This is a genomic window from Vibrio sp. Isolate23 (assembly GCF_022398095.1).
Lineage (GTDB): Bacteria > Pseudomonadota > Gammaproteobacteria > Enterobacterales > Vibrionaceae > Vibrio > Vibrio coralliilyticus_A.
The window spans coordinates 346,029-403,699 of sequence record NZ_JAKEUV010000003.1; the positions used below are offsets into that span (position 1 = coordinate 346,029).

At 44.5% G+C, this 57,671-nt stretch carries 46 protein-coding genes (2 of these 46 cut by a window edge); 21 read left to right on the forward strand and 25 right to left on the reverse strand.

What is annotated here, in order from left to right:
• Together L1D31_RS11410 and L1D31_RS11415 are read right to left on the reverse strand one after the other, a co-directional pair.
• Nucleotides 1-596, reverse strand: the 5' portion of a protein-coding gene (locus L1D31_RS11410) for an ABC transporter substrate-binding protein (RefSeq protein WP_239837247.1). The gene continues 175 nt to the left of window position 1, outside the view; only the first 596 of its 771 coding nucleotides appear in the window; its start codon is at nucleotides 594-596; its stop codon lies beyond the left edge, outside the window.
• Between the two features lie 69 nt (nucleotides 597-665).
• Complete coding sequence (locus L1D31_RS11415) at nucleotides 666-1,436, reverse strand: ABC transporter ATP-binding protein (protein ID WP_006959044.1); 771 nt, start codon at nucleotides 1,434-1,436, stop codon at nucleotides 666-668.
• A 676-nt stretch (nucleotides 1,437-2,112) separates the two neighbouring features.
• Here L1D31_RS11415 and L1D31_RS11420 point away from each other — a divergent pair.
• From L1D31_RS11420 to L1D31_RS11430, 3 genes are all read left to right on the forward strand, one after another.
• Nucleotides 2,113-3,660 (forward strand): DUF3360 family protein, encoded by a 1,548-nt coding sequence (locus L1D31_RS11420; RefSeq protein ID WP_239837248.1) that lies wholly within the window; start codon nucleotides 2,113-2,115, stop codon nucleotides 3,658-3,660.
• A 298-nt stretch (nucleotides 3,661-3,958) separates the two neighbouring features.
• A complete protein-coding gene (gene pflB, locus L1D31_RS11425; RefSeq protein WP_239837249.1) occupies nucleotides 3,959-6,235 on the forward strand; it encodes a formate C-acetyltransferase in 2,277 nt (758 codons plus the stop codon).
• Between the two features lie 173 nt (nucleotides 6,236-6,408).
• Nucleotides 6,409-7,410 (forward strand): lipid A deacylase LpxR family protein, encoded by a 1,002-nt coding sequence (locus L1D31_RS11430; protein WP_239837250.1) that lies wholly within the window; start codon nucleotides 6,409-6,411, stop codon nucleotides 7,408-7,410.
• On the opposite strand, the gene L1D31_RS11435 is transcribed toward L1D31_RS11430, so the two are convergent.
• The gene (locus tag L1D31_RS11435; RefSeq protein ID WP_239837251.1) at nucleotides 7,407-9,287 is read right to left on the reverse strand and encodes a methyl-accepting chemotaxis protein; all 1,881 of its coding nucleotides are present in this window, start codon (nucleotides 9,285-9,287) and stop codon (nucleotides 7,407-7,409) included. The two genes, L1D31_RS11430 and L1D31_RS11435, sit on opposite strands and share 4 nt — an antisense overlap.
• 227 nt (nucleotides 9,288-9,514) lie before the next feature.
• Here L1D31_RS11435 and pflA point away from each other — a divergent pair, with 227 nt between their 5' ends.
• From pflA to L1D31_RS11465, 6 genes are all read left to right on the forward strand, one after another.
• Nucleotides 9,515-10,255 (forward strand): pyruvate formate lyase 1-activating protein, encoded by a 741-nt coding sequence (pflA, locus tag L1D31_RS11440; protein WP_239837252.1) that lies wholly within the window; start codon nucleotides 9,515-9,517, stop codon nucleotides 10,253-10,255.
• 66 nt (nucleotides 10,256-10,321) lie between these two features.
• Nucleotides 10,322-10,987 (forward strand): energy-coupling factor ABC transporter permease, encoded by a 666-nt coding sequence (locus L1D31_RS11445; protein ID WP_239837253.1) that lies wholly within the window; start codon nucleotides 10,322-10,324, stop codon nucleotides 10,985-10,987.
• Nucleotides 10,988-11,111: 124 nt separating this feature from the next.
• Nucleotides 11,112-11,612, forward strand: coding sequence for a YfbU family protein (locus L1D31_RS11450; protein ID WP_239837254.1), 501 nt, complete (start codon nucleotides 11,112-11,114; stop codon nucleotides 11,610-11,612).
• 508 nt (nucleotides 11,613-12,120) lie between these two features.
• Nucleotides 12,121-14,055, forward strand: coding sequence for a PrkA family serine protein kinase (locus tag L1D31_RS11455; RefSeq protein WP_239837255.1), 1,935 nt, complete (start codon nucleotides 12,121-12,123; stop codon nucleotides 14,053-14,055).
• A gap of 137 nt (nucleotides 14,056-14,192) precedes the next feature.
• Nucleotides 14,193-15,464: a YeaH/YhbH family protein gene (locus L1D31_RS11460; protein WP_239837256.1), complete on the forward strand. Its 1,272-nt coding sequence runs from the start codon at nucleotides 14,193-14,195 to the stop codon at nucleotides 15,462-15,464.
• Between the two features lie 10 nt (nucleotides 15,465-15,474).
• A complete protein-coding gene (locus tag L1D31_RS11465) occupies nucleotides 15,475-17,013 on the forward strand; it encodes a SpoVR family protein (RefSeq protein ID WP_239837257.1) in 1,539 nt (512 codons plus the stop codon).
• Between the two features lie 31 nt (nucleotides 17,014-17,044).
• On the opposite strand, the gene kdsB is transcribed toward L1D31_RS11465, so the two are convergent.
• The 5 genes from kdsB to L1D31_RS11490 are packed head-to-tail and all read right to left on the reverse strand — an operon-like array spanning nucleotide 17,045 to nucleotide 22,979.
• Nucleotides 17,045-17,797 (reverse strand): 3-deoxy-manno-octulosonate cytidylyltransferase, encoded by a 753-nt coding sequence (gene kdsB / locus L1D31_RS11470; RefSeq protein WP_239837258.1) that lies wholly within the window; start codon nucleotides 17,795-17,797, stop codon nucleotides 17,045-17,047.
• On the reverse strand, nucleotides 17,797-17,976 hold the full coding sequence (locus tag L1D31_RS11475) for a Trm112 family protein (RefSeq protein ID WP_239837259.1): 180 nt from the start codon (nucleotides 17,974-17,976) through the stop codon (nucleotides 17,797-17,799). Before L1D31_RS11475 ends, kdsB begins: the two co-directional genes overlap by 1 nt.
• Nucleotides 17,957-18,964 carry a tetraacyldisaccharide 4'-kinase gene (gene lpxK / locus L1D31_RS11480; protein WP_239837260.1) on the reverse strand — a complete coding sequence of 336 codons (1,008 nt, stop codon included), beginning with the start codon at nucleotides 18,962-18,964 and terminating at the stop codon, nucleotides 17,957-17,959. Before lpxK ends, L1D31_RS11475 begins: the two co-directional genes overlap by 20 nt.
• Nucleotides 18,965-18,967: 3 nt before the next feature.
• Nucleotides 18,968-20,716, reverse strand: coding sequence for a lipid A ABC transporter ATP-binding protein/permease MsbA (gene msbA / locus L1D31_RS11485; RefSeq protein WP_239837261.1), 1,749 nt, complete (start codon nucleotides 20,714-20,716; stop codon nucleotides 18,968-18,970).
• Nucleotides 20,717-20,747: 31 nt separating this feature from the next.
• A complete protein-coding gene (locus L1D31_RS11490) occupies nucleotides 20,748-22,979 on the reverse strand; it encodes a DNA internalization-related competence protein ComEC/Rec2 (RefSeq protein WP_239837262.1) in 2,232 nt (743 codons plus the stop codon).
• Between the two features lie 8 nt (nucleotides 22,980-22,987).
• Between L1D31_RS11490 and L1D31_RS11495 the strand changes: the two genes are divergently transcribed.
• Entirely contained in the window at nucleotides 22,988-23,518 is a 531-nt protein-coding gene (locus L1D31_RS11495; protein ID WP_239837263.1) for a DUF2062 domain-containing protein, read from the forward strand.
• A gap of 105 nt (nucleotides 23,519-23,623) precedes the next feature.
• On the opposite strand, the gene lolE is transcribed toward L1D31_RS11495, so the two are convergent.
• Genes lolE through lolC form a run of 3 tightly spaced genes read right to left on the reverse strand, consistent with a single transcriptional unit; the run spans nucleotide 23,624 to nucleotide 26,757 of the window.
• Nucleotides 23,624-24,868 (reverse strand): lipoprotein-releasing ABC transporter permease subunit LolE, encoded by a 1,245-nt coding sequence (gene lolE / locus L1D31_RS11500; RefSeq protein ID WP_239837264.1) that lies wholly within the window; start codon nucleotides 24,866-24,868, stop codon nucleotides 23,624-23,626.
• A gap of 1 nt (nucleotide 24,869) precedes the next feature.
• On the reverse strand, nucleotides 24,870-25,556 hold the full coding sequence (gene lolD / locus L1D31_RS11505) for a lipoprotein-releasing ABC transporter ATP-binding protein LolD (RefSeq protein WP_239837265.1): 687 nt from the start codon (nucleotides 25,554-25,556) through the stop codon (nucleotides 24,870-24,872).
• On the reverse strand, nucleotides 25,549-26,757 hold the full coding sequence (lolC, locus tag L1D31_RS11510) for a lipoprotein-releasing ABC transporter permease subunit LolC (RefSeq protein WP_239837266.1): 1,209 nt from the start codon (nucleotides 26,755-26,757) through the stop codon (nucleotides 25,549-25,551). The genes lolD and lolC overlap by 8 nt, the downstream gene beginning before the upstream one ends.
• Before the next feature lie 165 nt (nucleotides 26,758-26,922).
• Here lolC and L1D31_RS11515 point away from each other — a divergent pair, with 165 nt between their 5' ends.
• The 4 genes from L1D31_RS11515 to L1D31_RS11530 all read left to right on the forward strand — a co-directional run bounded on the left by L1D31_RS11515 (nucleotide 26,923) and on the right by L1D31_RS11530 (nucleotide 32,393).
• Complete coding sequence (locus tag L1D31_RS11515; RefSeq protein ID WP_239837267.1) at nucleotides 26,923-27,492, forward strand: PilZ domain-containing protein; 570 nt, start codon at nucleotides 26,923-26,925, stop codon at nucleotides 27,490-27,492.
• Nucleotides 27,493-27,499: 7 nt separating this feature from the next.
• Entirely contained in the window at nucleotides 27,500-30,961 is a 3,462-nt protein-coding gene (mfd, locus tag L1D31_RS11520; protein WP_239837268.1) for a transcription-repair coupling factor, read from the forward strand.
• 54 nt (nucleotides 30,962-31,015) lie between these two features.
• A complete protein-coding gene (locus L1D31_RS11525) occupies nucleotides 31,016-31,786 on the forward strand; it encodes a peptidoglycan binding protein CsiV (protein WP_239837269.1) in 771 nt (256 codons plus the stop codon).
• 61 nt (nucleotides 31,787-31,847) lie between these two features.
• Entirely contained in the window at nucleotides 31,848-32,393 is a 546-nt protein-coding gene (locus tag L1D31_RS11530; protein ID WP_239837270.1) for a GNAT family protein, read from the forward strand.
• Nucleotides 32,394-32,491: 98 nt separating this feature from the next.
• Here L1D31_RS11530 and L1D31_RS11535 read toward each other — a convergent pair whose 3' ends face one another.
• From L1D31_RS11535 to hinT, 7 genes are all read right to left on the reverse strand, one after another.
• Nucleotides 32,492-33,781 carry an NAD(P)/FAD-dependent oxidoreductase gene (locus L1D31_RS11535; RefSeq protein ID WP_239837271.1) on the reverse strand — a complete coding sequence of 430 codons (1,290 nt, stop codon included), beginning with the start codon at nucleotides 33,779-33,781 and terminating at the stop codon, nucleotides 32,492-32,494.
• Nucleotides 33,782-34,194: 413 nt separating this feature from the next.
• Nucleotides 34,195-34,737: an alpha/beta hydrolase YcfP gene (gene ycfP, locus L1D31_RS11540; protein WP_239837272.1), complete on the reverse strand. Its 543-nt coding sequence runs from the start codon at nucleotides 34,735-34,737 to the stop codon at nucleotides 34,195-34,197.
• Between the two features lie 99 nt (nucleotides 34,738-34,836).
• Nucleotides 34,837-35,691 (reverse strand): phosphotransferase, encoded by an 855-nt coding sequence (locus L1D31_RS11545; protein WP_239837273.1) that lies wholly within the window; start codon nucleotides 35,689-35,691, stop codon nucleotides 34,837-34,839.
• 18 nt (nucleotides 35,692-35,709) lie between these two features.
• The gene (gene lpoB / locus L1D31_RS11550; RefSeq protein ID WP_239837274.1) at nucleotides 35,710-36,300 is read right to left on the reverse strand and encodes a penicillin-binding protein activator LpoB; all 591 of its coding nucleotides are present in this window, start codon (nucleotides 36,298-36,300) and stop codon (nucleotides 35,710-35,712) included.
• A gap of 73 nt (nucleotides 36,301-36,373) precedes the next feature.
• On the reverse strand, nucleotides 36,374-36,763 hold the full coding sequence (locus L1D31_RS11555; protein ID WP_239837275.1) for a YcfL family protein: 390 nt from the start codon (nucleotides 36,761-36,763) through the stop codon (nucleotides 36,374-36,376).
• Nucleotides 36,760-38,154 carry a hypothetical protein gene (locus L1D31_RS11560; protein ID WP_239837276.1) on the reverse strand — a complete coding sequence of 465 codons (1,395 nt, stop codon included), beginning with the start codon at nucleotides 38,152-38,154 and terminating at the stop codon, nucleotides 36,760-36,762. The genes L1D31_RS11555 and L1D31_RS11560 overlap by 4 nt, the downstream gene beginning before the upstream one ends.
• A 106-nt stretch (nucleotides 38,155-38,260) precedes the next feature.
• The gene (hinT, locus tag L1D31_RS11565) at nucleotides 38,261-38,611 is read right to left on the reverse strand and encodes a purine nucleoside phosphoramidase (protein WP_239837277.1); all 351 of its coding nucleotides are present in this window, start codon (nucleotides 38,609-38,611) and stop codon (nucleotides 38,261-38,263) included.
• Between the two features lie 224 nt (nucleotides 38,612-38,835).
• Between hinT and L1D31_RS11570 the strand changes: the two genes are divergently transcribed.
• Together L1D31_RS11570 and L1D31_RS11575 are read left to right on the forward strand one after the other, a co-directional pair.
• A complete protein-coding gene (locus L1D31_RS11570) occupies nucleotides 38,836-40,827 on the forward strand; it encodes a methyl-accepting chemotaxis protein (protein WP_239837278.1) in 1,992 nt (663 codons plus the stop codon).
• Between the two features lie 147 nt (nucleotides 40,828-40,974).
• Entirely contained in the window at nucleotides 40,975-42,144 is a 1,170-nt protein-coding gene (locus L1D31_RS11575; RefSeq protein WP_239837279.1) for a DUF1887 family protein, read from the forward strand.
• Nucleotides 42,145-42,219: 75 nt separating this feature from the next.
• Here the strand turns inward: L1D31_RS11575 and fadR are convergent, their stop codons facing one another.
• Complete coding sequence (fadR, locus tag L1D31_RS11580; RefSeq protein WP_239837280.1) at nucleotides 42,220-43,059, reverse strand: fatty acid metabolism transcriptional regulator FadR; 840 nt, start codon at nucleotides 43,057-43,059, stop codon at nucleotides 42,220-42,222.
• A 692-nt stretch (nucleotides 43,060-43,751) separates the two neighbouring features.
• On the opposite strand from fadR, the gene nhaB reads away from it, so the two are divergent.
• Nucleotides 43,752-45,341, forward strand: a complete 1,590-nt coding sequence (gene nhaB, locus L1D31_RS11585; RefSeq protein WP_239837281.1) for a Na(+)/H(+) antiporter NhaB — start codon at nucleotides 43,752-43,754, stop codon at nucleotides 45,339-45,341.
• Between the two features lie 93 nt (nucleotides 45,342-45,434).
• Complete coding sequence (gene dsbB, locus L1D31_RS11590) at nucleotides 45,435-45,956, forward strand: disulfide bond formation protein DsbB (protein ID WP_239837282.1); 522 nt, start codon at nucleotides 45,435-45,437, stop codon at nucleotides 45,954-45,956.
• 175 nt (nucleotides 45,957-46,131) lie between these two features.
• On the opposite strand, the gene L1D31_RS11595 is transcribed toward dsbB, so the two are convergent.
• Together L1D31_RS11595 and lrp are read right to left on the reverse strand one after the other, a co-directional pair.
• Complete coding sequence (locus L1D31_RS11595; protein WP_239837379.1) at nucleotides 46,132-49,041, reverse strand: DNA translocase FtsK 4TM domain-containing protein; 2,910 nt, start codon at nucleotides 49,039-49,041, stop codon at nucleotides 46,132-46,134.
• 193 nt (nucleotides 49,042-49,234) lie between these two features.
• Complete coding sequence (gene lrp, locus L1D31_RS11600) at nucleotides 49,235-49,729, reverse strand: leucine-responsive transcriptional regulator Lrp (protein WP_006959094.1); 495 nt, start codon at nucleotides 49,727-49,729, stop codon at nucleotides 49,235-49,237.
• Nucleotides 49,730-49,903: 174 nt separating this feature from the next.
• On the opposite strand from lrp, the gene ald reads away from it, so the two are divergent.
• A complete protein-coding gene (ald, locus tag L1D31_RS11605) occupies nucleotides 49,904-51,028 on the forward strand; it encodes an alanine dehydrogenase (protein WP_239837283.1) in 1,125 nt (374 codons plus the stop codon).
• Nucleotides 51,029-51,139: 111 nt separating this feature from the next.
• On the opposite strand, the gene yfbV is transcribed toward ald, so the two are convergent.
• A complete protein-coding gene (gene yfbV, locus L1D31_RS11610) occupies nucleotides 51,140-51,592 on the reverse strand; it encodes a terminus macrodomain insulation protein YfbV (protein ID WP_239837284.1) in 453 nt (150 codons plus the stop codon).
• A 345-nt stretch (nucleotides 51,593-51,937) separates the two neighbouring features.
• Here yfbV and L1D31_RS11615 point away from each other — a divergent pair, with 345 nt between their 5' ends.
• Both L1D31_RS11615 and pta read left to right on the forward strand, forming a co-directional pair.
• Nucleotides 51,938-53,134, forward strand: a complete 1,197-nt coding sequence (locus L1D31_RS11615) for an acetate kinase (protein WP_239837285.1) — start codon at nucleotides 51,938-51,940, stop codon at nucleotides 53,132-53,134.
• Between the two features lie 118 nt (nucleotides 53,135-53,252).
• The gene (pta, locus tag L1D31_RS11620; RefSeq protein WP_239837286.1) at nucleotides 53,253-55,418 is read left to right on the forward strand and encodes a phosphate acetyltransferase; all 2,166 of its coding nucleotides are present in this window, start codon (nucleotides 53,253-53,255) and stop codon (nucleotides 55,416-55,418) included.
• 100 nt (nucleotides 55,419-55,518) lie between these two features.
• Here pta and L1D31_RS11625 read toward each other — a convergent pair whose 3' ends face one another.
• From L1D31_RS11625 to L1D31_RS11635, 3 genes are all read right to left on the reverse strand, one after another.
• A complete protein-coding gene (locus L1D31_RS11625; protein ID WP_239837287.1) occupies nucleotides 55,519-56,463 on the reverse strand; it encodes a glutathione S-transferase family protein in 945 nt (314 codons plus the stop codon).
• Between the two features lie 158 nt (nucleotides 56,464-56,621).
• A complete protein-coding gene (oppF, locus tag L1D31_RS11630) occupies nucleotides 56,622-57,614 on the reverse strand; it encodes a murein tripeptide/oligopeptide ABC transporter ATP binding protein OppF (RefSeq protein ID WP_275666116.1) in 993 nt (330 codons plus the stop codon).
• Nucleotides 57,611-57,671, reverse strand: the end of a protein-coding gene (locus tag L1D31_RS11635; protein ID WP_239837381.1) for an ABC transporter ATP-binding protein. It continues 911 nt past the right edge of the window; 61 of the gene's 972 nt are visible here — the last part of the coding sequence; its start codon lies off the right edge, out of view; its stop codon occupies nucleotides 57,611-57,613. The genes oppF and L1D31_RS11635 overlap by 4 nt, the downstream gene beginning before the upstream one ends.

The window sequence follows — 57,671 nt, forward strand, 5'->3', positions numbered from 1 at the left end:
ACAAATTCGTAAGCTTCACCGCCGGCTTTATTTAGTACGCCTTCTTCAAGAGCAGATGCATCACCAAGAACCGCAGCCACACGACCGTTTGCTAGGTCAAGGTATGCTTCGTCAAAAGAGCCGTAACGTACGATCTCAACTTTGTCACCGTAGTTATCAGTTAGGTACTTATCGTGAGTTGTTGCACGTTGAACCGCGATTTTTTGACCATCTAGGTTGTCAAAATCTAGACCTGCGCCTTTTTTCGCGATGAATTTGTTAGGGATCAAAGCGTATTTGCCCGTGAAATCAACTTTCTTCTTACGCTCTTCAGTGATGGACATCGCAGCAATGATTGCATCGTATTTACGCGCTAGTAGAGAAGGAATGATGCCATCCCAGTCTTGCGCAACGATTTTACATTGAACCTGCATTTCCTTACATAGAGCATTTGCCATGTCTACGTCGAAACCTTTAAGAGAGCCATCCGCTTCTGTCCAGCTAAATGGAGGATACGCACCTTCAATACCAAAGCGAACTGTCTTCCAATCTTTCGCTTGAGCCACACCTGTTGCTGCCGTAGCAGCCAAAGCTGCAACTACTAACCACTTTTTCATTTCCATACTCCTGTGATTGTGATTTTTATCTTATATTGTGTCTGTCATTAGCCTGCTGTAAATGCAAGCTTAGTAAATCGATGAGATGAACTGCTGTAGACGTTCTGAGTCTGGGTTAGTGAAGAGCTTAGCAGGGTCTCCCTGCTCTTCCACTAAACCTTGGTGTAAGAACATGACATGGTTAGAAACATCGCGTGCAAATGCCATTTCATGCGTTACAACCAACATGGTTCGGCCTTCTTCAGCCAAATCTCGCATTACACCCAACACTTCACCTACCAACTCTGGGTCAAGTGCAGAGGTAGGCTCGTCAAATAACATCACTTCAGGATCAACAGCCAATGCTCGTGCAATAGCAGCACGTTGCTGTTGTCCACCAGAGAGGTGACCAGGGTAATAATCTTTACGCTCGTACAGACCAACTTTTTTGAGTAGCAGCTCGGCATTCTCCAACGCCTGAGCTTTAGGTACGCCTAACACGTGTACTGGCGCTTCAATAACATTTTCAAGAACGGTCATGTGCGACCAAAGATTGAACCCTTGAAATACCATGGCAAGCCTAGAACGGATGCGCTGTACTTGCTTTTCGTTGGCTGGAACAGCCTCACCTTGGCGATTGTTTTTCATTTGGATCAACTCACCGTTAACCCAAATTTCACCTTCAGTAGGCGTTTCAAGAAGGTTGATACATCTTAGGAAGGTACTTTTACCTGAACCTGATGAACCGATAATGGAGATAACGTCCCCTTTGTGTGCCTCAAGTGAGATACCTTTAAGGACTTCATTTTGCCCGAATGTTTTGTGCAGTTCCTTTATGTCCAGCGCTGGTACATCATTCATGCGCTAATACTCCCTGTCTTTTATTATTTTTCCAACCCTTTATACGGCTCTTGTGATTGGTTAACTGCTGGGTTCCACCCATATTTCGCTACAAACTAGCACTCCCCAGAGCAACATGCAACAAATTATTAACCTTCATTTTTGAGATATACAACCACTTTATACGATTAAATATTCAATTTTTAGTGCAATTATCTCCATAATGCGCATAAATCATTTTTATAAACACATTATCTACCGAACCGATGAATTAACATTTTTATAAAAACCAGATCTATCTCAACAATTCTCTCAATAGTGATAAAGAGTGTAATATTGATGTTGTTTCAAAAGTCGTAAAAATCACATTGTGAAAATTATTTTCACTTTGAATTTCAATAACTCATTATCATCTCAATCACTCTGTAGTTTTCTTTCACATTCTTTCATAAAGTGATCTAAATCAATCACTCTTTAGGGTTAGCACGTTACACTCGCCACAAAGATAAAAGCCTCAATAAGCAAATTTTTGTCTTTTCTATCGTCTATGCTTAAGCACGCTAAACACACCGCACAGACAATAGTTCAAGGACCCAAATGCAGGAAGCTGAGTCAGGTTTTTAATAAGATCGTCTACCTACAATAATTACGGGCGACTCTTTGAAGAATTATTAACTTTTTAGAATATGAGGAATCTATGTCAGACGCAGTCAATAAACCGCACTCTGATTCGGATATCGAAGAGAAGAGCTATCGTGAGCTGCACCGCCCAGCTTCCGAATTTGAAAGCCGTTCAGATTATCTAGATCATGAACTACAAATCATGGAGCCTCGTCGCTTCGGTTTAAACTTACCTGGTCGTGACTTCCGCTTTGAGCTCGAAGATTTAGTCCCCGCATTAGCAGGGACCATCGGCATTATTGCGATGTATTCAGCCGTAATGATGTCATGGGCTGAAGGTCTGACCGCAGCGTGGGAGCATATCAACCTTGGTAAAGACTTTGCTATCGAAGTTGCTCGTGTAGAAATGTTAATTCCTGCATTGCTCTTCTGTGTACTGGCTTCCGGCTTTATTAACCCGAAAGCAAACCTAGCTGGTAACCACGGTCCAATGATCCCTCTAATTGGTACCATCGCTTTAGCTGGCGCGCACCCTCTTGCATTGGCGATTCTTATCGGTATCTTCGGCCTGCTACTGAGTTTCCTCAAAGGCGGGTCTAAGCTCGTTAATTTGACCTCACAAGGTACTGCTGGCGGCTTGCTGATTTTCCTCGGTCTAACTGGAACCATGAGCCAAATTAACTCAATCCAAGCTTGGGCTGTAGGTCTTCAATCGGACACAGTAGCCGCTGGCAGCATGGGCTACGTTGGCCTGATTGTCCTAGCCGTAACTATTGCTCTATATGCGTTCTTGGCAAAAGTAAACAAACGTTGGCTTGCGATTCCCGTCTGTGCATTTACAGGCTTAGCGATTGCACTCGTACTTGGCGCAGGTTTCGACATTAAATTCGTCACGGAAACAGGTCTTCCTAACCTAAACCCAGTATACTGGTGGGGCAGCACCGAAGAAGGTTGGATGCTAGGTCTTCCTAATATGGAACACTTCATTGCATCACTACCGTTTGCAATCCTAGCAGTCGCTATGTGGTCTCCTGACTTCCTAGGTCACCGTATCTTCCAAGAACTGAACTACCCTAAAAAGACTGAAAAAGTACTAATGGACGTTGATGACACTATGACAATGTGTTCTGTTCGTCAGATGGTAGGTACAGCAGTGGGTGGTGGTAACATCACTTCATCTTGGGGGACTTACATGATCCCAGCAGCGATCGCAAAACGCCCTATCCCTGGCGGAGCTATCCTTCTAGGTCTTCTAGTAATGATTATTGCAATCCTTGGTTTCCCAATGGATATCGCAGTATGGCCTCCAGTCATGCGTGTAGCTCTTCTTGTTGGTGTCTCACTTCCTCTACTCGAAGCGGGTATGCAGATGGTGAAAGACTCGAAAGATTCGCAAGCAGCAGGTATCTGTATCTTTGGTTCTGCTGTCGTCAACCCTGTACTTGCTTGGGCTCTGACTATGCTACTCGATAATAATGGCCTGATTGGTGATAAAGAACGTGCTGCTCGTCTGTCATTTGTCGACAAGATAGTTATCCCAGTTGGCGTACTCGTTATCTGTCTCGTCGCTATGCTGGCAGTTGGCATGCTTGAAGGCCAGTACGGCATCCAAGCTTGGTTATAACAATTCAATTATTTTGTGGGTGGCAAGCTTTGCCACCCTATTTTTATCGAGTTTTTTGAGGATTTATTGATTTAGTTTAAGGTTTGCAATTTTTTTTTAGTTTAACCTTGAAACCAAGTTAATAAGAAACCGTATCAGAAAGTAACAATATTTATAGTTTGTAGTGCTTTCAGTAATCACAATTAGAAACTATACATATTGTTATTCATAAAGAGTGTACCGCCCCAGCGATGGGAACCTGACTCGCTCAACGGATCAGACAGGTACGTGTTTTTTCTACTAAAAAGGTAGGTATGTCATGGCAGAGCAATTTGCTAAAGCTTGGGAAGGTTTTGCTGAAGGTGATTGGCAAAACGAAGTAAACGTTCGTGATTTCATTCAGAAGAACTACGCACCGTATGAAGGCGACGAATCTTTCCTAGTTTCTGAAGGTACTGAAGCAACTAACAAGCTTTGGGCTAAGGTAATGGAAGGTATCAAAATTGAGAACTCAACTCACGCACCTGTTGACTTCGATACTGACGTTATCTCTACCATCACTGCTCACGATGCAGGCTACATCGAAAATAATCTAGAGACTATCGTTGGTCTTCAAACTGATGCTCCTCTTAAGCGCGCTATCATCCCTAACGGTGGTATCCGCATGGTTGAAGGTTCTTGTAAAGTTTACGGCCGTGAACTGGATCCTAAAATCAAAGAAATCTACACAGATTACCGTAAAACACACAACGCGGGTGTTTTCGATATCTACACTCCTGATATTCTAAAATGTCGTAAATCTGGTGTTCTAACTGGTCTTCCAGACGCATACGGCCGTGGTCGTATCATCGGTGACTACCGTCGCGTTGCGCTCTACGGTATCGACTTCCTAATTAAAGACAAGCTAGCTCAATTCGCTTCTCTACAAGAGAAATTTGAGAATGGTGAAGATCTTCAAATGACTATGCAGCTGCGCGAAGAAATCGCTGAGCAGCACCGTGCACTTGGCCAAATGAAAGTTATGGCTGAGAAATACGGTTGTGACATCTCTCGTCCTGCTGAAACTGCACAAGAAGCAATCCAGTGGACTTACTTCGGTTACCTAGCAGCGGTTAAATCTCAAAACGGCGCGGCTATGTCTCTAGGCCGTACTTCGACGTTCCTAGATATCTACATCGAGCGCGATATCGCTGCTGGTAAGATCACTGAAGTGCAAGCTCAGGAAATGATTGACCACTTCGTGATGAAACTACGTATGGTTCGTTTCCTACGTACTCCTGAGTACGATGATCTATTCTCTGGCGACCCAATCTGGGCAACAGAATCTATGGGTGGTATGGGTCTTGACGGCCGTACGCTAGTTACGCGTACTAACTTCCGCTTCCTAAACTCTCTATACACTATGGGTCCTTCTCCAGAGCCGAACATCACTGTACTTTGGTCTGAGCAGCTACCTGACGGCTTCAAGAAGTTCTGTGCGAAGGTATCTATCGATACGTCTTCTATCCAGTACGAAAATGATGACCTAATGCGCCCAGACATGGAGTCAGACGACTACGCAATCGCTTGTTGTGTATCTCCAATGGTTGTTGGTAAGCAAATGCAGTTCTTCGGTGCTCGTGCTAACCTTGCGAAAACTATGCTTTACGCAATCAACGGTGGCGTTGATGAGAAGCTGAAAATGCAAGTTGGTCCAGAAATGCCTAAGATCACTGCCGAAGTACTAGACTTCGACGAAGTGTGGAATAACCTAGACCACTTCATGGATTGGTTAGCTAAGCAGTACGTTGCTGCACTAAACAGCATCCACTTCATGCACGACAAGTACTCTTACGAGTCTGCACTGATGGCGCTACATGATCGTGACGTTTACCGTACTATGGCTTGTGGTATTGCAGGTCTATCTATCGCAGCTGACTCACTATCTGCAATTAAACATGCGAAAGTGAAACCAATCCGTGACGAAGATGGTATTGCAATCGACTTCGAAATCGAGGGCGATTACCCTAAATTTGGTAACAACGATGCACGCGTAGATGACATTGCTTGTGAACTAGTAGAAGTGTTCATGAACAAGATCCGTAAGCTTAAGACTTACCGCGATGCTGTTCCTACTCAGTCTATCCTTACTATTACATCTAACGTTGTATACGGTAAGAAAACAGGTAACACGCCAGACGGTCGTCGCGCAGGTGCTCCGTTTGCTCCAGGTGCAAACCCAATGCACGGCCGTGATGAAAAAGGCGCGGTAGCCTCTCTAACGTCTGTTGGTAAACTGCCGTTTGCTCACGCGAAAGATGGTATCTCTTACACCTTCTCTATCGTGCCAAACGCACTGGGTAAAGAAGAGACTTCACAGCGTGCTAACCTTGCTGGTCTGATGGATGGTTACTTCCACCACGAAGCAGGTATCGAAGGTGGTCAGCACCTAAACGTGAACGTACTTAACCGCGATACTCTAGAAGACGCTGTTAAGCACCCTGAAAAATACCCACAGCTAACTATTCGTGTTTCTGGTTACGCAGTACGTTTTAACTCTCTGACTGCAGAACAGCAGCAAGATGTTATCGCACGTACTTTCACCGAATCACTATAAGTTTGGTTGATTGACTTTAAAGCCCCGCTTAATTGTGAAGCGGGGCTTTTTTATTGCGAAGCAAATCAAAAGTTAGACTCAAGCCACATTTATATTTCAATTTTCTTTCTTTCCTCTCTGATGAATACGATATGGAGTAATATCTAGTCTCCATTCAGAAATGATGTATTGAAATGAACCTATTACGCACTCTTCCCTTGATATTGTTGGCTTCAAGCTCCGTCGCTTCAGAACGTTCAACTGTATCGTTTTCTATCGATAATGATGGCGTATTCGGTGTCGATCAGGATTATACCAACGGACTGTTTCTCACCTATACCTCTGACGCTGTCACTCCCAATTGGTTAACCAACCCAATGAGCTTATCATTTTGGGGTGGTACGTCTTTAGATAAATATGAATTCACACTTGGCCATAAAATGTATACCCCTTCAGATATTGAAGCGACAACTCCTATACCCAATGAACGCCCTTACGCAGGCTACCTTCATGCTGAGTTTAATTACATCAGTCTTCATCCTCAGCAAGCCCAGCGTTTCAATTTAACTTTGGGTACAACAGGTGAAAGCTCATTGGCTGACCAGGCACAAGATATCGTCCACGGTATTACCGGCTCTGATGAACCTCGTGGCTGGGCCTATCAAGTCGATGATGAATTTGTGGGTAGCCTTGGGTACCTCAGTCATTTTAACCTTTGGCGTGATCGTGCAATGGCAAATACAGACTGGGAAATTTCGAACGTTTCAGAAGTGAACGCTGGTAATTTCCGCAGTGATGTTTCAACCGGCTTTATGTTCCGCTGGGGAACAGATTTAGCCGGTAGCATGGGCGCTGCCAACATTGATAACGAAAACCCATTCCGTGCAGGCATGCTAGGTGCTTCTAAAGGCGGTTGGTTTGTATTCGGTGGCATTGAAGCTCGCTACCGCTTTAACGATATTACCATCGAAGGTGACCGCTCAGGTGTGGTCGACTACGCTAATCGCAACGGTGAAAACCCAAGTATCTATGATGTAACACTAGAAGAAAAACAAGCCAGCGCAGTGACTGGCTTTGCTTGGTATAATGAACACTTTGGCGCTGCGGTTACAGCGACAGCCAAAACGCCTGACTACAAAGAAGCGAAAGACTCAATGTACGGAACAGGTGGCCTCGCGTTGTACGCCTTCTTTTAAATCGTGAACCTCTGGCAGTCACTATTGAGGCTGCCAGCTCTTTGCTCAACAACTTGGCTGACGGAACGCAACTGTTCATTATTCTCTTCTAGCTCTTTCATTGCGCTGGAAATCTGAGTCATATTATCGGCCATTGACTGACTGGTTGTTGCTAGCTCTTTAATTGATGCAAAAATTACATCCGTTTGATGAGAGGCTTCATCCGCTTTTTCCGTAATGGTTCGCAGTGCCTGCATTGCCTCATGACCTTTTTCCTGACCTGTACGCATCGATGTTTCAGATTGACCAATGTATTGAATCACTTCAGCGCTCTCTTTCTTCATGGTATCGATCGTTTCCGAAATTTCCGCCACTGCATCAACCGTTCTTACAGCAAGGCTACGAACTTCATCAGCAACGACAGCGAAGCCTCGACCTTGCTCGCCAGCTCTCGCAGCTTCAATGGCCGCATTTAGAGCAAGAAGGTTAGTTTGTTCGGCAATACCGTTAATGATTTCCATCACTGAGTCAACTTTGGAAGACGCTTCTTCCAACTGCTGAATGTGTCCTGCGGCAGATGTCAAAATCGAGCCCACTTCTTCCAGAGAGCCAATTGCAGCTCCAATAATTTGCGCACCTTTTTCCGCTGACTCAGTTGAAGAACGACTGATTTCAGAGACAAATTCCAATGAATTCGACACTTCTTGTGTTGTCACACTGACTTCTTCGGTAGCTGAGGCTAGCAATTGGGTCTGTCCAAGTACTTCTGATTGGTGATGCGCCAGCTTATCCAACCCCTGATTAAGCTCAGCCGCGTTGCCCGATAGCGCTTGACCACTCTCTTGTACCCCAGAAACCAACTCGCCAAGGTTCTCACAACTTTCATTAATGCTAATTGCCAGCTGATTAAACTCATCATTAGGGTTCTTTGTTAACGCCATACGCTTAGAAAGATCGCCTGCTGAAACGTTATGAAGTATTTCTCTGGTCTTAGTCAAAGAGCGCGACAATGAAGTGCTTTGCATGATGAAAATAGCAATAGTGAAAACAGCCAAAATAATACAGGCAACGAGAATAGACCAAAGAGTCTGCTCTGATGACTTCTCAGCTGACATTTGATACTCAGAACTGATGCCACTTAATTCACTGGTAATAGAAGCAATCAATTGAGTCAGTTGAATTTTATTTGAAATAAGTTGCTGCTCAACACTGCCAAGTTGCTGAGAAAGCTCACTGACACGAACAAATGTCGCTTTGTATTGCTCTATCTCTTTCTCATACAATTCCAACATAGCGTAGACGTTAGACATACTTTCAAACGCCCCCATCGCCCTGTTGAATAGCTTGAGGTTTTGTTCATTCGGCTGGAGTAAGTAGTTTTGTTGGGACTTAACCATAGCTTGGAAGTCAGAGTTAAGCGTCACCATGCCCGTTTCAGCAATTTTCTGTTCAATAATACTGGCTAGCTTCTTCAGCTCGCCCAACTTTCCTTCATCAATATTAAAACCGAGTTCCTGTTTTAGCTCTAGCCATGGTATTGCTGTGGTTTGAAAATTGTTAATACTCTGCTCTAGTTCGCCTCCATAACGCTTAAGATTAAGCGTATTTAAAAAGGAAACATCGTTATTAACAGCCTCAACTATATCAGCTATATCCTGCTTCGCTTGTGCGACTTGTGAGCCTGCCAAATTATCTAATTCGCTACTCAGCGTTAGTATCTTACTTTGAGTTTGATAGATTGAAATCGAACCAGATGAAATATCACCGCTGTGGTGATACTGCTCACTCATATGAGTCAGCCTTGAAGAAGTAAAAACAGCGAGAGTGACAAACCCTATTGTCAGTACAACTAAAAACAGAGTCACTTTTTGTTTCTGTGAAAGCGCAAGCATATTCATAGAAAATCCTTTAACATCAGACGGATGCAGCCAATAACTTGCCTAGCCTATATGTATACCAATTATTATAAAAATCATTAATGGCAACATTTTTATAACATACATTTTAGTCTATGTGCGCTTTTTTTATTAGTCAGCAAAAACTTAGCGATAAAATCCTGAAGTGCTATTTAAACCCTACTTTTTGTAATAAAATAACGAACAAATCACTAATTAGAGATGTACACATGTCAACAACCGGCCGTATCCATTCTTTCGAGTCCTGTGGAACAGTTGATGGACCAGGTATTCGCTTTATTGTCTTTATGCAGGGGTGTTTAATGCGATGTATGTACTGCCATAATCGAGACACGTGGGACACACATGGAGGCAAGGAAGTCACGGTTGATGAGATCATCAGTGAAGCGAAAAGTTATCGTCACTTCATGAATGCTTCAGGTGGTGGCGTAACTTGTTCAGGTGGCGAAGCTATGCTTCAGCCTGAGTTCGTACGAGATTTCTTCCAAGCAGCAAAAGCAGAGGGTATTCATACTTGCTTGGACACGAATGGGTATATTCGCAAACATACTGAAGTGATTGATCAAGTATTGGAAGCGACTGACCTTGTCATGCTCGATCTTAAACATATGAAAGACGAAATTCATCATGACTTAATCGGGGTATCTAATAAGCGAACCCTAGACTTTGCACGTTACCTGCATAACATTGGCCAAAAAACGTGGATCCGTTATGTCGTGGTCCCTGGCTATACTGATGATGAGGAATCCGCACACATGCTGGGGGACTTCATTAAAGACATGGATAACATTGAAAAAGTGGAGTTGCTTCCATATCACAAATTGGGCGCACATAAATGGGAAGCGCTAGGCATTGAATACCCATTAGAAGGGACCAATCCACCTTCAAAAGAAACCATGGATAATATTGTTTCAATCCTTGAGCAGTATCACTCAAATGTAAAATATTGATACCATCTAGTGACTATTTCGTAAAAAATACCAGCCCTATCAGGCTGGTATTTTTTTGAGGTCACTTTGTTGCTATCCGAACTATTCGCGCTCGTTATCGTCCTGCTTTCGATTAATTTTATCTGGAAAGATGTCTACTACACTTTCTGGCCTAAGCTCAGCGCAGAGCGAGGGTTTCAACACCTAACTTTCGCTGTCATCTTGGCCTTGTTTGCTCTTTGGTCTGCACAAGCAGGTGTCAAAGAAGGACTGTCGATTCATTTTCTAGCGCTGACCTCTTTGACTCTAATGTATGGTTGGCGCAGTGCCTATGGCTTATCCATCATCATTTCTTTGTTGTTAGCCTTATTTGGCCAACGCAGTTTCACTGAACTGCCAGAGTATCTTCTTCTTTCCTGTCTACTCCCAATCGCCATTAGCTATTTTATCTTTCTCACAAGCTACCGGTACTTACCTAGAAACATATTTGTCTTTATATTCGTAGCTGGTTTTTTCAATGGCGCGTTAACAGGAAGCGCACATCTGCTCATCAACTCTACTTATCATGTGATACAGGGATCATACGACTGGGAAACCGTAGTCGACAACTACATGGTATTTGTCCCATTACTTGCTTTTCCTGAAGGGCTGTTGAACGGCATGACGATGGCGATGTTTGCAGTGTTCAAGCCTGAATGGCTACGGGTTTTCTCCGACCGCGATTACATCTATAACCACTACCATAAAAAGTAACCATCAAAACTGAAATTTCTTTACATTTTTCATAATAAACATGGTTTGAGATCATGTTTCATGGTGGAATGAAACGATAACCTAAGCACATTAAAGATGTATTAGATTATTTAGTGAGGCCACCATGGAAATGACTAACGCTCAACGATTGATCCTATCTAACCAGTATTACCTCATGTCTCAGTTGAATCCAGAGAACGCCGCGAAATACAGCCGTTTACAAACGATCGTTGAACGCGGTTACGAACTTCAGATGCAAGAACTGGACAAAGAATTCGGTTGCTTGAAAGAAGCGGAATGCCGAGAAATCATTGATATCATGGAAATGTTTCATGCTATGCAAGAGTCAGCCAAAATGCTGTCTGAAACAGAGCAGCGTGATATCGATCAACGCCGTTTGGCTTTCCTCGGTTTCGACATTGCGACTGAGGCACAGCAAGTTCACTACGTGAGATTTCTTGTCGATTCTGAAGGCTTATATTCTCAGTTTGATAAAGGCGATCATCATTTCAATGCACAAATGCCAATGCTGGAAAAATACCGACGAATGCTGATAACTTGGCGCAACTGCCCTCGCCAATATCATCTGTGCAGCAATGAACTTAAACAAATTTTTAATGCTTGACCTATCGTTTCAATGAAGAGGGCTGTCATTTGGCAGCCCTTTTTGTTTTCAGAAACAATCTCTAAAAAAACGGACGCCAAACCAAAAACTGGTCGACAACCAGCTGTCTTGAATTTGGGGTGTTATGAAAAGCAAGTCAAACAGCCAATTTAATGCTGCTATTTTCCACAATAAGGTGCCGACTTCCTAATAGAAATGGGCACCTAAGCACCCAATACAGAACAAAACTCCATAAAAGCACTCATTATCAATAAGCAATCCTCTGTTTTAGTTGGCAAAAATGATATCCATTGGTCATATTTATTCACACAGTAAATATCAACCACTTTGCATTCGATACCTCTACTTTTTTGTTGATATTTAACAAGTGGTCAAATGTCACAATTTGCAAATAAACACATATTTTTTAAGCAAAATTCTAAAAACCGACTAGTCTTTAATAGGAAAGGATTTGTTTTTTCTATGCGGGTTGATTGTCTACAAAGACAGGTTCAGAGGGGAATTCATTATGAGTATTTTCGACCATTACCAAGCGCGCTACGAAGCTGCCAAGGATGAAGAATTATCTTTACAGGAATTCTTGACGCTATGTAAAGATGACAAAAGTGCTTACGCCAATGCCGCAGAGCGTCTACTAATGGCAATCGGCGAACCAGAGCTAATCGATACAGCGCAAGATCCATGCTTAAGCCGAATTTTTTCGAATCGGGTCATTTCCCGTTACGAAACCTTCAAAGATTTTTATGGGATGGAGGAAGCGATTGAACAAATCGTTTCTTACTTGAAACATGCAGCTCAAGGCTTGGAAGAACGTAAGCAGATTCTTTACTTGCTCGGCCCTGTTGGCGGCGGTAAATCCTCCTTGGCAGAGAAACTGAAAGCGCTCATGCAGCAAGTACCAATTTACGTATTATCCGCTGATGGAGAGCGCAGCCCAGTCAACGACCATCCATTCTGTTTATTCGATGTAGGCGAAGATGGGGAGCTACTCAAACGCGAATATGGCATCGAAAAACGTTATCTGCGATCGATCATGTCCCCATGGGCAGCAAAACGACTACACGAATTTGGTGGTGATATTACTAAGTTCAAAGTGGTAAAAGTACGGCCTTCCATCTTGGATCAAGTTGCAATTGCCAAAACTGAGCCTGGTGATGAAAACAACCAAGACATTTCTTCACTTGTCGGTAAGGTGGATATTCGCCAGTTAGAACATTACTCTCAGGACGACCCAGATGCTTACAGTTACTCAGGCGCTTTGTGCCGAGCTAACCAAGGCTTGATGGAGTTCGTCGAGATGTTCAAAGCACCAATCAAAGTGCTTCACCCTTTACTAACAGCCACCCAGGAAGGCAACTACAACGGTACCGAAGGTCTGTCTGCCCTTCCATTTGATGGCATGATACTTGCTCACTCAAACGAATCCGAGTGGCAGACTTTCCGTAACAACAAAAACAACGAAGCGTTCCTCGATCGTGTATACATCGTCAAGGTTCCGTACTGTTTACGTGTTTCCGAAGAAGTCAAAATCTATCAGAAACTGCTTGATCACTCAGAGCTTGCCAAAGCACCCTGTTCACCAAGTACACTGGAATTACTGTCTCAATTTAGCATCCTCTCTCGACTAAAAGATCCCGAGAACTCATCAATTTTCTCTAAGATGCGCGTCTACGACGGTGAAACATTAAAAGATACCGATCCAAAAGCGAAGAGCTATCAGGAGTACCGTGATTTTGCGGGCGTTGACGAAGGCATGTCAGGTTTATCAACGCGTTTCGCATTCAAGATCTTGTCAAGAGTGTTTAATTTCGACCAGACTGAAGTCGCTGCAAACCCAGTACACCTTTTCTACGTAATTGAGCAACAAATTGAACGTGAACAGTTCCCTCAGGAAACCGCAGAGAAATATCTTGAGTTTCTCAAAGGGTATCTTGTGCCTCGCTACGTTGAGTTTATTGGTAAAGAAATTCAGACCGCCTATCTAGAATCTTATTCTGAATACGGTCAAAACATTTTTGACCGCTATGTCACCTACGCGGACTTCTGGATTCAGGACCAAGAGTATCGTGACCCAGAAACAGGCCAGCTCTTCGACCGTTCTGCACTGAACAATGAGCTAGAAAAAATAGAGAAAACGGCAGGTATTAGTAACCCTAAAGATTTCCGTAACGAAATAGTGAATTTTGTTCTTCGTGCACGTGCAAATAACAACGGACAGAACCCTGTTTGGACAAGCTACGAGAAACTCCGCACTGTTATTGAGAAGAAAATGTTCTCAAATACGGAAGAACTATTACCCGTTATCTCCTTCAATGCGAAAACCTCTTCTGAAGATCAGAAGAAACATGACGACTTCGTCGCTCGTATGATGGAGAAAGGCTATACAGAGAAGCAAGTTCGCTTGCTATCGGAATGGTATTTACGCGTGCGTAAATCATCTTAATAGCTGAGATAACCTTCCTCGGAGCTAGAAGAGGAAAGCCAATGAAGTACCTGCCAGATTAAGACTCTGGCAGGTTATTGGACGCGAACAAGATGCATGCCCTGTCACAAAGGCATGTACCAAAAGAGGGGTGACTCATGGCGCAATTTATTGACCGACGACTGAACGGAAAAAATAAGAGCGCGGTAAACCGCCAACGCTTTTTACGTCGTCATAAAGAACAAATCAAAGAATCTGTCGCAGACGCAGTCAATCGCCGTTCAATCACGAATACCGAAACAGGCGAAGATGTCGCGATACCTCATAAAGATATAAAAGAGCCTATTTTTCACCAAGGCAAAGGCGGTGTAAAAGAACGGGTCCACCCGGGTAATGACCAGTTTATTACTGGTGATAAAATTGAGCGCCCTAAAGGGGGCGGTCAAGGTGGAGGTTCTGGTGAGGGTGATGCCAGCCCCGACGGTGAAGGGCAAGACGAATTCGTATTCCAAATTTCAAAAGATGAATACCTAGACATTCTGTTTGAAGATCTAGAGCTTCCCAATCTGGAAAAAAATCAGATCCATAAAATCACCGAATGGAAAACACACCGAGCGGGTTACCAAACTGCCGGTGTTCCTGCCAACATTGCTATTGTTAAATCTCTTCAGCAGTCTCTTGCACGTCGAACAGCAATGACAGCAGGTAAAAAGCGGATGTTAAGAGAACTTGAGCAGGAGCTTGATCAGGTAAAAATGAGTGAACCTGCTCAGCTACTTGAAGAAAAAAGACTTAAAAAAGAAATTAAAGACCTAAGAAGGAAAATCGACACAGTTCCTTTCATCGATACCTTTGACCTTAGATTCAAAAACTATGAAAGACGCCCTATCCCATCAAGCCAAGCGGTAATGTTCTGCTTAATGGATGTTTCAGGATCCATGGATCAAGCAACCAAAGATATTGCCAAGCGTTTTTACGTTTTATTGTACTTGTTCTTAACCCGGACTTACGAAAACGTGGATGTCGTTTTTATCCGCCATCACACGCAAGCAAAAGAAGTGGACGAACATGAATTCTTTTATTCTCAGGAAACAGGCGGCACCATCGTATCAAGTGCTCTGAAGTTAATGAAAGAAATTGTCGCAGAACGATACCCAGTGGGAGATTGGAACATTTACGCTGCACAAGCTTCTGATGGCGATAACTGGGCAGATGATTCACCACGTTGCCGTGAGCTATTAACAAAGAATCTACTACCTACCTGTCAATATTACTCTTACATCGAAATCACGCGCCGCTCTCATCAGACCCTATGGCATGAGTACGAGAAACTGGAAGGTGCCTTTGATAATTTTGCAATGAAAAACATTCGCAGTGTCGAAGACATATTCCCAGTATTCCGAGAGCTATTCAAAAAAGAAACCGCTTAGAGAGGCCGCTATGACAACGAAAACGAAAAAGGCAACGAAGAAAAAGACGCTGCCAGATGGCCCAGATTGGACATTTGACCTTCTTGAACGCTACCACGTAGAAATAAAACGTGTCGCCGATCACTATCGTCTGGATACCTACCCTAACCAGATCGAAGTCATCACGTCAGAGCAGATGATGGACGCTTACTCAAGTATCGGTATGCCCATCAACTACAATCACTGGTCATTTGGCAAAAAATTCATCCAGACGGAGCAAGGCTATAAACATGGTCAAATGGGACTTGCGTATGAAATTGTTATCAATTCAGATCCTTGTATCGCCTACTTAATGGAAGAAAACACAGTGACTATGCAAGCACTAGTTATGGCGCACGCATGTTATGGTCACAACTCCTTCTTTAAAGGTAATTACCTGTTTCAAACGTGGACAGATGCGAGCTCCATTATCGATTACTTACTGTTTGCCAAAAACTACATTGCGGAATGTGAACAAAAATATGGTGTACAAGAGGTAGAAGACTTATTGGATTCATGCCACGCTCTGATGAATTTTGGTGTTGACCGTTATAAACGCCCCGAAAAAATCTCTATTGCAGAAGAAAAAATGCGTCAGGAAGAGCGAGAAGCTTATCTACAATCTCAGGTCAATGACTTATGGCGTACCGTGCCCAAAGGGAAAGTAGAACAAGAAGAATCGAAAGTCCGATTCCCATCCGAGCCACAAGAAAATATTCTCTACTTTATTGAAAAACACGCACCACTACTTGAACCTTGGCAACGAGAAATCGTTCGTATAGTGCGAAAAATCAGCCAATACTTCTACCCTCAGAAACAAACTCAAGTGATGAACGAAGGGTGGGCAACCTTCTGGCATTACACCATACTCAATCACATGTATGACGAAGGGCTAGTGACCGAACGTTTCATTTTAGAGTTCCTTCACAGTCATACCAGTGTGGTGGCTCAACCTGCCTATAACAGCCCTTACTTCAGCGGCATTAACCCTTACGCTTTAGGCTTCGCTATGTTCCGTGATATTCGCAGAATCTGTGAAGAGCCTACTGACGAAGATAAAGAATGGTTCCCAGAGCTCGCGGGAACGGATTGGCTCGAGGCCGTCCACTTTGCAATGAAAAACTTCAAAGACGAAAGCTTCATCAGTCAATATCTCTCTCCTAAACTAATGCGTGATTTTAAGCTTTTTGCCATTACCGATGATGATAGGAAGAACTACGTCGAAGTCACGGCTATCCACAATGACCTTGGTTATCGGGACATTCGTGAAAAATTGGCAGGCCAATACAACTTAAGCAGCCTTGAGCCGAATATTCAGGTCTTCAATGTCGATGTTAGAGGCGATCGTTCACTCACACTACAGTATGTGCCACATGACCGTATTCCACTTGACGATAGCTATGATGAAGTCTTGAAGCATTTATATCGCCTTTGGGGGTTTGATGTCATTCTTGAAGAGGTCAAAGAGTCAGGTAGAAGAGAGATTCTCGGTACTTGCCCTAAACGCAACGACTACGATGGTAAAATCTAACCATAAAAAAAGGCCCCGCTGGGGCCTTTCATTATTTGTTAGCAATGAGTTTTCTCACTACCTCTAAGTCTTCTGGTGTGTCCACTCCTGCTGGAGGCGCTTCTTTCGCCACTTCAACATGAATTTTCTCACCATACCAAAGTACACGAAGTTGCTCTAAGCTTTCGATTTTCTCTAGAGTGGTTGGTTCCCAGTTGATATAGGTATTAATAAAACCAGCACGATAGGCATATATTCCTATGTGACGCATCAGAGGTTGAGCAACCGTTTTTCCACCATTGGCAAAATTATCTCGATCCCAAGGTATAGTTGCACGACTAAAATACATCGCATAACCATCTTTATCCGTTAGAACTTTCACAGCATTCGGGTTAAAAACTTCGTCTTCATGTGAGATTTCTACCGCTAGGGTCGCCATTGGAGCTTGGCTTGCAGCAAGGTTATTAGCCACCTGCGTAATAATGGTAGGCGGGATCAGCGGCTCATCTCCCTGTACATTCACGATCACATGATCATCTGGAATCTTCATGACCTTAACGACTTCAGCTAAACGCTCAGTTCCTGATTCATGTTCTGCAGACGTCATACAAACTTCACCACCAAATGCTTTAACAGCATTCTCAACCCGCACATCATCTGTTGCCACAATGACTTTTTCTGCACCGGCTTGTAAAGACTGCTCATAAACCCACTGAACCATTGGCTTCCCACCAATATCAGCTAATGGTTTACCGGGCAGACGAGTGGACTCGTATCGCGCGGGTATGACAACGGTAAACGACATTATCGCCCCTCTTCCATGCTCATCTCGCGCGCTTCTGGTTCCAACAAAACAGGAATACCTTCTTTGATAGGGTAAGCAAGGCGATCTAACTTGCAGATCAGTTCTTGTTTATCTTTATCAAACGTTAGTTTGCCTTTACACACTGGGCAAGCAACAATCTCAAGCAGACGATGATCCATACTTTTCCTTAACCTCTTTAATCTTACTCAAAATACGCGTCTCATCTAGAGCACTAAAACTAGCAGTGACCGGAAGATACCACCAGTTTAGCTCTGCATAGCTCGCGCATTTTACTGCATCTTTCTCTGTCATAATCAAATGTTGGCCTTGACTTGCCAAGGCTCTCAACTCTGACGGTTCAAAATCTTTGTGGTCGGCAAAACCCTGGGTTACAACAGGAGACGCGCCAAGAGCCTCCAACGTGTGAAAAAACCTAGGAGGATGGCCAATGCCAGCTATCGCAACGAGCTGCTCTAAATGACTTACAGGCACTGTTTCTCCTGTTTTCAGGTTAACAGCAAGCTTAGGTGTCAATGTCATGGCAGCTTCATTCTCTCTTGCCTGACCACCATTGGTGATAATGAAGTCAACCGAGGCTAACCGCTCTGTTGGTTCACGTAGAGGGCCAAGAGGTATGAGCTGTTCACAGCCAAATCGACGATGGCCATCTACCACCACAATCTCAACATCTCTTTGTAGTGCGTAGTGCTGTAAACCATCATCAGTAATGACAATATCTACGTCAAGAGGAAGCAAAGTTTTCACGGCATCACTGCGCACAGGAGATACTGCAACAGGCACCCCGGTGCGCTTGAAAATAAGTTTAGGCTCATCACCACAATGCTTGGTCGATGTTTGCTCTTCCACTAGCAGAGGATAGCACGGCGCTTTCGCGCCATAACCGCGAGAAACGACCCCTGGTGAATATCCCATTGCTTGGAGTTTCTCCACCAGCCAAATCACAACAGGTGTTTTACCATTACCACCAGCGGTAATATTACCCACGACTACAACAGGTATAGGCGCTTTATAGCTGTCTTTTTTACCCGATTGAAATGCTTGACGCCGAGCTCGGCTGATCATCCAAAAAACTCGGCTAAGTGGCCACAACAAGGGCCACAGAACATAGCTAATAGGATGGTTTTCAAACCAGATTTTTTCAATCACCGTTTAAGCACCAAACTGAATTCGATGCAATTGCGCATACGCGCCGTCTTTCTCTATCAAGGTGGCATGATCACCACGCTCAACGATCTCACCTTCGTCAACGACCAGAATCTCATCAGCCTTTTCGATCGTAGATAATCTATGCGCAATCACAAGTACCGTTTTGTTCTTCTGAAGCTCATCTAATGCTGATTGAATAGCCTTTTCCGACTCGGTATCAAGTGCAGAGGTCGCTTCATCGAGAATCAAAACTGGTGCATCACGCAATAAAGCGCGGGCAATGGCGATACGCTGACGCTGACCGCCGGAAAGGCTTGTCCCGTTTTCACCAATAATGGTATCCAACCCATCATCCATATTATCGATAAAGTCCATCGCATAAGCTAAGCGAGCAGCTTCTTCAATCTGCTCACGGCTGTAATCCTCAGTGGCAGCATAAGCGATGTTATTGGCAATGGTGTCGTTAAATAAATGCACATTTTGCGAAACCAGCGCAAAATGACTACGGAGGTTGGTCAGCTTGTAATCACGAATATCATGACCGTCTAATTCGATGCTGCCTGAATCAACGTCATAAAAACGGGTAAAGAGGTTAGCAATGGTACTCTTACCCGAACCAGAACGACCAACAAGTGCGACAGTTTTGCCTTTAGGTATACTAAAGCTCACATTTCGCAGTGCTGGAGCTTCTTTCCCTTCATAAGTAAACGTCACATTTTTTACAGTCACTTCGCCACGAGCTTTGTCAGTCTCATACTGACCGTTGTCTTGCTCTGTTTCCAAGTCCATTAAGGCAAACAAGGTTTGGCTTGCCGCCATACCTCGCTGAAACTCTGAAGTCACATTGGTGAGAGCTTTCAGTGGACGTAATAGTCCAAACATAGCGGAAAAGACGACCGTGAAGGTACCGGGTGTCAGCTGTTCTTTAATCGAATCCACACTCGCTAAGAAAAGCACCACAACCAAGGCGATAGAAGCAATGATCTGAATCACAGGGTTGGCAATGGCTTGTGCAGCAACCAGCTTCATCGACTGCTGGCGCATTTGGTTGCTCACAGTATCAAAGCGCTCTCGTTCAACCCCCTGGCCTCCATAACTTAGTACGACCTTATGCCCTTTTAACATCTGTTCCGCAGATGCAGTCACATGCCCCATAGTGTCTTGCATACTCTTAGATATCTTACGGAACCGCTTTGAAACAATACCAATGGCCCAAGCGACAAGTGGTGCGACAATGAAAAGTACCAGTGACAGTTGCCAGCTATTCCAAAACATCAGTACCAGTAAACCGATAATACTTGCACCTTCACGAACAATACTGACTAGGGCTCGACTGGTGGCACCTGCTACCTGCTCTGAGTCATAAGTAATGCGAGACAGCAACCCACCTGTGGATTCTTTATCAAAATAAGACACTGGCATATGCATAAACTGACTAAAGATCCGCCGACGCATTAACATAACGACGTTGCCTGATACCCAACTCAAACAGTAGGCAGAAACAAATCCACTCAGTCCTCGAAGAACCATCATGCCAAAAACAATGAAAGGCAGCGTGCGAAGAAAATTAGATTCGGTATCTCCAAAACCTTCATCCAGTAGAGGTTTTAGTAGCGATACCATGTAAGTATCCGCAACCGCATTGATAATGAGAGCAACGACCGCGACAGCGAGACCCGCTTTGTACAGGCGAATATAGGTCCAGAGACGCTTAAAAGTCTGCAAGGTCGTTTCATCTTGATTAAGAGACATAGAACTGCTTATTTTTCTTACAATATTCGCGCTATTCTACCCCCTTACGTAGCGTCTGCCTATACCAAGCCCGACCTTTCCTTGCTCTGATTGCCTCCACTTTCCACTCTAGTGGATAAAAGCTGATGCTAATTTGTCCAGCACTGCCAGTGTCGAGCCATTGAGCCCCTAAGTTTTGGTATCTTTTTACAACACTTGGATGAGGCAATAACCACTTCCCTGCTTTGGCCGTTGAGCCTATGGCTAATTCTGGACTAACTGATTCTATAAAACGGGGAGTTGATGAAGTTCGGCTGCCATGATGAGGAGCAATGAGAATGTCACTGTCAAGTAACTCAGCCTCTCTTACCAGCAGCCACTCAACAATGGCATCCACATCGCCAGACAACAAAACGGATTGCTGGAACTCAGGATGAAAAAGTCGTACAACGCAAGAATGCGGGTTGTATGCTCGCTTGACCGCATTGGATGGCCACAAAAACTCCAACTCTAGGTTTCCCCACTGTAAATGACTCTCTCTAAGGCAGGCTTGAGCACCCGTTATTTGCTGACTTGCAATCAGTTTTTTTGGTTGCCAATATTGAATGAGATGTTCCATTCCTCCTGAATGGTCCTTATCCGAATGAGATATAATCAACATATCAATCTCATCGACTCCATGGTAGTGGAGAAAAGGAGTGATCACTTGCTCTGCGATACTACTTCCGCTCCAAGCCATACCTGTGTCATAAACAATGGCGTGAGAACCTTGCTTCACTACAATGGCTAAGCCGTGACCAACATCTAAAACAAAGACTTGCCATACTGGGGGAGTCCTCCAGTTGATAGTATGGATAAACAAGCAAATCACTATAGCTGCCATGCCTAGACGGCTTAGCCAGTGAGTCAGCACCAAGAAGAAAAATCCCAGAAATAATAAAGCTATTTGGTGTTGGCTAAGAGTCACCCAACCATTCTCAGCAAGGGGAATTACAAACAATACTGGCTTTAAAACTACATCGACCCATCCCCACATAAAAGATGCGTTCAACAGGCACTCCATCATCAACGCCAACAATATCATTGGGACCACAATGAAACTGAACCAAGGAACAAAGACTAAATTGTATAAAAAGCTACTTAAACTAAGACCATAAAAAGAAGCCGCAACAAGCGGAGTCATTCCAACCACTAATACCAGTTGTAGTCGTAGCGCATTTATCCAACTTGCGCGTGGATGTAATGAAACAAAAATAAGAATAATCGCGACGGCCCACATGGATAGCCAGAGGCTAGAAGACGTCGATGAAAATGGGTCAAGCATCAACAACCAAGATAGAATCATCAGCCACTTGTAGCTAGCAGGAAGACGCTTAAAGGAGACTTGCAAGAGCACCATTAAGCAACATGCCCAAAGTGCTCTTTGAGTGGGAATGGAAAACCCAGCTAACCATGCGTATGCACTTGCTAATGCAATCGCAATGACAAAGGGTGCATGTACTGCTTTAGGCAAAGCTCTTAAAACCCACTTTCCTAACAACCAACCGACATAAAAAACAATGCCAATATGTAACCCCGAAATCGCGATGAGATGACTGAGCCCACTGGCTTTTAAGTGTTCTTTTAACTCAGCGGTCAGAGCATCACGAACACCAAACGTCAGGGCCAAAATTATCCCACGGCTTGGCAGGAGATCTATAGAGTCCGCGACTTGCTGATACAAGCTATAACGAATAGTACTTAACTGACGAACCCAATAATGCGCTTTCACTTTGACAGTGGCTTTACCCACAATACGCTTTTGTAACGCATACGTTTCGCGATCGAAACCAACCTCATTGAGTAAACCGACAATAGGCTTAAGCTTAACTCTCGCGGTGATCTCATCACCTGGGGTAAGCATGTCAGGTGAGGCAAGCCATATTCTAGGCCTCAATAAAATGTGTAAGTCTTTACCGTTAATTGATCTCACCACAGCTTCCCCTTGAAAACCGTGACTTATTTGCTTAAAAAAGCTGTCAACCTTCGCATTTATGGTAATATCCTGACCAGCTTGGAAAAGGATTGCTTGCTGGTGACGTAAAAGGTTACTGTGTACCACGAGTATCAAGCATGCGAATACAAAACCAGCACACCACCTCAGCGATTTTGAGCTTATGCTGAGCATCAGGGTCAAGAGACAGGGAAACAACCACTCCCATGATGGCATGTACCACCAAAATTGAGCGGTTGATATAAGGAAAGAGAACGAAATAAGCGTCCAGTAATTAAAGTAGAGAGTCATATTTCCCTATGCCAAGAAAATTCATCAAACGCTTTATGCCTGACCACGAAGTAATAAAGCGTCAGAAAGCACTCAAAATTTTTGGCAACGTGCTGTACAACCCAAACCTATGGTGTCTAAACCGCCGCTCTGCGTCTGGGGCATTTGCTGTTGGCCTATTTATGGCTTTCGTTCCTCTCCCTAGCCAGATGATCATGTCCGCTGGCTTGGCCATTCTTTGTGGCGTTAATCTTCCTTTATCCGTGGCTTTAGTTTGGGTAAGTAACCCCATTACCATGCCAGTGCTGTTTTATTTTGCATACAAAGTGGGCGCTTGGGTGATGCACACTCCTCCCCAAGCTTTTCACTTTGAGTTATCGTGGGAGTTTATCTTGCATCAGATGAGCACTATCGGCCCCCCTTTCCTACTTGGCTGCATTATTTGCGGTATCGCCTCTGCAATTGCTGGCTACTTTGGTATTACAGCTCTGTGGCGATACTCTGTTGTGCGTAGCTGGCAACAACGAAAGATTAGATTAGGCGGGTTGCTTAAGAAGTAGAAGTTGATCTGATCAGAATTCGACCAAACTTAGTAGAACATGAAACGGTTATGTCGACTAAAAATGAAAAAGGACCACTTAGGTCCTTTTTTCGTTATCACACTTCTATTTTGCGCTTAATACAGCGGCGGGGTTGAGTTTGCTGGCACGCGATGCTGGGTACCAAGTCGCGAGTAGACTTAAAACGATTGCCGTTCCTGAAACCAATCCCACATCTGATAAGTTGATTTGAGAAGGAAGAAAATCAACAAAATAGATATCACCGGATAAGAATTGGTGTCCAACTACCTCCTCGAGACCTTTGATCAGTTCAGTTAAATTCGCTGCCACTAAAACGCCACAGACACTTCCAACTAGACTACCGAGCACTCCAGAGAAGACTCCTTGCCAGACAAAAATACGCTTGATGAGACCATCACTTCCCCCCATGGTTCGTAATATTGCAATCTCTGAAGCGCGATCTTTCACCGCCATCATTAGTGTAGAGACAATATTAAAACTTGCGACGCCAATGACGAGTACCATAACTACATACATAATTGTTCGTACAAGCTGGATGTCACGATACAGAAAACCGTACGTCTGTTGCCAGCTACGCAAATAAACATAGACGTTCAGTGTATTCCCTGCCTCTCGGACAATTTGCGTTGCATTCAAGACATCAGAGACTCTTAAAGAGACCCCCGTAACGGCCTCACCCAACTTAGAGTACTGCTGAGCATCTTTCAGAGGAACCAATGCTAAATTATGATCAATCTGCCCATTAAGTTTAAGTAATCCCACCACTCTGACACGAACGCGTTTAGGAGCCTGAACCTTGGTAGTCGAACCCGATGTCGGGATCATAAGCGTAATATAATCGCCTTGAGAAACACCTAATAGCTTTGCTACCCCTTGACCCAAAATGACTTGCTTATCTCCAGCTCTAAACTGCTTCCACACTTGAGCATCGATGTATTGGCTCATATTAGAAACCGCTGACTCTTGTTCGGGATCGATACCTCTGACTTCAAGCGCTTTAAGCTGTTGACCTTTTTCCGCCAAAGCTGTGATCTTTACGTAGGGCGCTGCTGCTTCCACTTTAGGGTGTTTCTCCGCTTGCTCAACCACAGACAGCCATCCCTCTATCGGCCCGCGAACTCCTTCAAACTCACCATGAGCGATCACCGATAACACGCGATTTTTTAACTCGCGCTCAAACCCATTCATTGCCGACAAACCAATGATGATCACTGCCACACCAACCGCAATACCAATCGTGGAAGACAAGGAAATAAACGACACCATTTTGTTGCGCTGTTTTGCTCGGCTAAAGCGACCACCAATAAACAGGGAAAGAGATGAGAACAAATTACGCCTCCTGCACATTGAGTAGCAAACCATCTTGCATGTGTAATTGACGATCCATCTTGCTAGCCAACTCCCCATCATGAGTCACGACCAAGAAAGCGGTACCGGATTGCTCATTCAATTCGCGCATCAGATCATAAATAGCGAGCGCTGTTTTGTGATCTAAGTTACCCGTGGGTTCATCTGCTAAAACAAGGGCCGGATTATTGACTAGTGCTCGAGCAATAGCGACACGCTGCCGTTCACCACCAGAAAGCTCTGAAGGACGATGATCAATGCGATGACTCAAACCGACTTTGTCCAGCAGCGCTTTTGCCGCCTCTTTCGCCTTGGCTGTTTTAGTTCCACCGATAAGCAGTGGCATCGCAACATTTTCCAACGCACTAAAGTCCGCCAACAGGTGATGAAACTGATAAACAAAGCCAAGATGCTGGTTGCGAAGCTTAGCTTGTTTATTCGAACTCAACTGAGACAAGTTCTGCCCTAAAAAAGTGACTTCTCCCTGAGTGGTATCATCCAACGCTCCTAAAATATGCAACAAAGTACTTTTTCCTGAGCCTGAAGAGCCAATAATGGAGACTAACTCACCTTTCTTCAGTTCGAAACTGACCCCTTTAAGTACTTGAGTATCCAGAGAACCCTCGCGATAGGTTTTACAAATATTATGACATTGAAGCAGGTTACTCATATCTCAAAGCCTCAGCTGGTTTAACGGAAGATGCACGAAAAGACGGAAAAAGTGTTGCCAGCAGACTGAGTGCAATAGCAAGAACAACCACAATAGCTATTTGAATAGGGTTAATAACGATCGGCAACTGGCCGCCTACTGCAAACAAAGCAACCCCTGCACCATCAAGTAACGTATTAAGGTTGTTGGCGAGTAGAACACCCAAAGTCCCGCCCATGAGCGAGCCAATGACACCACTGCTCGCACCCTGGACCATAAAAATCGCCAGAATTTGTCTATCTGTCATTCCTTGAGTTTTTAAAATCGCCACTTCTGACTGCTTTTCCATTACAACCATAATCAGAGCCGAAATAATGTTGAAGGCAGCGACGCCAATGATTAAACCTAGCATTAAGCCCATCATATTCTTTTCCATTCGGACCGCCTGAAACAGTTCACCTCGTTGATCTCTCCAATCCTGCCATTGCCAACTGTCAGGAAGAGGCATCTTACTGAGCTCGCCAACCACAAAAGGATCATCAAAAAACAATCGCCAGCCCGTAATCGTGTCTTTTTTGAAACGTAGCAATCGTGCCGCATCATCAATATGGGTCAACATTAACTGGCCATCGACATCTGACCCCGTGTTATAAATTCCCGCAACGGTAAATATGCGTTGACTTGGAATTCGACCAAGTGGCGTAAACTGGCTGGCACTTGTGACCATTAAACGAACCTTGTCACCAAGCGAAACATCTATTGCTCTCGCTAAAGTATGCCCGATGAAGACCTGATATTTGCCTGCTTGCAAAGATGACAACCGGCCAGTAACCAAATGCGACTCAATAGGATCATGATCACTAGGTTTAATGCCAATCAGTAGGCCTGCGGAAAGATTGTCAGAGCTTTGAACCACAGCTTCGCTTTGTACAATGGGCTCAGGATGCGCTGCTGTTGATAACTGCTTGGCGAAATCAGGAGCTTGTTCAGTATAAGGCGTTTTGCCATCCACTTCAGACACAATCGCCTGAGGCAAGACACCTAGAATGCGCCCTTTAAGCTGCGCTTCAAAGCCGTTCATCACTGAAAGCACCGTCACGAGAGCCATCACACCAATCGTGATACCTGCGGTAGACATGTAGGAAACAAAACGGCTGAACCTATCACCTGAGCGGCCGCGTAAGTAGCGTAAGCCAATAAAGGTGGAAACCGGATGGAACATATATAAAACCAATAACGTTTGATAAGCGATACTGTAACGATTTATAGCTAGAGGTTGTAGCCCCTAAATGCCAATTAGACGTCAAAATGTGTGATAAACAATGACATACCTTGATTAGTTGCTTCTTATAGCGATAATCAAAGGATAACTTAAAGGAATTTTCACATGTCTGATCAAGAATACTTCACTGTTCACCACAAAATGACCGTTAATGTGGAGCCATTGGCTCAAGACGGAGCATTTCCGAGTTATGATCAGTTTGAAAGTGAAATTCCTGCACCGTTTTTAGTTGCCAGTGAGTTCAGCCACCTTGACCTTCTAAACGACAACGCTCGTGCCGAACTAAAGAATAATGATTTCAGGCATGTGATTGAGTTATTGGATACTCAAAATGCAAAGCTAAATTTACTGTTAACCTTTATGCTTTCTCAGCAAGATGATGAGCAATACAGGCATCAGACCTTGTCTTTTGGCGCCAGTAAATTCAGCTACACCACAAATCACAGGCTTGAATTAAATACCAAAGCTCGCGTCAAAATGTTCATGGAACACCCATCCGCAGCCATCTATTGCTACGGCCACGTTGAAAGCTGTCAAACACAAGACGACCAGTACATTATTACGATAAAATACGACCTATTGCGTGATCAGGATGAAGACCTTCTGATCAAAGCCGCTCTCTATCAGCAACAAAAATTACTCCGTCAACGTTCACTAAACCGCGACAAACAATAATTCTATTATGCCTATTACATCGCTTTTCAATCTGGCTAGCCCGACAGGCGCCGGAGATAAAAAACAGGTCGGTAACCTGCAGGGCGCCAGCTTGGCGCTTGCGATTGCTGAACTTGCTAATCAACACTCCAGCCATACATTATTGGCTGTTGCCGATCCGCAAACAGCATTGAAACTGTTGCAAGAAATTGAGCAGTTTACTGACCAAGAGATCGCACTGTTCCCTGATTGGGAAACCTTGCCATACGATAACTTTTCACCACATCAGGAAATCATTTCCGATCGTATTGCGCGTCTATACCAATTACCGACTCAAACCAGTGGTATAACCATCGTTCCGGTGAGTACCTTGTTGCAAAGGCAGTCTCCTCGGGACTTTTTGTTGCAACACACACTGATGGTCAAAGTTGGTGACCTTTACTCTCTTGAAAAGCTGCGTATTCAGTTAGAAAAATCTGGCTACCGACATGTTGATCAGGTCTTTGGGCCTGGAGAATATGCCAGTCGTGGTTCTATTCTCGACCTCTTCCCTATGGGAGCTAATGACCCATTTAGAATCGACTTTTTCGATGATGAGATCGATACAATCCGCACTTTCGATCCAGAAAATCAGCGCTCTATTGAAGACGTTCAGGAAATTCGTCTATTGCCAGCCCATGAATTTCCAACCACTGAAAGCGCAATTGAGGACTTCCGTATTCGCTGGCGCCAAAGGTTTGAAGCTAGGCGCGAACCCGAATCCGTCTATATACAAGTCTCGAAAGGGACTTGGCCTGCAGGCATAGAATACTGGCAGCCGCTCTTTTTTGAACAAACTGAAACACTGTTTGATTACATCGCAGATGATAGCCAACTGATTACGGTCGGCAACTTAGAAGATGCTGTGGATCATTTTCTTGCGGATGTCGACTATCGCTACGATCAACGTAAAATCGATCCTCTGCGACCTTTATTGCCACCTGAAGAGCTGTGGCTGAAAAAAGACGAGCTATTCAGCCAGTTCAAATCTCTGCCACAAGTGCAGCTTTCAAGTGATGCCGTTGTAGAAAAGCAAGGTCGAACTAACCCAGCGATTCAGGCTCTACCGGACTTAGCGGTTCAACACCAAAACAAAGAACCCATGTCGGCACTTCGTCAGTTCAGCGAAAGTTTCACTGGTAAGATCATTTTTTCTGTCGAGTCAGAAGGCCGTCGAGAGGCCCTTCTTGAACTTTTACAACGAATAAAACTTCGTCCCGTTGAGCATCATAGCTTTTCAGCTGCCATGGAGAGCAAAGATAAGTTCGCCTTAGTGCTCGGCGCTTCAGAACATGGTTTTTTATTTGGCGAGCATCAGCTTGCTTTGATATGCGAAAGCGACTTACTTGGCGACCGAGTCATTCAACGTCGTCGTAAGGACCGAAAGACAACCAATAGTGATGCGGTTATTCGTAACCTCGCCGAGCTCAAACAAGGTCAGCCCGTAGTTCATATTGACCACGGCATTGGACGTTATATAGGCCTGCAAACGCTTGAAGCCGGCGGTATGACAACCGAATACGTTACGCTTGAATACCAAAATGACGCCAAGCTTTACGTGCCTGTATCTGCACTGAACTTAATCAGCCGCTACTCTGGTGGTGCGGAAGAATCCGCTCCTCTACACAAGTTAGGCGGTGAGGCATGGGCAAAAGCGCGACGTAAAGCAGCGGAAAAAGTACGCGATGTCGCGGCTGAGCTTTTGGATGTATACGCTAAGCGCGAGATCAAACCGGGATACAAGTTTGCCCTAGACAGAGACCAATACGCCACGTTCAAAGCAGGCTTCCCATTTGAAGAAACCGACGATCAATCCATGGCGATCAATGCTGTGATGTCTGACATGTGTCAAGCTAAAGCCATGGATCGATTGGTGTGTGGTGATGTCGGCTTCGGTAAAACAGAAGTTGCCATGCGCGCTGCTTTCGTTGCAACAGATAACGGCAAACAAGTAGCGGTATTAGTTCCAACGACGTTACTCGCCCAGCAACACTTCGAAAACTTCAGAGATCGTTTTGCCAACTTACCCATCCGCGTTGAAGTCCTGTCACGTTTTAAAACTGCCAAAGAACAGAAGCAAGTTTTACAAGATATTGAAGACGGCAAAATCGACTTAGTGGTCGGCACTCACAAACTGCTGTCTAATGACATCAAATTCAAAGACCTAGGCCTGTTAATTGTCGACGAAGAACACCGGTTTGGCGTACGCCAGAAAGAAAAAATGAAGGCTATGCGCGCGGATGTAGATATTCTGACTCTTACTGCAACACCAATTCCACGGACTTTGAACATGGCAATGAGCGGCATGCGTGATCTATCCATCATCGCCACGCCTCCAGCTCGACGCTTAGCAATAAAAACCTTTGTTCGCCAAAGTGACGATGCCGTAGTCAGAGAAGCCGTGCTACGTGAAATCATGCGCGGCGGTCAGGTGTATTTCCTACATAATCAGGTAGAAACCATCGAAAAAGTGGCCGCTGACTTGGAGAAACTGATCCCAGAAGCCCGAGTCACCGTCGCCCACGGCCAAATGCGAGAGCGCGAACTTGAGCGAATTATGAATGACTTCTACCACCAGCGATTTAATCTTCTGGTGTGTACAACTATCATTGAAACAGGCATCGATGTCCCAACCGCTAACACTATTATTATGGACAGAGCTGACAACCTAGGTCTTGCGCAACTGCACCAGCTTCGCGGTCGTGTGGGGCGTTCGCACCATCAAGCTTACGCTTACCTACTCACGCCTCACCCTAAAGCAATGACGAAAGACGCCATCAAACGCCTTGATGCCATCGCTTCGCTCGAGGATCTCGGTGCGGGCTTTACCCTAGCCACTCACGACCTTGAAATTCGTGGTGCCGGAGAACTCCTTGGTGAGGAGCAAAGCGGACAGATACAGTCGGTCGGTTTTACTTTGTACATGGAAATGCTTGAACAAGCAGTCGAAGCATTAAAAGAAGGCAAAGAACCGTCTCTGGATGAGTTACTCAGAGAGCAAACGGAAGTTGAAATGCGTTTACCTGCCCTGCTTCCCGATGACTACATACCGGATATCAACACCCGCCTTTCGATGTATAAGCAAATAGCCAGCGTGTCTGATAAAGCTGAACTCGATGATCTCAAAATCGAGTTAATAGACCGCTTTGGGCTATTACCGGATGCCACTAAAAATTTACTTTCAGTATCAGAAATGAAACTTGAAGCGGCCTCTATTAAAGTCAAGAAAATCGAAGCGCATGACAAAGGCGGATTCATCGAGTTCTATCCTGACGCTGACATAAATCCAGCGTATTTAGTTAAACTATTGCAATCTCAGCCACAAAAATTCGCAATGGAAGGCCCAACTAAGTTCAAATTTACGGTACCATTGGTCGACAGACGTAAGAGAATTCAATTTGTCGGTGACATGTTGTCTGAGTTCAAGCTGAACTTACTGCCACAAGCCTGATTTAATCAGGTTGACTAATTTTCCAAGGTGTATTCACCTGATTATGGAGTTGTAATGAAAAAGCTGATCCCGCTACTACTTCTTGTTGTTGCTATGCCGTCATGGGCACAGCGCCAATTTGATATAGAAGTGATCATTTTTAAGCGTGCGGTTAACCCTGAGCAAACCGCTGAATCTTGGCCGAACTCGCTCCCTGATATTTCCATGAACAAGGTGGGTAACTTAAATGATGCCAACTACCGCACGCGAAAAGGAGTAGAGCTTCTACCAGCTTCGTCTTATAAGCTGAACTCTCAGGTTCAGAAGTTGAAAAATCATGCGGGTTTCAAAGTCTTACTACATACCGCTTGGCGTCAAGGAGACGGTAACCGTCACGTTGCCCCTACATTTCACATCCAATCTGGACGCGATTTTTCCGGCCAGTTTAACGCTGACGGTTCACAAAGATACTCTGCAGGTACGGAAGTTATTGATGGCGTAACAGAAGAAACTATCGCTAAACCACTCTATGAGTTAGATGGTAAGCTTCAGGTTTACGTCGAGCACTACCTTTATGCAGACTTAAAACTAGATTTGAAGTCTCCGAGCGTTCGTGAAGTCTCTTTCGAGTCCAAGCCTGTAGATTTAACAATGACCGAAAACACACTCACTGATGAGCCAGTTCAGGCTGGCTTAATGGAAGACGTTACTCCAACTCTTCATACCGAGGAATTCTTAAAGAGTTACCGGATGGATCAAAAACGACGCATGCGAAGTACTGAAACCCATTTCCTAGATCACCCACTACTCGGTATGATCATTCAAGTACGTCGAGTCGCTCAGTAAGCAGAATAAAACCAAATAACAAACAGCCCTAGATAGGGCTGTTTTACTACCAAGGAGTGATATGAGCCCAGACTACCACATCATTACCCCTCGGCTTGTCTTAAAGCTCATTCCACAAGAAGATGCTACCAAGTTGGCTGATTGCGTCACAAGCTCTCCGAGCCTACACCGCTGGATAGACTGGTGCCATGCCCAATTTTCCACCAAAGAAGCAGAGAGATTCATTCTAGCTACGCGCCTCAACTGGGTGAAATCAGAAGCCTATGGATTTGGCGTATACCGCCGATGTGATAATGCGCTGATTGGCATGGTCGCCATTAACGAACTCTACCATACCTTCAACATGGCAAGCCTCGGCTACTGGCTAAGCGATGCTTATCAGAAACAAGGCTATGCCAAAGAAGCCTTCGATTCATTAGTTGAATTTTGCTTTTCTCAACTAAAAGTGACTCGCATCGAGGTGGTGTGCGATCCGGAGAATAAGCCGAGTCAAAAGTTAGCGGAATCGTGTGGTGCTCAATACGAAGTCAGCGCTCCAAACCGCTATCTCTTTAACGGTCAACCTCGACAAGGTTTTGTCTATTCAATCCTCCCAGACAATCGCTGATAGCTTCCTCTTGAACCCGAGACGCTTAGCGGTGGGATATTGTGATAGTGGATACGAAAAGAGCACTCATTAGTGCTCTTTGTTTGTCGTTTCCAGCATTAATGTAGCTTGAGGTTTGGACGAAGGACTCGGTTGATCCGCCCCATCAAAATAATTAGAGCCGTCTTGAACACGCCATGTAACGCCATTTGATGTAAGCGATAAAGCGATATATAAACGACTCGGGCAATGCGACCTTCCACCATCATAGAACCTTTGGTTAGATTACCCATCAAGCTCCCTACGGTCGAAAACTGACTCAAAGACACCAAAGAACCTTTATCTTTATAGACATAGGCTTTCAGATCTCGACCATTCAACTTCGCAACGATGTTAGAAAATGCGCAGCTTGCCATTTGATGCGCAGCTTGGGCTCGTGGGGGAACAAAAGAACCATCTGCTTGTGTACACTGAGCCAAATCACCGATAACAAAAATATCGTCATCACGAGTCGTCTGTAGCGTATCTTTTACCACCAATTGATTAATACGGTTAGTCTCAAGACCACCAATATCTTTGACAAAGTCCGGAGCTTTGATGCCAGCAGCCCAAACCATAATTTGAGCAGGAATCTTTTCTCCATCTTTGGTGAGTAGTCCATCATCACCAACTTCTGTGACCATGGTCGTAGTACGAACCTTCACACCTAGTTTGGTCAGCTCATGATGCGCTGCACTGGAAATTCGTGGTGGGAGAGCAGGAAGAATGCGTTCACCAGCTTCGATTAAGTTGACATTGAGCTTACTGGAGTCAAGATCACCAAAGCCATAGGTGCGAAGCTCTTTTACGGCATTGTGAAGTTCTGCCGACAATTCAACGCCAGTTGCACCCGCACCTACAATTGCAATATCAACAGTGCCATGGCCATGCTTGGCGTGTAATTTGAGGAACTCATTGTTCATCTCAGTTCTGAACTTGTGTGCCTGTTCAGTGCTATCTAAGAAAATGCAATGTTCACGGACACCCGGAGTATTAAAGTCATTGGAAGTAGAGCCAAGAGCCATGACGAGAATGTCATACTCAAGTTCACGTTCTGGCATTAAAAGCTCTTCATGTTCATCTCTGAGTTCTCCCAGCCTGATGACTTTGCGCTCTCTATCGATATCCTCAAGGCTACCCATTTGGAAATCAAAATGATGATTTTTTGCATGTGCGCGATAGCTTAGAGCATCGACCCCTTCGTCTAATGAACCTGTAGCTACCTCATGCAAAAGAGGTTTCCATAAATGGCTTGCTTTCCGGTCGACAAGGGTTACTTTCGCTCGCCCTTTTCGACCCAATGTACGGCCAAGTTTAGTAACAAGCTCAAGTCCGCCTGCACCACCACCTACTACGATAATTCGAGTCACAGCAACAATCCTCTAGAAATAAAAAATAGGTTTCGAGCCGATGATTCGTCTCGATAAAATTGTGTGATTTCATGCCGGTCTGCTGAAAAAGGTTTCAGTCTTACGACTTCAAGGCAATTAGAGGTTTCGTTTGTAATGTTGGACACGTTAATTGGAAAATATGTTTCTGAGATCAAAGCCAATCTGCTCAGATAATTAACATTCTGTGGGCAAGCTCTACACTCGCTCTCAATTTTTTTTGATATTTATCAAAAAATTTATAATAGATTCATTATATAGAGCAAAATATGCCACGCAACAAAAGATTACACCAATTACCCTTAAATTTGTCGCGATGTTGAAATGAATGGGAAGTAAGAAAGCGAAGTGCTAGACACACTTCGCTTATTAGTCATCTGAGTTGAAGAAAACGATTAACTTGCAGACTTAAAAGCTTTCATCGTTTGTAGGTGTTGGGAGATCTTCTTAAATTTGTGGCTTTGCGTTTCATCCCATATCACTTGATAGTAACGACCTAACTCATCAGCCGTTTTTCGATTATCGTGTACTTCATCCTCTTTGGACAGGATAACGAGGCAACGGTCTTTATTCTTGGTACGAAATTCTTCAACACATTTGGTGGCGATATCTTCGTACTCCTCAGGGCGGTCAATGCGGCCCTGCATTGTTTTTTCTGGGTGCAGGTTAGGATTGAAAATCACCTGCTTGATACCACATAAAAAGCCTATTCGCTCAGACCAGTAGCCACCTAATCCAACACCACAAATAATTGCATCGCGATCCCCAGACTGCTCAATCGCTTTATGAACTTCTTTGAGTAGGTGTTGCATATCATGCTTAGGATGCAAAGTGCTGTAGTTAATAAAGCGGACGTCTTCATCAATGAACTGCAACTGAAGCACTTTTTCGTGGTTTCCTGGACTTGTGGAATCAAAACCATGTAAGTAAATAATCATTCTATCACCCTCGATTCTTATCCATTAAATCTACCACGAAAAGAAAGGTTTTAAAGTCAGCGTAAACAATTAAGTATGTCAGACGTTCAAACAGTGATCTTAGCTACAAAATGTGTCGAGTAAAGCTTGGGCTTGGGTTAAATAATGCTCATCCCCCCAAAGCTGATAGGCCAATAAATACCAAAGCATTGCCATCATGGTTGCTCTGGGTTGCCAAGCAAGGACACCCTCGACCCAATCATCGACTCCATCAATGTTTCTTAGCTGGCAATACCGATATACTGACTCTAGTGGCTTTTCCCCCACCACACCAATACTGAGAGTCAAATCCAAGCGAGGATCTGCAATCGCTGCATATTCCCAATCAATCACCATAATACCCTCTGAGTGTTTAACCATGTTATAGCCCGCTAAATCTAAGTGACAAAGAGCTAAGCCAACATCAGACAGACTTGGTGAACTGCGCCATTGCTGGTAAATATCCAGATAGTCGTTAGATCTTAACTCTTCTCGTAGTTGCATCCAGTAATGGTCAACACGAGCGGTAAAATTAAACGGAGCAACCGGAATCCTTGTGGTGTCCAAACTGTGGATCTTAATCATCGTTTTGAGTAACGAATCAAAAGGTAAGCCATCAGCCAACGACTCCCCCTCAATCCATTCGACTAGTAGCCCATGCTCATTAATCTGAATAGCTTTAGGCCCAAGTTGAAACTCTTCGACAGCAGATAGAAGTTGATATTCTTGAAAGCGGGAAATGGAAAAGGCTTTAGTAATTGGTGTGTTAGGTCTCCAAACAAAACAATCGCTGCTTTGGGTAACTACCTTCCAGCAGCGATTGGTCAATCCTCCGGTTAACGTTTGAGCATGATCCGGAGCAACAGAAAAGAAGTGATCCAATGACTTTAATGAATCGTCTAACTGACATGCTTCATGCCATGACATCCTGGCCATAAATCACTCCTCTATCAATTAAAGCCCTAAGAAGCTCTTAGACTCTTGCTTACGAATTTCAGTCTCATCGGCCCACTCAATAAGACCTGTTTCAAGATCCATTAGACGCATGGTCATTTTGTAATAGACATCTTTATCGCTGCCACCTGCTTTAGCAATGCTCGACAGGTTGCCGTATAGCATGTATTGAGCCCCTACCATCTTACCAAACTGGATAGCTGTACTCTGGTTAACTAATTCGTCGTTGTTTTGGAAATTAAGCTGATCACGAACTGACTCAACTCGGTCCATATCAACAAAGCGGAATTTACCTGAGTTCAACAACTTAGTACTGATAGTATCGGTAATAGATTCAGTATCAATGTGTTCACTTGTTTTATTCTTGATGCGTTCGACAAAAACAATAGGACGAGAATCACGAGTGATCGCAGAAACAGAGCCAGACATCATCATGCTATCGACCATTTCACCTGCAATCTTTTGCAAATCGGTTGAGCCAAAATCGATTGTCGTGGTTTCCACCGCTTGTGCATCACCGTAGCTCACTTTATTAGAACAGCCGCCTAAAATGACAGCTAAGCCAAGTAATGCAATAACACTTTTTTTCATTCTTGGTTCCTCAAACTTTTATAGAATCTTATGTTATGAGTGTATGACTAAAGTTAATGAACTTTAGTTCGGTTTAGTGTTCATTTTCGCGAATCTGAACACGGAACTGAGTACCATTCGGATTCACTGAAACTTCAGAAATAGCAATGGTTTCCATGCCACGGACGATAGCCTGACGCCAAGGACCTAACTTGCTATTCACTTCTAGACCTTCATCGTCATACCAGTAAAAGCGATACTGAATATGTTGATCACCCTGGTATTGACTCGCTAAGCGGACAATCCCCCGAGCACGGCCATCAACTTGCGTTGTTGAGATATCTTCGATTTGCAGACGCCCTGCGAGGACGTTGTCACCAAATAAAACGGTTTGCGACTGACCATCAATCCGCAGCCCTGCTGTGTTACTAGAACAGCCAACCATCACCAAAGCAGCCATTACTGCAATAAGCCATTTTTTCATCGAATTTTTCCTAACTGTTTATGCCAAATTGTAGCACTGCCTCCCTGACGAGAAACCCAAACTAAAGCAGTACGACCTGCTTCAACATCAAACTGGTACTCCTGACCCGCAACATGAATCACCTGTTTTCCTGGCTTCACGACTGCACTGCTACTACGAATTTCTCCGGGTAACGTAATCCAACTGCGTGTATCCGGTTGCTCTGTCAATGTATTCCAAATATTGAGCAAGGCATTACCAAGTTCATCATCTTGGGCTGCACTCTTACGCAGCTCATCCTTGGCCCAAACCCGCAATGCCTGACGGATAATGATCATTGGCATTCGCTCAGACAAGTCTCTCTGCGCCATCAAGTTAACGTCTGTCAGCAAGTCACTACGCAGCTTATTATTATTGAGCTGTACTGGAGTAAACGACTGACTAACTGGCTGAGGGTAATAAGGTAATGCGATAGAGTACAACGCCCCATTGCCACGACCATCGTAAAGAGGTAAGGACTGCTTCCAGCCACGCATCGCCTCGACGATACCTTGCTCTTCTAAGACGATAACTCTTGCTTCGTCGTCACTTAAGTAACGGGCCTCTCCGTAATACTTCTCTAGCTGAACGAGGTCTTCATTCATACCTAGTCGCTTTGCAACTCGCTTAGCGCCATCAATGATCTCAGCATTATCTGGCATCACGGCTAATGCACGCCGATAATCCACATAGGCATCGTTTAAGGAGTTATCCGCTTCATAAAGCAAAGCCGATAAATACAACAGATAGCCATTTTGTACCGCCTGTAGGGTTTCACCCGCATCTGGGTAGCTCGATAAAATACTACCAAGGTTCGATGTTAATCCCTGAGCCTGTAGGTCCTGCTGGGCAGACTCTAGCTCTCTTTCTCTGTCCTTACGAGCTTGCTCCTGAACCTGATTTGCACGGCGCATTTCAATCAACGCACCTTCAAGGCTGTTGTTCTTGAGGTAATTCAAGCCCAAATAAAGGTGCAAAAAGCCCAGCTCGTAATCAGCCGATGTATATATGTCCAGATTATCGTTGACAGCCAAAGCACCAATACTTGTCGCCGTCCCTGTGACAGATATTGTTGCTTTATCCAGCTGAACTCGAACCGCTTGGTCACTCGCTTCAAATGCGGACTTACTGTCAGCGTACTGCTGATTAAGCAAGTAAACTCTGCCTCTCTCAAAGTTATCCAGAATATCGCCAGCAACATTTTCAGGTAAGGCTTCTTCAGCCTTTTGATATTGACCTGCTTTGACTGACTGATAGACCTCATCATTTTGTGCGCTGTAATGACTAAATAAGTTCCCAGCAGAAAAATTGGCACAGGCAGAAAGCGCAGCAAAGCTGAATATCACGAATGCGAGTCGAATGTGTTTACGCACTTCGTACTCCGAAATTAGTTATTAGATTTTCATCATCGTCGCGATTGGACAACGGCATTAATAAAAAGTTTGAATGAATGCCGCCATCCTTATAAGAAATATATCTTTAACTCATTAACATTGGCCCAAGTGGACGGCCACCAACCAAATGCATATGGATATGATAAACCTCTTGCCCACCATGAGAATTACAGTTCACGATTAAACGGTAACCGTCCTCATCAATGCCCTCTTCTTTAGCAAGCTTACGCGCGACAGTGAACATGCGCCCCATCGCGGCTTCATCCGCCTCTTCAATATCATTCGTTGTTGGGATCAATTTATTAGGGATGATCAAAATGTGACTTGGCGCACGAGGGTTGATGTCACGAAATGCGGTAACGAGGTCATCTTGGTAAACCACGTCGGCAGGGATTTCTTTGCGAATAATTTTACTGAAAATGGTTTCTTCAGCCATGAAGCACTCCATTAAGCGTTGTTATCGTTGATCGTTTCCATGGAGTATGCGCTAAGCTTGTCCAGATCACAATAAAAAACAGTGTTCACTTAACATATACACCGTACTGATAGTAGTAGATGGCTAAATTTGTATGATGCGTCATAAAATGCGCGTCTCACCCTCAATACAATACCTCTCTTTTTGTTAATTTTTTAAGACAAGTAAGTTTTAGGGAGAGATCTATGAGAGGCTCAGTGATCAAGCGTATGTACGCTGGGTTTGCATTGATCATCATAATGTTTGTTATTTCAACTATTATGACAATGCGAGGGATGCAACAAATTCACACCAACTTTGGCAGTGTTTCAAACACCGCTCTACCTTTAGTGTCACAATCTAACCAGACCAGCGTTTACCTACTCTCTGCCGACAAGCTTTTTAAGGACTTTTTGACAACGCAGAGCTCAAGTCGCATGGAGGAGATTCGCGGACAATTTGACCAAGCAAAACAACGCTATGGTCAAGCGCTTCTGGATTTAGCCAAAGCGAGTGATGGAAATACCGAACTACTGACCAGTATCGAACAGCTTAAAGAGATGGAGCAGCGATACTTCACCGAAGCCGACGACGCTATGAGTAACTATCGCGACATGTTTGTTGCTCAAGCCGAAGTACAGAAATCATCTCGCCGCTTCCAACGCCTACATTCTGAGCTCAGTGTGGGTATGAAAGAATATGTCGATGACCAAAGTAGTATTTCGGTTAAAGTGATGGCTAAAAGTTACTTTATCAAACTAAAAGATGCTGAGGTCATTACTTCTGATGCTCTGGCAAGCAATGATCTAGAATTCGTCAACAAGGCCGTAGCCAAAAACAAAAAGGCGGTCACCCACCTTAATTATGCCTACCGCGGTTTGACCGCTCAGATGCCAGAGATCAAGCAAGTTTTCGATGAGTCTGTTCAGCAGTTCACCACTGATATCGGAAAAAAAGGCGGCGTACTCGACCAGCATGCATCCTACCTTCAAGCGAAAGCAGCCCTTTACGCTAACATTGCTAACCTGACCTTAGAAGTCGATAATACAATGGCAGTCTTAACTTCCTTTGGTCAAGCAGCTCAGGACAGCCTTCACGCTTCTCTTGCAGAAGCCAGTGAGGTATATGATCAAGGTGTGATCAATTCTGTCGCACTGGGTGCTTTCGTCATAGCCCTTGCTATAGGTATTGGCTATCACATTGCCCATAGCGTACGGTCACCTCTGACTCGTATCCTCTCAACTCTAGAGAGTTTGACACAGGGTGATATGACTCAACGAATAGAGATACGCTACAACAACGAATTTAGCCGAGTCAGTGGACACATCAATTCTCTGGCGGATAACCTCCACGATATTTTGCAAAAGTTAAACAGTGCGTCAGACAACCTAACCAATACTGCCAGTGTGAACCAAGAAACCTCCTCTCAGGCACAATCGCAACTTAGTCAACAGCGCGAGCAAACTGCGAATGTTGCAACGGCAATGACTGAGATGGCTCACTCTGTTCAAGAGGTTGCTCAAAGTGCGCAAAGCTCTCAACAGATGGTCGAGCAAGTTGAAACCGCTTCAGAATCTGGTCGCCAGATAATGAACGACAACATTACAACGATTAACCAACTTGAAACACGCTTAACTCAATCCGTTGATGCCGTCAAAGATCTCCAATCGATGAGCAGTCAGATAGGCTCAATTTTAGATGTGATTCGCAATATCGCCGAGCAAACCAATTTGCTGGCATTAAATGCAGCCATCGAAGCTGCGCGAGCTGGTGAGCAAGGTCGTGGCTTTGCGGTCGTCGCGGACGAAGTTCGAGTACTAGCGCAACGTACGACGGAGTCCACATCAGAAATCGAAAACATGATCAGCAACCTACAAAATAGCTCCACCTCTGCCAACAAGGTCATTCAAAGTTGTATGGAGGATATGGATCAATCAGTAGCTCAGGCTTCCAATGCCAATAGTGCCATGGAAGAAATTCAAGCCCTGATCATAGAAATTAGCCAAATGAGTGGCCATATCTCCCAGGCTGCGGCAGAGCAAAGCGAAACAACTGGAGAAATTGCTCGCAACATTGATGAGATCAATCTAATTGCTGATTCTAGTTATCAAGCGATGGCGAAAATTGCGCAAACTAGCACCGACCTAACCCAGCTAGCTAACCAGCAAGGTGAATTAGTACACCGCTTTAAACTCTAGTTTTGTAAAGACAATGCAAATAATTCATCTCGGGCGGTTAATTTTATTAATCGCCCTTGTTTTTTATATGCGCTGTCGTTATATGGTTACTAAGGCTTGCCCACTTCTCACTTCACATTTTTTGCAAGCCAAGCATGAGGAAGGTTTATGGCAGTTCATGTTGGCATCATTGATCAGGACCCAATTCGTTTAGTCACACCATTATTGGATAACCGAACCGTCAGTGATCACATTGTTTTTATAGGCGTTAAAAGCCAGAAAGATATGTACCATCGTCTACATAGTGTTCTGGCCAAAAGAAACATCACATCAGAGTTTTTTGAGATTCCAAATGTGGCCAATACATCGCGAATAAAGCGTGCCGTCGGCATACTTGCCGATGACCTGAGTGTGCGTGGGGAGGATGTCAAACTTAATGCAAGTTGTGGCCTACGTCACCGCCTACTCTCGGTATACGAAGTATTTCGTACTTTCCATTGGCCTATTTTTGTCGTCGAGCCAAACAGTGATCGCCTTTGTTGGCTATACCCTGATGGAAAGGAAGACACTCAGGTAGAAGATCGTATTACTATTGACGACTATCTCACTGTATTTGGTGCCCGTGGCGAATTCAATCAGCAACAACTCCCTCCGCAGCTTGATCAGAAACTCTATGAACTCGGTGAACGCTGGGCCAGTAACGCTCTTGAACTAGGGCCTGGTTTAGCTACACTTAACTACCTCGCCACAACCTGCCGTAAAGAGCAAAAACTCGATGTGGCGCTGTCTGAAAAGCAGCAAAGCTATCGTGAGCTTAACATGCTGCTCAGTGACCTAGTAGAAGCTGAAATCGCCACTTATGAGAATGGGATCTTGACCTTCGCAGATGAAGATGCTCGACGTTTTTCTAACGGTGAATGGTTAGAAACTCTGGTTCATAGCACTGTACGTCAAATCCAAAAAGACATGCCTACCATTCAAGATCACTCACTCAACGTTCAAGTCTACCGTCAACTTGGAGACCGCGAAGTACGCAATGAATTAGACGTGGCTTCTGTAGCAAATAACAAACTTCATATCATTGAATGTAAAACGAAGGGAATGCGCGACGATGGTGACGACACCTTGTACAAACTGGAATCACTAAGGGATTTGCTTGGCGGTTTACAGGCTCGTGCTATGCTGGTTAGCTTCCGACCATTGCGCTACAACGATATCACTCGGGCTGAAGATTTGGGCTTGGCTTTGATCGGTCCTGATGAGCTCAAAGATCTCAAAACACACCTTACCAACTGGTTTAAAGAAGCCGGTGGCTACGACGACTGTGATGTCTGCTAACGTTGCGTTCAACCATAACTCTAAGAATACAAAAACCCGCCATGATAGCGGGTTTTCTTCATTTAGACTAAACGATTAGCAATCGTCTTCAGTGAAATTCGTCGGTAAAGACGTTTTCATCTCATTCCAAATCTGAGCACTTTCCATACCATAGTGGCGAACCACCACGATGATTTTGTCTCGGTTACCTGTCTCACAAACTTCTAGCAAGTCGCGGTAAAACTGTAGAGCCAAATTGCGCGCTTCTGGGTTAGAGAAATAGTAACTCCCTACGCGATCATAGAGCTTCTTAAGACCATTAAAGATCAAACCGTAGATTTGGTTACCTGAGTGAAAAGCCAAACGCTGGAACAACATATAGTCGTAATAATTAAAGGTCTTGGCGATCAAAGTAGCCTGACGCTTCGCTTCGTCTTTCTCACCATCATCTTTAATGTGCTGCTGAATTTTTTCAGCGTACGGAGAAGACGCCATAAAGGTATCCCAAGAATCCGCAGCTAACAAGCTTTCACAAGACTCAATGACACCGCTAATAGTACGCTCTGCACTTTCTTTATTCGCTTTGAACGCGTAACGCATAAAAATAGGGCTGATGTTAGTACGTGCCGCAAGCAAATCTTCAACAATAGATGTTGCGTTCTCTGCATCAAGAGTCATCAGAGTATCGAGGATATGCAACCCCGATGTTTCCATAAACTGGTTCACCTTAGTCGGTTTACCATGTTGAATGGTTAACCAACCGTCACGAGCTAAGCGCTGAAGCACTTCACGCAGTGTCGTTCTGGTTACCCCAATTAATTCAGAGAGCTCGCGTTCAGCGGGAAGAATAGAGCCTGGAGGGAAGCGCCCTTTCCAAATACTCTCAATGATGTATTTTTCTGCAAAACCTGCAGGGCTCTTTGCCTTAATGACCATTAACTTAACTATCCAATATTTTTATTTATAGGGTCGAATAGAACTCATCATACCACTAGTTCTCACGTATCGGAAACAAACCTACAGTAAACATGCACCAAACCAACAATGGAGTTAAAGCTCTAATTTAAGCTGATAGATTGCGTTATTATGTCTTTGAGTCAAAGCTGATTTATTTTAGATTTAATAAAAAGTTAATAGTTATTAGCCCTTATAGGTATTGACTTCTAATGCAAAAACTAATTTTTTATATTTGCAAGGTAACTGGCCCATTTCCATTCAATATAATGACATAATCTGTCTTATTCAGCCTTTTCATCCCTGAGCTGCCATGAATTGTTTTTTTTCACAACTCTCATCCCACTTTAACGCCACTCGGATCGCGTTTTTAAACAAAAGTCCACTGAGTATTTTATCAAGATAAACATTATTATTGACTAAATTAACTTGAGGAGTACAGTTGCGACCGAAGTAAGGAGTGCTTGTCTTTCTCAGGGAGTGACTTGGCAAGACCACATGACATATTTCTCTATGTTGTTTTTCTAAGTCACTGTTGAATCAGGTCTGTTTCAACATTTGTTTTGTCCGCTAAATGTTCACTTAATTGCGGTAGCTCAAGCCAAATTTTGTGCAGATATAGATACAAGCACACGCAGTGTCTATTCATTACAACATTTAAGAGTATTAGTATCATGCCGATGTCACTCGGGAATGCTTTCATTAAGAACTTCTTAGGCAAAGCTCCAGATTGGTATAAAGTTGCCATCATTTCATTTCTCATTATCAACCCCATTGTCTTTTTCTTAGTTGACCCATTTGTTGCTGGTTGGCTACTGGTTGCAGAGTTTATTTTTACGCTTGCGATGGCCCTAAAATGCTATCCTCTACAGCCTGGTGGCCTTCTCGCTATTGAAGCGATAGCAATTGGTATGACTAGCCCCGAGCAAGTAAAGCACGAATTAGTCGCCAATATTGAGGTTCTTTTACTGCTGGTCTTCATGGTTGCCGGCATCTACTTCATGAAGCAGCTCTTGCTGTTTATCTTTACCAAAATTCTTCTCGGCATTCGCTCTAAGAGCCTACTTTCAGTAGCATTTTGTTTCGCAGCGGCTTTCCTGTCTGCCTTCTTAGATGCGCTGACAGTCATCGCAGTTGTTATCAGCGTGGCAGTGGGCTTCTACGCTATTTATCACAAAGTTGCATCAGGAAAAGGCTCAACCGCCTCACACGACCACACTCAAGACGATCATCTTTCAGAGCTCACGCGTGATGACTTGGAAAACTATCGTGCATTTCTACGCTCATTATTGATGCATGCAGGTGTCGGTACTGCACTCGGTGGTGTAATGACCATGGTGGGTGAACCACAAAACTTAATTATTGCCGATCAAGCAGGTTGGCAGTTTGGCGAATTCATTATCCGCATGTTGCCAGTGACAGCTCCGGTTTTTGTTTGTGGCCTCATCACCTGTGTTCTTGTCGAAAAACTGAAAATTTGTGGTTACGGAGCTCAACTTCCTGATAATGTTCGTCAGATTCTGGTTGACTTCGATAATGCAGAGCGTAAGACACGTACCAAGCAAGATGTCGCCAAGCTATGGATCCAAGGTGCGATCGCAGTCTGGTTGATTGTAGGTCTGGCACTTCACCTGGCCGCCGTTGGTTTGATTGGTCTTTCAGTGATTATCTTAGCAACCGCATTCACGGGCGTGATTGAAGAGCACTCTTTGGGTAAGGCATTTGAAGAAGCCCTGCCATTTACCGCACTACTGGCTGTTTTCTTCTCTGTTGTTGCTGTTATTATCGACCAAGAACTGTTTAAGCCTGTTATCGATACGGTTCTTCATGTCGAAGATAAAGGTGCTCAGCTAGCTTTGTTCTACATTGCTAATGGTTTACTGTCTATGGTGTCTGATAATGTTTTCGTTGGTACGGTATACATCAATGAAGTCAAAACGGCTTTAGTCGAAGGTATCATCAGTCGTGACCAATTCGACTTACTTGCAGTCGCTATCAACACAGGCACTAACCTACCTTCAGTAGCAACACCAAACGGACAAGCTGCTTTCCTATTCCTACTGACATCAGCATTAGCACCTCTAATTCGCTTGTCGTACGGGCGAATGGTGATCATGGCTCTGCCTTATACCGTCGTTTTAGCATTGGTCGGTTTAGCCGGTATCATCTATCTTGTAGAGCCAATGACGGCATGGTTCTATGACGCAGGTTGGATTGCACAGCATACAGGTGAAGTTATCCAAGCAGTATCCGGTGGACATTAATCACTAAAAATCAAAACTTTTAGTTGAAGTCGAAACTTTTCCAAGATAAAAAGCTCTGATTAGTCAGAGCTTTTTTTATAACAGGACCACTCTGTGAACATTCTTTCTAACATCAAGCATTTTTCCCAAATACGCCTATCTTGGCTGCTATTACTTGCTTTTGTCGTTTTCTTTGAAGCAGCTGCCTTATATTTTCAACATGTTATGTTACTCGCACCTTGTGTGATGTGTATCTATGAGCGAGTTGCCATGCTGGGCGTTGGTGTAGCTGCTCTGATTGGTTTAGCCGCTCCGAACAATACAGCGATACGTTGGTTTGGTTTAGCGGCATGGGGTGCCAGCGCTTATAAAGGTTTAATATTGGCATTAGAGCACGTTAACTATCAGTTCAATCCGTCTCCCTTTGCCACCTGCGATTTATTCGTCACTTTCCCAGATTGGGCACCTCTTAACCAATGGGCACCTTGGATGTTTGAAGCCTTTGGAGACTGTAGCAAAGTCGTTTGGCAATTCCTGTCACTATCCATGCCACAATGGCTAGTTGTCATCTTTGCAGCAAATTTAGCGGCACTGGCTGTTATTGTTATTGCGCAGTTTGCAAAAGCTAGAAGCTAGAAGCTAGAAGCTAGAAGCTAGAAGCTAGAAGCTAGAAGCTAGAAGCTAGAAGCTAGAAGCTAGAAGCTAGAAGCTAGAAGCTAGAAGCTAGAAGCTAGAAGCTAGAAATTAAAAAAGGGTTGGCCCATATGGTCAACCCTTTCATTTTGATTTGTCATCCATTATTCAGATGGCATTAGTTCATCTCACGACCAGGTGCTGGAGCTAACACTTCTCTGTTACCATTGTGCCCCGGCGCACTCACAATGCCTTGAGCTTCCAGTTGTTCAACAATCCGTGCAGCACGGTTGTAACCGATCTTAAATCGTCGCTGAACTCCTGATACAGACCCTCGACGAGACTGAACGACATGCTCTACGACTTGATCGAACAACGGATCCATTTCTTCCTCACCTTCAGGTTTTTCTCCCGGTAACAATGCCTCTGGCCCTTGATCACCATTTGTGATCTCATCAATATAGTTTGGCTTGCCGCGCGCTTTCCAGTTATTTACCACAGCATGTACGTCATCATCCGATGCAAACGCACCGTGTACACGCACCGTATGACTAGAACCCGGAGGTAGATAAAGCATGTCACCCATACCTAATAGTGATTCAGCGCCACCTTGGTCAAGAATGGTTCTTGAGTCGGTTTTCGTCGATACCGTAAACGCCACTCGAGTTGGGATATTAGCTTTAATCAAACCGGTAATAACATCGACAGAAGGTCGTTGCGTCGCCAGTATCAAATGAATCCCTGCTGCTCGTGCTTTTTGAGCAAGTCGAGCAATCAGCTCCTCTACTTTCTTACCCACCACCATCATCAGATCAGCAAACTCATCGACAATGACGACTATGTATGGCAATTTCTCCAGCAATGGCGGAGTTTCATCCATACTGTCACCCGGTTGCCACAGTGGGTCGTGAATCGGGTGCCCAGCTTCTGCTGCCATCTTAAGCTTGTCATTAAAGCCTTTGATATTACGAACACCCAACGCGGACATCAGTTTGTATCGACGCTCCATTTCACCGACACACCAACGCAGCGCGTTCGATGCATCTTTCATATCCGTCACCACTTCAGAAAGTAAATGAGGAATACCTTCGTATACCGACAGCTCAAGCATTTTCGGATCAATCATGATAAAGCGAACATCTTCAGGCGTCGCTTTGTAAAGCATACTTAAAATCATGACATTCACACCAACCGATTTACCTGACCCCGTAGTACCTGCGACTAAAACGTGCGGCATCTTCGACAAGTCAGCAACGACTGCTTCGCCAGCAATATCCTGACCTAGTACTACGGTTGTCGGAGATTTAGCTTCAATAAAGTGCTGACTGCCAACAACATCTGAGAAATAGACTGTCTGACGGCTCATATTCGGTAACTCAAGGCCGACATAGGGTTTACCAGGTATCACTTCCACTACTCGGACAGCCATCGCTGACAATGAACGAGCCAAGTCCATCGAAAGGCCGGAAATACGGCTCACCTTCACTCCTGGCGCTAAATCTAGCTCGAATCGAGTAATCACCGGTCCAGGGAAAATATCAACGACTTCGGCTTTGATCTTATAATCAGCAAGCTTAGATTCAACTAAGCGAGCAATTTCTTCCAATGCTTCGCGATCGATGAAGTTTTCGCGCTTCTCTGGGTGATAAAGCAATTCCAATGTCGGCATTGGTTCTTTCGGTTTTGGTAGGTTCGCTTCTTTCTGGACGAGGAATGGATTCTGCTGCGCGGTGACTTTCGCTTGAGCATCAGCGACAATATTTTGGAACGCCTCTACATCTTCATCTTCGCCTTCTTCAGCTAATGCAGGATCCGAAGTATCATTATCCTCATCATCTGCCACATCAAATGTCGAAATCACTGGTTCCTGTTGGGTGCTTCCGGGCTCAACATGACTTGAAATGCGCTCAAGCTCGGTAGGATCAATAACTGGTTCAACAATCTCATGCTCTTCATGACCCTCTTCACTATTCCACGGCATCTCGTTAACGGAACCATCAACAGTTTTTGGCTTTTCAGCCATAACGGGTACTTCCTCAGTTTCCACGACATGGGTAGCTTCTGAGGTAGTGGCTTGCTCTTGAATGGCAAAGTCATCCTCACTTTGAGCAACCGCCTCTAGCTCTTCGATTGTCGAACCCAATTGCTTAGTACGTTCCTCTTGAGACACTTCATCATAAAAGTCAGCTCGCTCTGGATGAGCAACTTCAGGATCCGGCTCAGTAATTTGCTCTGAGGCTTGAGGTTCAACCACTGCGCTATCGGCAATAGGAACATTGACTACTGATTCTTTATGAACTTCAGGCATGTGGATATTGAATCGACGTGGTGCTTTATCAGGTTCCCTTGTGGAGAAGACGTCTTCTTGCTCTACAGCATCATTAACCTGAGGAGCTTCTTCTCGAGGCATCGCAAGCTGGGGCTCAAGAATTTCTTCCTTTTCACCCCGAACTCTATTAACCAGACTCGTCAGCGCTTGGATTGCCACTTCCCCAATTCGATCCACAATAGTGAGCCAAGAGATCCCAGTTAACAAAGTAAAACCAGCGCCCCATAAAAATAGGAACACTAGTGTTGTACCTAAAATATTGAGAGTTGGCAGCGCAAGGCTAGTTAAAACATCACCAACAACACCGCCAGACGAGAAATACCAAATATCATCGAAGTTAATATCTGCAAGACCACAGCTCGTCAGGATAAGTATCGTTAAACCTAGAAGACGTGTGCCCCATAGCATCAAATCAATAGATTCATTTTCATCACGCTTTCTGAGCATCACCCAAGCTGTAACGGTAATGACCACAGGGATGGGATAGGCAAGGGAGCCAAACGTGAAAAACAGAGTATCGGCAATCCATGCACCGACAAGACCGCCTGCATTGTTAATGTCTCCTCCCCAAGCCGTTTGCGACCAAGAAGGATCAGCAGGGTTGAAGGTGAATAATGCGACTGACAATAATATAGAAGACAGTACAATCACAATAAGACTGCACTCTTTAAGGCGTTGAGGCCCATCAAGACGAGAGGACTGAGGCTCTTCTCCAGTTTTGATTATTGTTTCAACTTTATTTTTGTTCTCTTTGAACATAACCAACTTAATCAACTGCGTGATACTGATTCCAAGCAAGACGTTCATACGATGTAACATCCATCCGGCTAATCAGTAAGGAAAAAAATAGTCCGAGCAGCTATGCCACTCGGACTATCGATTTAACCATATTGGGACTTAAAACCCAATTACCTTAAGTCAGAATATCGAAAGGTATTTGCTCTAATAAAGATTAGCGCGTTTTGATAACTAACTGGTTTGTCTGCTTCACTTCTTCCATCACAACATACGTACGTGTGTCGTTAACACCAGGAAGACGTAAAAGCGTATCGCCAAGGAGCTTGCGATATGCACTCATGTCCGACACTCGCGTTTTCAACAGATAGTCAAAGTCACCTGATACAAGGTGACACTCCTGAATATCGTCGAGCTTCTGCACCGCTGCATTAAATTGTTCAAACACATCTGGTGCACCACGGTTTAGTGTGATTTCGACGAAAACCAAAAGTGATGCATCAAGGAACTGCGGGTTTAACAAAGCTGTATAGCCCGTAATGTACCCTTGACGCTCCAGACGACGAACACGCTCTAAACATGGCGTTGGCGAAAGGCCAACTCGTTTAGACAGTTCAACGTTTGAAATACGACCGTCTTTCTGCAGTTCGTTTAGAATGTTGCGATCGATACGGTCTAGATCCTTAGACGGCTTCTTATTGTTGTCTGCCATTTTTTATTCCACCTTATTACTTCCTTGCAAAAAAATATACTACAACTTTTTAATATTCAGTATCAAATTTTATTGTAACCCAACTATACTAGTTGTTAATTCGACAGAATTACCCTACATGCAGTTAATGCAACTAATATAGTTTATACAACCAAAATAAAATGAGGATTCAGGATGATTATTGGCGTACCTAAGGAAATCAAAAACCACGAGTACCGTGTTGGTATGATCCCAGCGAGCGTTCGCGAGCTAGTCTCTCAAGGTCACCAAGTTTTTGTAGAAACCAAAGCCGGTTCTGGCATCGGTTTTTCAGACGATGATTACATCGCTGTAGGCGCATCCATTCTTCCTACCGCTGCTGACGTTTTCGCGAAAGCAGAAATGATTGTAAAGGTTAAAGAACCTCAAGCTGTTGAGCGAGCTATGCTTCGTGAAGGGCAAATATTATTTACTTATTTGCACCTAGCACCAGATTTTCCACAAACTGAAGAGCTAATCAAGAGCAAAGCTGTCTGTATAGCCTATGAGACTGTAACAGATAATATGGGTCGCTTGCCACTACTTGCTCCAATGTCTGAGGTAGCAGGTCGCATGTCTATTCAAGCAGGCGCACAAACTTTAGAGAAATCTCACGGTGGACGCGGCCTTCTTCTAGGTGGTGTTCCAGGTGTTGAGCCAGCGAAAGTAGTGGTTGTAGGTGGAGGTGTCGTTGGTGCTAACGCCGCTCGTATGGCTGTTGGCCTGCGTGCAGACGTAACAATCTTAGACCGCAACGTAGACACCCTACGTCGTCTTGACGAAGAGTTCCAAGGTCGCGCAAAAGTGGTTTACTCTACAGAAGATGCTATTGAGAAGCATGTTCTAGAAGCAGACCTAGTCATCGGCGCAGTTCTAATTCCAGGCGCTGCTGCTCCTAAACTAGTGACTAAAGAGCACATCGCTAAGATGAAGCCAGGCGCAGCAGTTGTTGACGTTGCAATCGACCAAGGCGGTTGTTTCGAAACTTCACATGCGACAACACACGCAGACCCGACTTACATTGTTGATGACGTAGTTCACTACTGTGTAGCGAACATGCCAGGTGCCGTTGCTCGTACTTCAACTTTCGCTCTAAACAACGCAACTCTGCCTTACATTGTTAAGCTAGCGAACAAAGGCTACCGTGAAGCACTTCTTGAAGACAAAGGCTTCCTAGAAGGTCTAAACGTTATTCACGGTAAAGTAACGTGTAAAGAAGTAGCAGAAAGCTTCGATCTAGAATACGTTGAACCAGCTAACGCTATCGCTATGTTCAACTAATATTGAATAGCAATAACTAAAAAAACGCTCACCTCGGTGAGCGTTTTTTTGTTTGAAATAAGAAATTTAGCTAGGCTGTGTATCACTTTCACGTAGTGGTACGGCTTTGATTTAGAACCAACGCTCCAAAGCATTTTTATCTAGCTGTCGAAAGGCGCGATTTAAGATGTGAGCGAGTTCTTTATAACGAGGTCGGCTTTTCATTGGTTCAAGCGCAAAACCACTCTCTACTATCTTCTGATGAATTTCCCGATACCAACCTGCCAGCGCAGGAGGAAGCTGAGTATTTGCACGACTACCAAGCCACCACATCCCCTGAACCGGTAAACTAAGAGCAAACAACGCCATGATGACAGCCTGTGGCATTGCCGAGTAATTATTGAAGGCCATTTGAGTGAGAACACTGATCGCTGCGATTGCGGGCATCACTTTCACCCCAAACTTGGTGGCTTTGATGATGCGCTGTTCTGGAAACAGTAAATTGAGTTCCTTACGCATAGGCCAAGTATCCATGTACTTCTGCCCGTCACGTAGGTTATTAACTAAACCGGCTTTATTACTCATAGGACTCTCTCACTTCAGTATTGGGCCCAAACTAAAATTCAGTTGAAAGATTCAACTTTCAGCGTAAAAAATTGATGAAAGTTAATATTCTTTCAAATTTTTTTGTTATTATTGGCTATTATCGTTATCCTTTGCAGGCCCACAATCTCATTGTTGCCGTTATTTACAATTTAAGCAACTCTCGGGACCTTTCTGCAGCGGATGCAAGAGCAGTGTTCGGGAATCACTGCTGTCTTTTATACGGAATTCGACGTTTTTTTGACCAAGATTAGTACGCAGCCTTTCTCGCTTCGTCTATTCTTGTGATTAATTTTTATCCTAACTGATTATTACAGGTAGTCACTCATGTCAAAGCTAGTTTTAGTTTTAAACTGCGGTAGTTCTTCTCTTAAATTCGCGATTGTCGATGCAGAAAACGGCAACGAGCACCTAACAGGTCTGGCTGAATGTCTTCACCTTCCTGAAGCACGTATCAAATGGAAACTGGACGGTAAGCACGAAGCACAATTAGGTGAAGGCGCAGCACACGATGAAGCGCTTTCTTTCATCGTTGAAACTATTCTTGCTTCTAAGCCAGAACTTGCCGAGCAACTTAAAGCAGTGGGCCACCGTGTTGTACACGGCGGTGAGAAATTCACTCAATCTGCTCTTATCACTGATGACGTTCTTAAAGGTATCGAAGACTGTGCAACACTAGCACCTCTGCATAACCCAGCGGCTATCATCGGTATCAAAGCCGCTCAAAAAGCATTCCCTAGCCTGCCAATGTCAGCGGTATTCGATACGGCTTTCCACCAGTCTATGCCAGAAGAAGCGTACCTATACGCACTTCCATACAACCTGTACAAAGAGCACGGTATCCGTCGCTACGGTATGCACGGTACTTCTCACCTATTCATCGCTCGCGAAGCAGCTGAGCGTTTAGGTAAGCCTGCAAATGAACTAAACATCATCAACTGTCACCTAGGTAACGGTGCATCTGTTTGTGCAATCAAAAACGGTAAATCAGTTGATACTTCAATGGGTCTAACTCCACTTGAAGGCCTAGTAATGGGTACGCGTTGTGGTGATATTGACCCTGCGATCATCTTCCACCTACACGACGCACTTGGTTACTCTGTAGAGCAAATCAACACTATGCTAACTAAAGAGTCTGGCCTGCAAGGTCTGACCGAAGTGACTTCTGATTGTCGTTTCGTTGAAGACAACTACGGTGAGAAAGAAGAAGCAACTCGCGCGATGGACGTATTCTGCCACCGCCTAGCGAAATACGTGGCTGGTTACACTGCGACTCTAGAAGGTCGTCTAGACGCGATCGTATTCACAGGCGGTATTGGTGAAAACTCTGGCCCAATTCGCGAGATGGTTCTAAATCGCCTAGGCGTATTCGGTATTGAAGTAGATGGTGAAGCTAACCTGAAAGCACGTTTCGGTGGAGAAGGTACTATCACTACAGCCGAAAGCCGCATCCCAGCGATGGTTATCTCAACTAACGAAGAGCTTGTCATTGCGGAAGACACTGCACGTTTAGCAGGTCTTTAATTGACTTCACCGGCTGACTGAAAAGTCAGCCGGTTTTCTTACTAAGGGGCGTAACTCCTATTCCACTCTAGGAATACGAAGTTGGGCTTTATCTAAAATAGCTAAAGGTACTCTACGAATGTCTCGTACTATTATGCTTATCCCTGCCAGCGCTGGTGTTGGTCTTACTAGCGTAAGCATGGGTGTTCTTCGCGCTATGGAGCGCAAAGGCGTTAAAGTTTCTTTCTACAAGCCGATTTGTCAACCACGCTCTGGTGGTGATCAACCGGATCTCACTTCCACTATCGTTGGCCATAACAGCGATGTGAAGATCGGTGAGCCAATGGCGATGTCTGTTGCTGAGAGCCTTATCGGTAACGACAGCATGGATGAGCTGCTAGAAACGGTTGTAGAACGTTATAACCAGATCAACAAAGACGCAGACGTTACGCTGATCGAAGGTCTAGTTCCAACTCGCAAGCACCCATTTGCTAACCAAGTGAATGCAGAAATTGCTGCAACACTTGGGGCAGAAATCGTTCTTGTCGCAACACCTGGTACAGATAACCCAGCACAGCTGAAAGAGCGTATCGAAGTCGCTTGTTCTAACTTCGGCGGTACTAAGAATAAAAATATCTCTGGTGTTATCATCAACAAGCTTAATGCGCCTGTTGATGAAGCAGGCCGTACTCGCCCTGACCTATCTGAAATTTTTGACGATGCAGATAGCGCGAAGCAGAACGAAATGAAAGTAATGGAGATCTTTAACACATCTCCAATTCGTGTTCTTGGCTGTGTGCCGTGGAGCATCGACTTGATTGCAACTCGTGCAATCGACATGGCGAAGCACCTGAATGCGGAAATCATCAATGAAGGCGACATCAATACTCGCCGTATCAAGAGCATCACTTTCTGTGCACGTTCTTTGCCAAACATGATCGAGCACTTTAGACCGGGCTCACTACTTGTCACTTCCGCAGATCGTCCAGACGTTATTGTAGCTGCAGCGCTATCAGCAATGAACGGCGTTGAAATCGGTGCAGTTCTTCTCACTGGCGGTTATGACATTCCACAAGAGATCGTTGGCCTATGTCAGCCAGCATTCGATTCTGGCTTGCCTATCTTTAAGGCACAAGGAAACACATGGCAGACGTCTCTAAACCTACAGAGCTTCTCTATTGAGGTTCCTGCAGACGATAAAGAGCGTATCGAGTTTATCAACGAACACGTTGCGGGCCACATCGATGGCAACTGGATTGAGTCTATGACGGAGGGCACTCAAAAGTCTCGCCGTCTGAGCCCACCAGCATTCCGCTACCAGCTTACTGAATTTGCACGCCGTGCAGGTAAGCGTATTGTTCTTCCCGAAGGAGATGAACCACGTACAGTTAAAGCGGCAGCCATCTGTGCTGAGCGCGGCATTGCAGAGTGTGTACTTCTTGGCAACCCAGAAGAAATCAAGCGCGTTGCTGCGCAGCAAGGCGTTGAACTCGGTACTGGCGTTACCATTATCAACTCTGATGAAGTACGTGAGAACTACGTAGCACGTCTGGTTGAGCTACGTGGTCACAAAGGTATGACGGAAGTTGTTGCCCGTGAGAAGCTACAAGACTCCGTATTCCTTGGTACCATGATGCTTGAGAACGACGAAGTAGACGGTCTTGTTTCTGGTGCAGTTCACACCACAGCAAACACGATTGTTCCTCCGTTCCAAATCATTAAGACAGCACCAGATGCGTCTATCGTGTCTTCTGTATTCTTTATGCTACTACCTGATCAGGTATTGGTTTACGGTGACTGTGCGATCAACCCAGATCCAACAGCAGAACAACTAGCTGAAATCGCTATCCAATCTGCGGACTCTGCGGCGGCATTCGGTATCGACCCACGCGTGGCAATGATCTCATACTCGACTGGCGAATCAGGTAAAGGGGCAGACGTAGATAAAGTACGTGAAGCGACTAAAATTGCTCAAGAGAAGCGTCCTGACTTAGTTATCGACGGTCCTCTACAGTATGACGCGGCTATCATGGAAAACGTTGCTGCTTCTAAAGCACCTAACTCTCCAGTAGCCGGTAAGGCAACGGTATTCGTATTCCCAGACCTAAACACGGGTAACACGACATACAAAGCGGTACAGCGCTCAGCCGACCTTGTATCTATCGGCCCAATGCTGCAAGGCATGCGTAAGCCTGTAAACGATTTGTCTCGTGGCGCACTCGTTGACGATATTGTTTACACCATCGCACTCACAGCGATTCAGGCCGATCAAGCCGCACAAGCAGAAGAAAAAGTGGTTAACTGATAATCCCTTTAAACGAATCAAGCCCTCTAAGTTTTAGAGGGCTTTTTAGGTTCATTATTTCTCTTAAACACACTCTGCTTACTTATACCTCAATCGAACTCTAGAGGCTTTCACGCCCATGAGCAGATTCTAGATCAAGTTCAGGACCTTTCGGGACTACCTGTGTTGGGTTAATGCCTGTGTGACTGAAGTAATAGTGACGCTTGATATGGTAGAAATCTGTCGTATCGGCGATGCCTTCAATTTGATACAGCTCTTTCATATAACCATACAGATTTGAGTAGTCCGAAATGCGCTGTTTGTTACATTTAAAATGGCCAACATAAACGGCATCAAACCGAATCAATGTCGTAAACAATCGCCAATCGGCTTCCGTTATCTGGCTACCCGCAAGATAGCGATGCGTCGCAAGATGAGTATCAATACGATCAAGCGCATCAAATAAGCTATCGTAAGCTTCTTCATATGCATCTTGAGTCGTCGCAAAACCACAGCGATATACGCCATTATTCACATTAGGATAAATATAGTTATTCCACTCATCGATTAAAGCGCTCAAATCACTTGGATAATAGTCATCATAATTACCAGTAAGCTCGTTAAACTCAGAGTTAAACATGCGAATGATTTCTGAGGATTCATTACTCACGATGGTATTATGTTTCTTATCCCATAGCACAGGCACCGTCACTCTGCCTGTGTAGTTTGGTTTTGCTTGTGTGTAAATTTGGTGCATGCGCGTATGGCCGAATAAAGGTTCAGGCAAACCCAGCTGCCACCCCTCCCCCATCATATCTGGACATACCACAGTCACATCAATATGCGCTTCTAGCTGTTTCAACTTTCTGAATATCAGGGTGCGATGAGCCCATGGACAAGCTAGAGAAACATACAAATGATAGCGGCCAGATTCAGGCTGAAACTTCGCATTAGCTTTGTTTTCTACCCAATCTCGGAAACCCGCATCTTCGCGAATAAACTCACCTCCGCTGGTTTTCGTATCGTACCAAACATCATGCCATTTACCTTCAACTAACTTACCCATATCACACTCTCAACTGGTTCATATTTATGAGCTAAGTATAGAAAAAGCCAACGTACTCTAAAGCAGAATAAGTTGGCTTTGTTGTTCGAATTATTTGAAGTAAAAAAAGCGCGACCCCCGAAGGATGCCGCGCTTAAGCCCGTCACAGGCTGAATCGATTAGACACTAACATGTAGGCAAGATACGGCATGTACATCATTACCCTGAATCGACGGTTTGGTGTTAGCGCACGCTTCCGTTGCTTGCGGGCAACGAGTACGGAATACGCACCCCGAGGGAGGACTGATTGGTGATGGAAGATCGCCCTCTAACATCTCAATATGCTTGTCGCGCTCAAGCTTTGGATCAGGAATTGGTACTGCAGACATCAGCGCGCGAGTGTACGGGTGCTTTGGATCGGCAAACAATGCTTCAGCTTCACCAAGCTCAACCGTATTGCCTAGGTACATCACTAACACTCGGTCCGAAATATGTTTAACTACCGATAAATCATGCGCGATAAATACCAATGACAATCCAAGTTCTTTCTGTAACTCTTTAAGTAGGTTTACAACCTGAGCTTGAATAGATACATCAAGTGCCGATACTGGTTCATCGCAAATAATCATCTTAGGTCTCAAGATAAGCGCTCGAGCGATACCAATACGCTGGCACTGCCCCCCAGAGAATTCATGCGGATAGCGGTTAATCACGTTTGGCAGGAGGCCTACTTTCGCCATCATCTCTTTGACGCGATCTTTTACTTCCTGCTTTGATAGCTCAGGGTAAAAAGTTTCAAGAGGTTCAGCAATAATGTCGCCCACTGTCATACGCGGATTTAGCGATGCCAAAGGATCTTGGAAAATCATTTGGATATCTTTACGTGTTTCACGTCGCTGAACGTCTTGCATCTTGGTTAGGTCTTGCCCTAGCCAAACGACTTCACCGTCCGTTGCTTCAACAAGGCCAATAATTGCTCGAGCAAATGTCGACTTACCGCAGCCTGACTCACCGACGACACCTAGTGTCTCACCTTCATAAAGGCGTACGTTAACACCGTCGACGGCTTTCAGATTCGAAGGCTTAGACCATGGCCATGCCGATTTAGACGCGATGCTAAAGTGAACTTTAAGATCGGATACATCCAGAATTAATTTTTTATCTGCACTCATTTTTCCCAAGCCTCCCATTCTGAAAAACATGCACGCTGACGACCATCTCCAAATGGC

Bases quoted from the DNA above. Each gene is read 5' to 3' on its own strand.
- L1D31_RS11515 (WP_239837267.1), top strand. From the start codon at position 26,923: ATGTCTGATCAAGAATACTTCACTGTTCACCACAAAATGACCGTTAAT.
- lolC (WP_239837266.1), bottom strand. From the start codon at position 26,757: ATGTTCCATCCGGTTTCCACCTTTATTGGCTTACGCTACTTACGCGGC.
- ald (WP_239837283.1), top strand. From the start codon at position 49,904: ATGATTATTGGCGTACCTAAGGAAATCAAAAACCACGAGTACCGTGTT.
- L1D31_RS11475 (WP_239837259.1), bottom strand. From the start codon at position 17,976: ATGGATCATCGTCTGCTTGAGATTGTTGCTTGCCCAGTGTGTAAAGGC.
- L1D31_RS11415 (WP_006959044.1), bottom strand. From the start codon at position 1,436: ATGAATGATGTACCAGCGCTGGACATAAAGGAACTGCACAAAACATTC.
- L1D31_RS11435 (WP_239837251.1), bottom strand. From the start codon at position 9,287: ATGAATATGCTTGCGCTTTCACAGAAACAAAAAGTGACTCTGTTTTTA.
- kdsB (WP_239837258.1), bottom strand. From the start codon at position 17,797: ATGTCGTTTACCGTTGTCATACCCGCGCGATACGAGTCCACTCGTCTG.
- oppF (WP_275666116.1), bottom strand. From the start codon at position 57,614: ATGAGTGCAGATAAAAAATTAATTCTGGATGTATCCGATCTTAAAGTT.
- msbA (WP_239837261.1), bottom strand. From the start codon at position 20,716: ATGTCTCTTAATCAAGATGAAACGACCTTGCAGACTTTTAAGCGTCTC.
- lolD (WP_239837265.1), bottom strand. From the start codon at position 25,556: ATGAGTAACCTGCTTCAATGTCATAATATTTGTAAAACCTATCGCGAG.
- L1D31_RS11430 (WP_239837250.1), top strand. From the start codon at position 6,409: ATGAACCTATTACGCACTCTTCCCTTGATATTGTTGGCTTCAAGCTCC.
- pflA (WP_239837252.1), top strand. From the start codon at position 9,515: ATGTCAACAACCGGCCGTATCCATTCTTTCGAGTCCTGTGGAACAGTT.
- pflB (WP_239837249.1), top strand. From the start codon at position 3,959: ATGGCAGAGCAATTTGCTAAAGCTTGGGAAGGTTTTGCTGAAGGTGAT.
- L1D31_RS11545 (WP_239837273.1), bottom strand. From the start codon at position 35,691: ATGGCCAGGATGTCATGGCATGAAGCATGTCAGTTAGACGATTCATTA.
- L1D31_RS11555 (WP_239837275.1), bottom strand. From the start codon at position 36,763: ATGAAAAAATGGCTTATTGCAGTAATGGCTGCTTTGGTGATGGTTGGC.
- L1D31_RS11625 (WP_239837287.1), bottom strand. From the start codon at position 56,463: ATGGGTAAGTTAGTTGAAGGTAAATGGCATGATGTTTGGTACGATACG.
- L1D31_RS11575 (WP_239837279.1), top strand. From the start codon at position 40,975: ATGGCAGTTCATGTTGGCATCATTGATCAGGACCCAATTCGTTTAGTC.
- lpoB (WP_239837274.1), bottom strand. From the start codon at position 36,300: ATGAAAAAAAGTGTTATTGCATTACTTGGCTTAGCTGTCATTTTAGGC.
- L1D31_RS11455 (WP_239837255.1), top strand. From the start codon at position 12,121: ATGAGTATTTTCGACCATTACCAAGCGCGCTACGAAGCTGCCAAGGAT.
- mfd (WP_239837268.1), top strand. From the start codon at position 27,500: ATGCCTATTACATCGCTTTTCAATCTGGCTAGCCCGACAGGCGCCGGA.
- L1D31_RS11495 (WP_239837263.1), top strand. From the start codon at position 22,988: ATGCCAAGAAAATTCATCAAACGCTTTATGCCTGACCACGAAGTAATA.
- ycfP (WP_239837272.1), bottom strand. From the start codon at position 34,737: ATGATTATTTACTTACATGGTTTTGATTCCACAAGTCCAGGAAACCAC.
- nhaB (WP_239837281.1), top strand. From the start codon at position 43,752: ATGCCGATGTCACTCGGGAATGCTTTCATTAAGAACTTCTTAGGCAAA.
- L1D31_RS11420 (WP_239837248.1), top strand. From the start codon at position 2,113: ATGTCAGACGCAGTCAATAAACCGCACTCTGATTCGGATATCGAAGAG.
- L1D31_RS11525 (WP_239837269.1), top strand. From the start codon at position 31,016: ATGAAAAAGCTGATCCCGCTACTACTTCTTGTTGTTGCTATGCCGTCA.
- L1D31_RS11465 (WP_239837257.1), top strand. From the start codon at position 15,475: ATGACAACGAAAACGAAAAAGGCAACGAAGAAAAAGACGCTGCCAGAT.
- pta (WP_239837286.1), top strand. From the start codon at position 53,253: ATGTCTCGTACTATTATGCTTATCCCTGCCAGCGCTGGTGTTGGTCTT.
- L1D31_RS11450 (WP_239837254.1), top strand. From the start codon at position 11,112: ATGGAAATGACTAACGCTCAACGATTGATCCTATCTAACCAGTATTAC.
- L1D31_RS11570 (WP_239837278.1), top strand. From the start codon at position 38,836: ATGAGAGGCTCAGTGATCAAGCGTATGTACGCTGGGTTTGCATTGATC.
- yfbV (WP_239837284.1), bottom strand. From the start codon at position 51,592: ATGAGTAATAAAGCCGGTTTAGTTAATAACCTACGTGACGGGCAGAAG.
- L1D31_RS11490 (WP_239837262.1), bottom strand. From the start codon at position 22,979: ATGACTCTCTACTTTAATTACTGGACGCTTATTTCGTTCTCTTTCCTT.
- L1D31_RS11460 (WP_239837256.1), top strand. From the start codon at position 14,193: ATGGCGCAATTTATTGACCGACGACTGAACGGAAAAAATAAGAGCGCG.
- L1D31_RS11615 (WP_239837285.1), top strand. From the start codon at position 51,938: ATGTCAAAGCTAGTTTTAGTTTTAAACTGCGGTAGTTCTTCTCTTAAA.
- L1D31_RS11595 (WP_239837379.1), bottom strand. From the start codon at position 49,041: ATGTTCAAAGAGAACAAAAATAAAGTTGAAACAATAATCAAAACTGGA.
- L1D31_RS11530 (WP_239837270.1), top strand. From the start codon at position 31,848: ATGAGCCCAGACTACCACATCATTACCCCTCGGCTTGTCTTAAAGCTC.
- lrp (WP_006959094.1), bottom strand. From the start codon at position 49,729: ATGGCAGACAACAATAAGAAGCCGTCTAAGGATCTAGACCGTATCGAT.
- hinT (WP_239837277.1), bottom strand. From the start codon at position 38,611: ATGGCTGAAGAAACCATTTTCAGTAAAATTATTCGCAAAGAAATCCCT.
- fadR (WP_239837280.1), bottom strand. From the start codon at position 43,059: ATGGTCATTAAGGCAAAGAGCCCTGCAGGTTTTGCAGAAAAATACATC.